Raw genomic sequence first — 56,020 nt, 5'->3', positions numbered from 1 at the left:
ATAGACGACTTGTTTGATGTGAAATAAAAGTAATTCGTACCGTCCAGAACCTGCAACACATCTAAATAATCCCGAAGCTTCCAATAACTTTTGTAAGTGCCGGCTTCCGTTGATAAATACGGAGGATCAACCAGAAAAACCACATCAGGCAAATCCTTATACTTTGCAAACAATTCTTTATAGCATTGGCTCACGACTTCCAAGCCATCCAAATAACCTGTAGCATCATAACCCGATTGTCGGACGCAATTATAAAGCGTTTCCTTTTCCATTTTATCAAATGATAAAGCGTACTTCATCGAGAATAACACGGAACTAGAAAGCGTGATATAGTCTACATATCCGTTATTTTCTTCAGTGCGGATTCGTGCGATTACCTGGTCCCTAACAATGCCCTCGATGCGCTTGTCTTTTGGATAATCTTTTAAAATTAACCTCAAATCAGCTATAAGTTGATTAGTCTTATTGATGTTTTTCAGCCGTTCTTGATAGTTATCAAAGTCATTATAGACTACTTTTGCACCAGGATAAATTGATTTGACAGTATGGCTAAGTAAACCGCTGCCGCCAAATAAATCTACATAAGTGGCTGTTGGCGAATAGCTTTCTAAAGCAGGTTTAAATTGCTTTAAAAACTTCCTTTTTTGCCCCATAAACGGCAATGGTGCCGTTGTAAAAATTTTCTTTTTTAATTCCATTCGATTTTTGATTGATGATTAATGATTGTACCTTTGTGCTTCTCACGGAATTTATAAGACATACGAAAGCCACAGCATAGAAGACTTATGTCCTACAACGCTGTGGCTTTATGCTTAATTAAATTACCGTGAGAAGTTTTTAATTGTTGGAGGACTATTTTTTATTCCCGCCTCCAGGGAATCATTTCAAGAAACCGTTTATACTATCTTCAGTCATTATAGATGCAATACAATGACCTCCTTTGCGCCATGTTGTAAAATCGATGCAGTCAATTGTCCAGGACACTATAAACCCAAACCAACTCAATGATTTTTCAAGCCGCTTTTTTCCAAAGCAACTCGATAGCGTTTCACCGAAAACGCCAAACCGATAACCGCCTTTTGAAAAGGCAACATTCCAAAAACTAGGAAACAAAAAGTTTGCAAATACATCGACTTTGAAAGCTTTATTAAACTTTCGTTGAGCCGTAGTTTTAAACCACTTTTTATTCCTAACATCTATAACCAGCATCGTGATTTCGTCAAGGACATAAACGAACACAAACAAGATTAACGCTATGATTGATAATAGAAAACCCATTATACTATCGTGAATTGATTACCAACCGCTTCACCATTCATTATAAGGTTACTCAAGAGAAACCCTTTTGCAAGCGGTGCGCTTATGGTTATTTCTGGATTTTCTAACGTACCACCCTCAAAGTACTGCATCACCTTTTCATACGTTGGATAGCCATAATCAACCATAACGTAATCAGCAGGCATAACACCATTATGAGCCATTAGATAGGCAAACAAAGGCACGGTGATTCTTTCCTGTGAGCCTTCTATTTGTGCGTCGTAATCAGGATTAGGAATTGAGAAGGTTGTCGTTCTATTCGAGCTAACTTCATCATTTTCCATACCTAAAAATCCCATTGCTACAGTATCCAAAACAACTTTTTGATCATTTTTTAAATACGACATTTCAAAAGCTATCGAAATGTATTTTTCCTTTCTTTTGTGAGTCAAACAAACGTCCTCTATGGTTACGTTTGTAAATGTGCCTTGATTCAACAAAGGCGAAATGTAGCTTTGTGCTATTAGTTTCATAATTTAAGGTATTAAGTTGTTTTGAGTGACTCCAGCTTGTAGGACTCCATTTGTTTTAAGTGATCCAATAACTTTTATATTCATAGTATTGGTATTCATATAATTATCAGTAGCTATGTAATCAGCCGTACTTCCAGTCATATATACTACATTACTACCTTTAAAAACAACTGATGGGTTTGTATAAGTAGCTCCCCCAGATTCAGTAAACCAAACAAACAATCCCGTTTCTACATAAGAGTTTATTAATAATAAACTTCCTGGGGAAGTACTTCTAAAAGCATGAAATTTTGGACAAGAAATAATACAATTTTCTAAAGTAACTTGGTATTCACTATTTAAATTGTGAAATAACCCATAACCATTGTTACTTGTATATTTAGCGGTACCGCTTAAATAATAACTCCCACCAGCTTGAACACTAAAAGTAACATTACCTGTAATTAGCGCATTTTTTTTATACAGTATTGTTGTTAAGCTACCTCCAAAATAAGACTCTACATAAGCAAACTCGTCTGTTGAAGTTGTTGTATAGTTACCATGTAAAATAATCCCACTTCTTGAATATTGAGTAAGTCTAAAATTACCATTAGAAGTACAATCATTGAAATCTAATACATAATTTCTTCCGTATTGAAAGAATACTCCTCCTCCTGTATTTACAATTTTATTTACAGTAATCTTAGATACATAATCATCGCTACCACCTTGAACATAACCACCATCATGATAAGCTATATTACAAGTTAAATTAAATGCTCCTCCAACTAAAGCAAAAGAGTTGTTCATTCTATAAGTATCACATATAACATTAATTCTATACCAAGACCCTAAGTATTTTGAACCAGTACTTCTAAAATCCATAGTACCTTTAGGAATATTAAAATCTACAGTAGAAGAATTTGGCATTAAATTATCTGATAGAGTATTATTTTGAAAAGATATAGTAACATTTAAATCTGATTTAAATAAATAATTACCTGCTCCAAAAGTTCCATTAACATAATAAATATCAGAAGTACTTGTAAATATAAAAGTTCGCCATGCCGTAAGACTATTGGTAGCTGTCATTGCAGCTGATAAAGTCAAATATGGTTTTGCAGGATTACCCAATTGAGCAGTGGCATCGTTACCAATTGCAGGATCAGAATTTACATATACGTTTCCATTAATTAAAGTACTAGAACCGATATTCCCCTCAACTGTCCAAGTATCTATATCAATTTTAGTTAAATGAAAAGTATCTCCTTTTACATAAACCAAATTATTTTGAACAAAAGTTATTCCAGCACCACCAATAGTAACAGCTCCAGTTCCTTGTACCGTGAATTCTTTTTTAGTTCCAATAGCTATTTCAATACTTGAATTAACTGGAACCGTAAGAACCACTGGATTAGATCCTGTGAAAACAGTTCTTTTGTAAATATTCGCAATATTCAAAGTATAAGTAATTCCTGCCGTTGTCTCAATGCCTATAAACAACTTTTGAAATTTAGCCGTACACCAATCAACAACCGCTTTAATTGTTGGATATAGAGTATTAGAACCATCATTTGTGCCTTCTAAAATAAGCGTTGATTTGTTTGAAATGGTTTCCTTTGCATCAATCAACCCTTTCAAAGTTTTACCCATTTCAGCAGTAAGCGCTTTCGTGGTTCCGCCCGTGGTCAGGTCATTCACCAAGATAGAACTCAACGACATTTGAATAGTTTCAATAGCATCAACCAACTCCTGAACGTTGTCCAGGTTAACATTGTCCGAAGCCAAAAGAACATTAATGTTATTGATTTGAGTTTGCAATAGTTTCCCTTGCTCAGCTGTCAAAAGAGAACTAGCACCACCAGTTACAAGATCGTTTACCACATTCAAATAATCAATAGCAAGTTTAGTAAACTCATTCAATGGTGCATAACCAAGCGCAGCGCCTCGTTTGTTTTTATCTTCTTTAGCTCCAAACAAATCTGCGTGAGCCGCTGCATCGCCCACGTGATTAGTCAAAGCCTCGGCATCGGCTTTTTCATTCAGAATGGTTTCAATGTCGTCAATAGCCGTAATGGGTATCTTTTCATCCTTGTGCCAAATAGAATCTATCCAAGCCCAAAATTGCGCTTGTGTAGGCCTGTCGTCTTTTTCAAACCAGCTTTTAATTGTGTTTTTATCTGCCATATTATTCTATATATTCAATGAATAGTACTACTCTATAAGGGTTCATGTGATTTACTGTTGCTCCTACAGGTGCGGAAGATGCTTTTTTGACTGATTCTAAAAACTCACCGTTTTCTGCTGCCCCAGATGAAACTAATAATTGTCCTGATGGATTTCCTCCAGAGTCGGCACCAACACCATAACCGGAAACTGGAATCGAAACTACCGCAGTTTTAGCACCACCCGTTTCACCAACAGTATCAAGGTTAGCATCGTCAGGATTCCAACCAATTGGCATACGTCCGCGCCAGTTAACAACTTCCGCCCATCCATCTGGTATTAGATTAGCCGGTTTATTCCAAAGAATCATACCGCCATCCGTTTGGAATACAGCGTTTTTCTTTTCTAACTCGTCAATTCTTAGAATTACGGCATCTAGTGTTGTGTTGTCAACCTTTCCTGCAAAAGCTGCGGGAATGTTCTTAGTCGGAAAACCACGTTTAAAATCTACCCAGTTTATAGCACCCACTCCAGTACCAAAAGTGACATAGCGAGTTTTAATACTGGGGTAAGAATTCCCGTTTTGAAAAGTCAAATTTTCAGTATCTTCTTTTATGATCACTTTGGTTTGGGCTAATCCGCCACGGAACTCTAGAACTTCGCCATTGATATAAACAACACCGTTACCTACATTATCTCCAGCAACTTCACACCCGGATATTATAGTCAATTCTCCTACGATATTACCCAAAGCATTAAAAATGCTAAATGCCGTTTGAAGCTTTGCCAAAATGTTAGTAGAGAGTGGAAACCCGCCAACCTGATTAAAATTTATCTGATTCATATTGCCAATAGTTTATAGCTTTTGCCTGCCAACTTATAAAAGTTGATTGTTGCTGTTATTTCGTTTATTTTATCATTCAATAATTGTCCTGGTACATTGACAAGAAAATCAACAATAGAATTACTATAATTAAAATCCTGCTCTAGGTACATGATGCCTAAATACACATCGAGATTCTCAGCAGGTGTATAGATATAATCTTGCGTCGTGTCAAGCGTGCCGTCAATAGTAATTCGCCTTAAATCAGGGTCGTACTTGTCATTCAATGCTTTTCTCAAATAACACCTTTGGCTGTTGTACGAAAGCTTTGTCAAGTTTTCCTCTCTCATGCGTGACCACTTATAATGCAAACTGGCAATAGGAGTAATCAACGCCCGGATATAGCCAAACAATACCGGCTTTCGCAAAAAAGTTGGCAGCAGTAAAAGGATCAGTTTGTCAAAATCTACTTTATACCACATAGCTCACGTTGTCAAAGTTTGGAATTGTAAAATAGCCACTCACCGGAACGGTTTTCACATTGATAGGCTCAGCGTCCAGATACTCATTTGTATTAATATCAATGGCCTGTGATTCTGCATTTATAATGTGCGGTATTACGACACCTTCCGCTTTTTGAAGCTTATCAATAAAATGAGCAAGAACCAACTCGCCATTAAATGGCAATTCTTTCATGTATTCATTAATTGCATCCTGTACTGGATAATTCCCGTTAATAATGCTCATTCCGGTAGAGTCTAAAACCAACGGGTCTCTAAATATTTGCAAATTCAATAACAAAATGTCCGGCAAATGATTGACAACAATATACTTCACTCCACAGTCAGCAATTTCAAGAATGTAAGCATCAAACGAGGCTTTTTGTTCGGGCGTAATAGGTGCCAAAACTCCCGCAGCTTCAGTGGCAATCTTAATCAAAATTTGTCCCGCACTTGGCGTTACCGCCGCATACTTTATAATTTTAGAGTTAAAAACCTGATCATCCGTATAACCGGTATTGTCATAGTTATCAGTGTCCGTTATCAAAGCAAATCCGTATTGAAACGCTTTCGCCTTAGTTCGGTACCACGATGGGCGGTGTGGCATTTTAGCCTCAATGATATCGTCAACTTCTTTTTTATGGGTGTCGAAAAGGTTTTCTAATACCCAAATGGAGAAGGCAACTATAAACACAATCAAGCGATAAATAGAGACTTTACTTTGCGAGTTTAACTCCGCTAAGTTTTCGTCTGCCGCAATGCTGTCAAGCATTTCATTTTGTATAACTCCTATTGATCGTGCCATTATCCTACTATAAATGTGGTTCCTATTCTCATCGTTCCTATTCCCAGTGTTGGTATTATTGACTGACCGTCCGCAATATTGAATCCGGTGGCTATCATCTGCTTTTTGCCTTTAAAGTAATTAGCGACTTCATTATTTCTATAACTAGAATTTGTAGCTACTAATTTTTGTTTAGGAAACAACTCAGCAGTTATTGAAAGTCCATTTGCAAACGCTCTATCAAACGCCACCAAAACGCTTCCATCTTCTTGAACGGCAATGTCAAATAAGGATTGATTTGGGATTACAGTTATCATGGATGTTCTTTTTTGTATTTTGTAAACTCCTTTACTTTGTCGTCATACATTTTTTTGTACAACGCCGTTTGTTTCTTGTGGTATTCAATTTCCTGCAGTAAGGTCTTTTCTTTAGCGTCAAATAGGTTAGAAATATTGGTGGACATTTCCTGGACATGCTTGTATTTTTCTTCATAGCGAATGCCTAAATCGTCCAGAGCTTCTTTATATAAATCGACTACTTTCCCACCGTTTTCTATATCGGTTGTTTCTGCAACTTTTTTAGCCTGCAGCACTTCAACTGTCAGTTTTTCAACTTCCTGTTTGTATTTGCTTTTGGCAAACAAAAAGGTAAAATAACCCGTGCCGCCAACCATTGTAACTACAGCACTAACAACCAATATTATTTCATTCATAATTTATCTATTTGCGTCAACGTTCAACTCTGGGTAATCAATATCAATGTCAATATTTTTAAATCCGTCAAGCATCAATTGTTCGTTAATATCTCTTTTTATACGTACTTCAGTAGCTCTGGTTTTAACCAGTTGTGCAATTCCTACTCCAGTCAATGGATGTTCTTTCCATGCTCCTTTGCTCGATGTAATAAGCAATTCAACATCTTGAGCTTCGCTGTCTCCTATTACAAAGTCACCGTTTTCAAATCTAATGTCACCATCATCGTTAAGCAAGAAATCAGTCATTACTTCAGTATTTTATTGATTCTGGTTTTAGTTTGCAAAACCTTATTTTTTATATTGGTGATGTTTGGAATATTTGGAGTAGTTCCGTAGCCGGGTAAAACAATAGTAGCGTTCAATGCATCGCAAAGCTTTCCAATTTCGTCCTGTAAATCATTGATAACTGATTTTAGGTTTTCATTTTGCCTTTCTATTTGGGTGCCGGAATCATCAATTTTAAATACCGTTTCACCATATTTAAAACTGAAACTTTTTACTTTACTGGTTTGAATGATTGTGGCTGCACTGTCAAAAATTGCAATAACAACAACACTTCCAACTTCCGGTTCAATTTTCAATTCTTGACCATCATTATCAATAATTGAATTATAGCTACATTGAAAGTAATCGGTAATTTTTGTTAAAGTTCTCACTTGACAGCTGGTTGCATTTAACTTTATAACTTTTGCTCTTGCTACAGTCATAGGTAATTTCCCTTCAATAATTCTTTCAATTGCTTCTAAAATCATTTTAATAATTTCTTTTCAGTTACAAATTTTCCAACAGTCGATACTCTCCTATAACCTCCAGATACACTTACACTTATTTTCACTTGATCCACATAATGCATCGAGTCCCTTTTTTCGTAAATGCCAGGATCAAACACTCGAATTGTTTGACCGTGTTCTACAACTGGAAAACCAAAACTGGTAACGGTTCCGGCATAGCCTCCTTTTGTTTTTACATTATCATATTTCTTTTTACAAGTTTTTTCCAGCTCTTCTTTTGAAATTTGAAATTCATATTTAACTCTTTCTATATCGCCACCTTCATCTCCGATGTCAAATGATATTACAGATCCATCATTTTGAATGCTGGTACCATACACTTTGACTTTGCAATCTTCAGGCGCTATATACTCTAATGAATTATCAATAATGTTTCTTCCAAATTCAAATTGCGGAATTACAGTTGGCAACTTGTCATCCGAATATGGTAAACCGCAAATCAATCTTTTTCCTCTAAAAAAAGTATAAAGCCCGGCTTTCTTTCGAAGCTCATCAAATACTTTTACTGGAGTTGTATTATAAAGTGAAAAATCACCGTATAATTCATCCGCACATTCAATTTCATATCCTGGTGCAGCAGCTTGTAAAATTTGTCTAACCGTGGCATTCTGAATACTAACAGTTACTTCTTTTCTCTTAAGAGCATACATCTCATTCTCGCAATGAAACTCTACGGGGATGGTGGGTTGAATTCTGGCGATATAGCCCTCAAATTCAGTTTTTAACTCTCTATTATATCCTAGTTCGATTTTGATTAAATCCCCTGTTTTAAAAAGCGATTTTATACTTTTCATAGGAAACATGGTATTCCCAACTTGATAGTAAACACCTTTAGGCAATTGTAATACCGCAGTATTTGTAAACTTTCGCCATGTTTTTTCAATTTCAATACTAGAAGCTGCATCAAAAAACTTTTTGGATTGATCGGCTGCGCTTTCAATTGTTATTCTACAACAAAAAACCATTAGCTTAGGGAATTGATTTTAAAAGGCCTTTTACTCCTGCATTCAATTTCAAAGGCTTGCATGTTTTTGTATCCTGGAGTTGGAATAGGTTTGAAAGTATGGATAGACAAATGATTGATGTTAAGCATATTTAAAAAAGTACCCTCCACTTCAAGCATAGTGTCTTTTAATTCACATACATAACGTAATCGTCTAAACTCAAACTCCGGGTAATCATCACTTTGATAATTGATAATGATTCCTTTTATGGTAATCGCATAATCATTTAAACCCATTAGTTCTTCCACTTCACCATCGGCTCCAAAAATATCAGTAACAACTATTTTTTTAGTAAGTATGGCTTCAACAACGCATTCAAACGGAAAATCATAGCCATCAAATCGCTCTCCGGTTCCTTCAATAATTTTAGGCAATAGCTTCACATAATCCCAAACATGTACCCCAGTTTGAGACACAAGCTGTAAAGGCTTTTTTTCCTCCAGAACTTGAATGCCTTCAAAACTATTAGTGTATGTATCAACTATTGCAGTTCCCACATAGCCAATATTAAAATTGAATGTGTTTTTGAATAGCTCTTGAAAATTGAAATTATATGAAGACATCTCCTTTTTGATTTTGTCGTTTAGCATCAAACCATAATACCCATTCTAACTGCTGCCATTTTTCCCAAAAGAGATCATCAGACATTTCTTCTGGCATTGGGATTTTAAAATGAAAGGAAAGTAAAGCGTTTACTTTCCTAACAAAATCTTGTCCTGCCTCCCTATTAATTGGAAGGCCTAAACTTCCCCCAGTTCGCCACTTAAAAACTTAACAATTCCTGAAGCTTGAATAGCAGCTGAATCAGCAATGTTTTCATCCGTTTGCAATCTGGAATCTCCACCTAGCCAACAGTTGTCTCTTAGAAACTCCCCGCATTCCAAAACTTTGTTTTGAGAATACATTGACAAGGCAGTTGCTTTGTGATTTCTTGACGGCGGTCTCAAATAACCAATTGCCACATCACCTGGTGCAACAACGATATTCAAAGTGGGAAGTTTTTCCACTTTATATTGTTTTTTCCAAGCTTCAATTTGCTCTTTGGAAATAATTCCGTCCTTAGTATTATCTTTCATAATTCTAGTTTTAATTTTTACTTGTAATTGTTTTTGAGTGGCTGTAGTTTGGTACGTAATACCAAGCCTTTTACATTCGTCTCTTAACTCCTGAATAGAATTCATTGTTAAGCATTCCAATTAATATCAGCGATATATAACGGAATCTCTACACCTAGAGCGTCGTTGGAACCAGCTTCACCACTACGAGAGTTTTTTGTGAACTTACAACCAATCAGCGTATGGGAAACTTGCAATCCTGTGTCTCCAACATAGCTTACTGAAATTGGAAAAGGTGGAATATCCTGAATGCTTTTACCAGGAGGCAATGACTTTTGAAGCGAATCCACTTCTTCACTTAAAAGGGTGATAGATCCTACACACTTTTCATCACCTTGGGTGTACCCAATATCCTTTGTGGTTCCTAAAGCTTTGACACCATCAATAGCGTCAGTTCTTTCGTAGCTGATAGCCTTTACAGTTGTAAACAAGGCACCAAATGCAGTGATTCTTATAGAGGAATAGTTTCTGTACTTTCCATTAATTACGGGTCCACTCATCTTAATTCGATTTTAAAGGGTTTTTAAACCCAATTTTTAAATTGATTTTTCTACCAATAGCAACCGGGATGAAGGTGAGTAAGTAATCAAATTCAGATGTCGCTAATAAATTTTGCGCCGGATCAACATAGGAATCAATACCGCCGCTAATATCTCCAGAAGCTAGCATTGGGCGCAAGGCCTCTCTTCCTAAAACTTCTAAATCTTTTACGATTTCAGGCTTCAACTGTCCGCTTGTTTCATCCACATACAATCTGGCTTTTACTCTTGGAGCTAGTTTTTTTCGAGCTAATCGAATCGCTTTTTTTATGGTCCTGTTGTTCTCAACCTTGGCATAATCTGAGTCGATTTTAGAACATGTATGCGTATCAACGGTATAATAACCGGGTACTTCAGCTTCACTGTCATAAGTGGCAAATACATATCCTTTCGTGTCAAGTAAATCAAGAGCCGTTTCAGAAAAAGTATTAATGTGCATTCCTGAACTTAAACCGGCATTCTGAAAGAAACCTTCATTTACATCAGTCAAGTTGAAAATTGGGTTAATCTCACCCGCATTTTGAGAGACGGCCGCTTTTGAAACCATACCTACAAAATCCTCAACACTGGCGTATTTATTGTAAATAGCTTTTGCAATGGAAACATCATTGTCTGCCATAATTACCATAGAAACGTCAGCGCATTCATTGACTAAGTTTCTTAAATCTAAAACCGCTGAAGCAGTTCCAGAGAAAGCACGACCTTCAACAAACAAATCAGGGTAACGGTATCTTGTTTCTTCAAAAGCATAAAGCTCTTGTAATTTGTACATAGCAAGTACGCTGTCTTCATCTAGTCCGGTTACAATTGTTGGTACATAATCCGTTTCAGGATTAAGAGCGATCATCGCAAGAACGGTATCCTTTTTATCACGCAATACTTTAGCCAAATAGTTGTTCTCCTTATCGGCCATTTGCTCTAATGTCACCGCTTGAGCTACTGGCATAAAGTGAATAGTAATCGATGGGTTGCGTTTGAATAAACGATTCAAACGATGCCAAACCAATACACTATTAGTATCATCATACGCTGGTGTAATTCCTAGAGCTTCCACTTCCTCAATAGTGATAAAAGTGTAGATATTTCCAAGAACAATTTCATCACCGGCAATGGCATTCATAACTACGGCTGTAGTCATATCATTGGTAGTTGCTCTTCTACCAAGTCCGCCTTTTAGTCTTTTTACATTTAATCCTGGTCTAGACATTATTTACCGTTTTTAGCAGTCGATTTTCCTGCTGGTTCTACTGTTTTATCTTCTACTACAGCAATGGGAGTTGCTTTTAAAGTGTCAAGTTCAGATTGAACTATAGACAATGAATTTGTCAAAGTTTCCTTTTCGGCTTGAGCACTTAGTAATGAAACTCTAATCTTAATTATTTCAACAATAATTGGTTCTGCTTTTTCGTCAACAACAGCTTCATCATCTGTAAGTGCGTGAATAACTTTATCAATCAAAGCTATTGCGCCTTCATGTTTCTCTCTCAACTGGACAACAGCTGCAACAACTGGGTCACTTTCTTGGGTTACTTCAGGAGCTTCTTTTGTGAAGTCAACGGCTTGCTCTATTTCCGCTAATACTGCAGTTATCGTTTCGTTATCTTCTTTAACCAAAGCCAATTCCTCTTCAAGTGCCTTTGTATCTTCAGGCTCAAACCCCTCACGAAAAAAGGATTCCGGTTCTGGAAACTCATTTTTATCGGCGTGGTTATCCGCTTTAATTTTATCAAAAAAGCACTGACCGTCTTCAGTCATGTAGACTACATTTTCTTCCGGGTTATCCTGAAGAATTTTATTTGCAAATTTTTTCATCTTTTTAAGTATTGTATTAATATCCAAAGTCCGAATGCCGAAAGCACTATCAGCAATAAAAAACCGAAAGCCTTTAATATTCCGTCGTACCAATTACCGGTATCGTCTCGAGGTGCGTGATAAGTTGTGGTGTCTTTAGTAGATTTTAAGGTTTTAATAATGCTATCCTTAAGCTTTAATTGTAGTTCTAATTCTTTACAATCGGCTTGAGCTATGATAGTTTCATTTTCCTTTTTTAAAGATATAGTCGCCTGACCGTGCCTCTTAAATATGGGCTTCTCTGTGAGTTCAGAAACGGGTATCTTCAATACAGCAACCGAAGCAGGAACTACAATAGTAGTATCTCGTTCCCTTACTGATTTTTCAACAACAGTAGAATCGATAATGACTCTTTCAGATGTTGGAATTACCCGTTTTGAACTACAAGCCAACAACAGCAAACAACACACAAGTATTAATATTTTTTTCATTTTTTAAAGTATAATTCCGCTTCTAATTGGCGGCGTGAGATTAAACCATTATTAACTTTTCCGTTAGCCTTATTCCATTTAGCAAATTCTTTTGCAATTTTTGGATCATTTGGATTGGCATTGATCAACTTTAATAAAGTGCTATCACCAAGTCCCTCAGCTATCATGTCAACATCAATATCGCTACCAACATTGTAAGCAAAACTTACTAAGACATTGAATTGATTTTGGGTAATAATTGACTTTACCAGGGAATTAACATCCTTCTCAAATTGTGCTACAACCAGTGTAAAAATCTCAATTGCATACGCTCTAGTAATAGGCTTATCTTTCATGGTCACTCTTCGACCATCAGGATAAAAAGTATTCCCGAAACCAATGGTAGGAATACCAGCACTACATAAATATGGAATTGAAGAAAAGCCTTCACGTTGTTGTAGAAAAAGAGAACCTAAACTGTCTAATTTTCTTTTCATTGCTTTTTTGTTGAACCCCTAAGGGTGCAGTCGAGTCGCATTGACTTCGACTGCCTTTTTAAAAATAAATAAGGATTTTGCTATACAATTCCGGAGATCATCGCACCAAAACCGTAATCCTGTTTTTTATCAGTCAAACCGTATGCATGAAGTCTAAACTCCGTTTGAGGGTCAGCTTCTCTAGTGGCTTGTGCCATTGGCTTCAATAATGTTTGAACCGATTCGATATGATGTACCGTGTTTGGAGCATAGTAAAAAATAGAAGCATTTCTATCAGTTCCAACGGCAGCAGCGCCGTCGGCTTTTAAAGTTCCGGCCGCAATGTATTTCACGTTTTGGTTATTTTCGAAAAATTTCATTTGGAAAAATCTTTGAATAGCACCGGTTACAGGATCGATAACTACATCTCTGTAATTACTTGTTGAAGCTCTGTCTTCAATTAAATCTCCTCTGTGTTCAGCACATAATATTGTGAACATTTGGGCTTTGTCTGTCAGATTCAAACCATCAATTTGAAGATACCATCTTACTAAATCGGCGTAAAGCATTTTTTTACGACCGGTACCATCATCAGGACCTGTAGTTCTGATAACAGGAGTTTGCGCAGTATTAGCATTTGGTGCTAATTTTTGCATTGCATAATCACGAACACCTATTTGAAAAGACTCCCTGTGTAATCTTCTCAATTCTGATTCTTTATCAAAAGCCATAGCTCTTAATTCAGCATCAGTTACTACGGTTAAACCAGTATCTAACTTATCCCAAGTAACAAGTGTTTTCTTGGTGTCAACAACAACAGGTTCAAAAGCTGTAGTTTTGTTCACGTGAAAAGGGATTGTATTGATCAGTTTATTAAACTTTATACCATCCTTATCGATTGCAGCTTTATTAGGAGCTTTAAGCGTTCCGATAAAATCATCTTTGAAGTTTCTAAACTCCTCTAGTAATTGTGGCTCCACATATTGTGCTAACCACGTTCCATCAACTAATGCTGGCATAATTAATTAAATTTTGCGTTAAACAATTTTTCGAAATCTTTTGGAGCTTCATCTTCCATTTTGGACAATCCTTTTGGATCTTCTGTTTGCCATTTATCAAATGACCAATCCCCACGACCTTTTAACAGATCATGTTTACCAGTTTCGATATTGTGTGCATCACGATTCAATAAATCGTTTACATCTGGTTTACCTACCATTTTAGAAACTGCTCTTGCAGCAAAATCATAATTGGCCTCAGCATCTTTTAACCACTGGTCTTTTTCAGAAGCTAGTATTTTTCCATCCTCAACAGCCTTGTCAATTAAGACTTTGGCGTTCGTTGTTTGAAAGCCTTTCAAACTGGCCTCAGCCGTTTCACAACGATTAGCCTTCGCAAATACATCTTTCAATGCTTTTTCAAAATCTTCATCTTCGCTACTAGCTGTAAGCGTGTGTACAATACTTGCAGCTGCAAGCATAGAGATAATTCTGTTTTTCATCTTTTCGTTAATTTGATTTTTAATTTCGTTTGGAATTTCGCCTTCGTAGGCTGCAAAAATTTCTTCAGCTGATTTGTTTTTCATGTCTGTTGCTTGAAATACTCTGTTTTTAGATGGAGTAATTATTTCATCGCAAATTTTCATTGTAAGACATTGATCAGAATCGACCCATGTGTCGTTGTTTGGTTTCATCCAATCCAGGATAACACTTTCTTCAGCTTGAGTTCGTTCTTTGTAGATTTCAACTAATCGGTTTTCGGCTTGAGTCAATTGCGCTGCGGTAGATTGCATTGCAGATTTATCACCATGACATCCCGCGCTGGGAGCATGCATCATAAAGAAGGCGTTTTGTGTCATTTGGATTACATCGCCACCTAATGCAATTATCGAAGCCATACTAGCTGCCATCCCTTCAACTATGACAGTAATATTAGAATCAGACGAACGCATAAGGTCATAAATAGCTAAACCTTCATAAACAGAACCGCCACCAGAATGAATACGAACCGTAACATCTTTATAGGATGTTAGAATTTTTTGGAATGAATTACGGAAGCCTTTATAATCCACATCCTCATATTTCCCTATGTAACCATAGATTAATATTTCAGATGCTGAGTCCGATTGGTTCTTAACTTCAAATCTAAATTTTTCGCTTTCTTTTGACATTTCCTTCACTTTGAGATGACAAAGATTAAGCGACATCGTGAGGTTTAAAAATTGACTATATAGGCACTAAAGATTTTTATTTAGTCCCTAAAGATTTTCGTTTAGTCCCTCATCACTGAAATTTTACAATACAGTTATATGATGAACCTTTGCTATTGAAATTAACAAATAACAGTAGTAGAATGGCACCAAAAAAGGGACTTACGAATGATGACAAAAAAGGGATTGCTTTAGAACTGTATCTGGAAACCGATAAAAGTCAAAAGGAAATTGCCCTAATTGTTGGTACCACAGAAAAAACACTTGGGAACTGGAAACAAGCCGGTGATTGGGAACTCTTGAAACATGCTCAAACCATTACTGTAAAAAACATTGTCACCAATTTATACAACAAGGCCTACGAATTATCTATCGCTGATAAGGTCGATGCCGATAAATTGGTAAAACTGGCCAACACAATCGAAAAGCTTCAGAACAAAAAAGTAACCATTGCACACATCATAAATGTATTCAAGGACTTTACCACTTTTGCTTTTGGGGAAAACGCTGAACTGGCTAAACAAATTAATGTGCTGCAAAAAAAGTATGTTGAATCTAAAGTAGGAGGTCAATAATGGCAGCGCAAAACATTACCAAAAGAGACTATGATGAATGGTTAGAGTTTTGTCGACAAGTACAAAATTCAACAGCTGTCAATTTAGTTGAAACCCCTGCTGAACAAAAGTTTCGTATTACCAATGCAAAGCGAGATTACAACTTCTTTGTGAAAAACTATTTTCCAACTTATGCTGATGCTGATTGTGCTGAATTTCACATCAAGTTTGCGGAAGCCTGTTTAAAAGATCCTAACTTTTTTGGGATTGCTGAGTGGCCACGTGAACATGCAAAAAGCGTTCACATTACCATCATTATTCCAATGTGGCTTATTGTCCACAAACAATTGACAGGAATGATATTGATGGGTAAAAATGAGAATGATGCCTGTAACTTATTGGCAGACGTTCAAAGTCAGTTGCAGTTTAATGAATTGTTTGCACATGATTTTGGACAACAGTACAATTTTGGTTCCTGGCAAGAAGGTGACTTTACCACTAAAGATGGGATTCGATTTTTAGCAGTTGGGCGTGACCAGTCACCCCGTGGAGCCCGTAAAGGTGAAAAGCGTCCTAATTATGGAGTAATTGATGATATCGATGATGACGAAATTGTGCACAACCAAAAGCGTGTAAAAAAGATTGTCAACAGAATACTTGGAGCTTTCTATTTTGCCTTGTCCATTAAAGGTGCTCGTGTTTGTGTGGGTGGGAATAGAATTCACTCACAATCTATTTTAGCACACTTGGTTGGAGACACTAGACCAGGAGCGAAAAAGAGAGAAGGAATATTTCATTCCAAAGTATTGGCATTATATAACATTGTCAAAAATGCACTAGGCGAAATTGTAAGCGCTGATGTTGCTTGGGATGAACGGTACAGTCTGGAGGAGATTGTGCGTAAGATGAAAAAGGCGGGTCCGGTTCTGGCAATGCAAGAGTTTTTCCATGAGACCGAAGTTGAAGGATCTATTTTTAAAAATCAGTATTTCAAGTTCAACAAATTACCACACTTAAAACAGATGGTAGTGTTGATAGGATATTTTGACCCGTCGTTTGAAAATAACGTAACCTCCGATTTTAAAGCAGTTTCTATTTGGGGTTTGAAAGATGAAAAGCGATTTTGCTACAAACGATATACCAGAAGGTCTGAGCTTGAAGATGTATACCAATGGATGATTAATGTAGAGAAAAAACTTCCTGCAGGCGTAGCCATTATATGGTATATAGAAAAACAGTTTTCTACAAAACTAGTAAGGCAAGCATTAGCGAGAGTTCGAAAAAAGAACAATAACTATCCGCTACATATTAGTGAAGATGACCGAACAAAACCCGGTAAATATACTCGTATGGTCCGTATGGAACCAGAGTACGCCTCAGGAAATGTATTCTATAATATTGATGAAGAAAACGACCCGGACATGGTGACCGGCAACATGCAAGTAAAAGGAATTGAACCTGGTTATAGAAGTGCCGATGATGCACCTGATGCCGATGAGGGAGCGTGGTTTTATTTAGATCAACACATGAGCTTTACACCTGAAAATATAAGAGGAAGTGTAAAAATGGGTAAACAACAGATTAACGAAAATAAAAAATACTAATGGCTAGATTCTTAAACGACAACGATTATAAAAAGCAAATCAGGGAATGGATAAAAAACGTCATCAATTACAATGATGCAACCGTTCAGGAAGATTGTGAGTTAGCAGCTCAAGCTGAAATGGAAACCTACTTGAATGCGAGATATGACATAGCAGCTATTTTCAGTACTGCACAAGAAGCAAGTGCTAGAAATCGGCTAATCGTGCTGTATCTAGTAGACATCACCTTGTATCACATGTTTTCGAATATTTCACCGGACATGATACCAGTGCTGAGAGAAACAAGATACAAGGCAGCTATTAGTTGGTGCAAAGATGTAGCCAAAGGAACGCTCTCACCAATATTGCCCGAAAAGGTTATAACTCCAGAAACCGTTCAAGCTTTTGCTCACGGTGGAAATAATAAGTACAACAACAAAGATTCCCGATTTTAATTTAAACACTATTTAAATGGCATTTAATCGTAAAGATATAGGCAACGCTTTTAAGTCTGTTTTTGCAAGTACAGAAACAAAAGAACGCGAACAAGCAGTACAAAAATTAGTAAGCGCAATCAAAAACCAACGCTCATTATACCGTAAAGAGATTGTAGACTGGAAAAATGCAAGAGCTGCTGCATTACAACCTGAGAACCCAAGAAGAAAACAGTTGATTGATTTGTATGAAGATATTTTGGGAGATGCTTTCATTTTTGGTATTACCGATACTCGAAAATTGCGTGTATCAAACAAGGCATTTTCAATTACAAACGCTGCGGGTGAAGTTGATGACGAAAAGACAAAGTTACTTCAGAAAAGTTGGTTCAATGAATTTGTAAAAACTTCTGTTGAAACAATTTATTTTGGATATTCCTTAATGTACCCAAAACAGTTAGACAAAAATGGTCTAATCAAAAAAATGGCTTTGGTGTATCGTGACCACATTGTCCCTGAAACAACTGAACTTTTAAAAAACAGTTTTGACACTACTGGTGTAAATTTCACCGAAGCACCTTATAACAGATGGACGGTTTGGATTAATCATGATCAGTTTTTAGGGTTATTAGATAAAGCAGCGCCGCTATGGATATTCAAAAAACACTCATGGCAAAACTGGGATGAATTTGAAGAAATGTTTGGAATTCCTATGCGTACAGCAAAAGTGGCTTCGACAGATCCAAGAGTTCAGGCGGAGGTCGACAAATGGCTTCAAGATTTTGGAAGCTCTAATTTTGCACGTTTCCCTGAAGGAGTGGAATTTGAAATTAAAGAGTCTAATTCCCGTGACAGCTTCAATGTATTTAACGAAAAGCGTAAAGCATGTAATGAAGAGTTAGCCACTTTGTTTGATGGTAATAGTGAGGGTTCTAAAGATTCTGGATCCAGAGCAAAATCAGAGACAATTATCGATAGTACTCAGGCATTGATTGCTCTTGATGATGAAACCCGTGTACGCTTTATTGTTCAGGATGAATTGTTACCGTTTTTAATCAACATGGGCTATCCATTTGCTGAGGATGATCAGTTTATATGGAATGAAAATAAGAAGCTTACACCGCAAGAAAGATTAAATATTTTCAAAGGTGTTCATGATTTGGGGTACAAAGTTAAAAAAGAACAAATTGAGACTGAACTTGATGTGGAACTGGAAGAGGAGGAAATTGTAGAACCGCCAGAACCGGTACCGGGGAAAGTTCCAAAAATGGAAAACCCACCAGCTCCACCAAAAAAGCCACAAGCTAGAGCAAATTTTAAAAAGCCTCACGCTCATTCCGGTAGTTGCGAGTGTGGGGCGGATGACTGCTACAGAAGGATTGATTTTACATTGTTGAATGCTTTATCAGATGATGAAGAGGCTTTTTTGAAACAATATTTTGAAAACCCTGATTCCATTAAATGGAGTTACAAGGAATTCAAAGCATCGCATGGTAAATTATTGGAAGGTTTACGTGAAGGATTCAACGGTGTTGATGCAGACTTTGAAAGCGAAGACCATGTAATGATGCAATTGTTTCAATCTAATGTGCATCGCTTTGGAGTTGATAAGACTTTTAAGGAGATAATGGACTTGAATGAAATTTTGAAAACGTCAAAAGATTATTCTGAATTCAGACAACGTGCCAAAGCTTTGTTTCCAAATTATAGAGAGAATTGGTTACGCACTGAATATGACCAAGCATACACCGCTTCAAGATTTGGTGCACGATATATCCAAATGATGAAAGATATTGCTATCGCTCCCTTTTGGCGTTTGGTGGCTATTTTAGACGGTAGAACTACAAAAATATGTGATTCATTGCACAACCGGGTGTTTAGTAAACTGGATGCAAAAGCGTGGCAATTCCTGCCACCCAATCATTGGAAATGTAGATCTGATGCTGAGGATGTTCTTGCAGGTTATACCGGTACAATAAGCACTTTTGACGATGCAGTTGCTGGCGACCCTGACGGATATGATAGAATGGTGAAAACTGGTTTTGCCGTCAATTGGGGCGATTCTAAGCAAGTGTTTGGTGCCACGCAAAGCTATTTACATAATGCAGGAGTTGAGCCGTTAGATGTGCAAACATTAACTTTCAAAGATTACGGACTGGTACCACAATCTGAAATGAATGAACTGCAGGAATTGTTAGAACTTCCTTTACTGTTTAGCAGTTTAATGGACCGTTCCGGACTTGCTAAATTTATGGATGTTTTCGAGCTACCGGTTTGGATGGAAAAAGTATTGTTTGAAAGTACTGAAGCTAAGATTAGAAATAATATTAAAGACATCATGACCAATCCGTCTGAAGTGTTTTGGCATACGGAAGGCGATGTAAATTATAAAACGTTTTTGAAATTTTACAAAAAAGAAACGCTTCAAGTAATTACAAGTTTTACCGACAAAGAAATTGCAAAAATCATAAAAGTCGGCACGGTTGATAATGTTGATCAGTTGCGTAAAGGGTTATTGTTATACACGCCAAAAGAACACATTGCAACCCGATTGGCACAATATGAAAGCTTCAGCAAAGAGTACAAACGAATTAGTTTTAATGGTGAAAATGGAGGCTTTATTGTAACGCATAATCTTCATAATGCCAGTGAACTTGGAAACAATTTATTGACATCAAAAGTTTTATCTGATATGGGAAAAGCCATTGAGTTACTTCCTACTGGAGAATTGAAAACAGCCGATGCATTAATCAATAGTGTTGAATTTGAATTTAAGTTACTGACTAATTATAGCAACCTATTCAACAGGGTAAAAGCTGAAATCAAAAGAGCATTAACCCAGTCACCAAACGTTTTATTGCACATAAATAATGATCATAATATTGATGATATTATTAGAGGTGTTCACGCTGGAATTAGTAACGATACAAAAGGGAAAGCAAAATTTATTGGAATTGTTTTCAATGATAAAAGATTCTTTCTTTTCTCAAGAAAGCAAATTCAAACGAAGGAGTTTGTTCGCATTTTGAAGCAATAAAAAAAGGAACTTACATAAAGTAAATTCCTCTTTTTTTGGCGGTCTTCCTTAGATGACCAATGCAAATATATAAAATAATTACAATAATCGCACCAAACACATAATTTATGACAACTGGAGGATTACAATACGCAATGTCGATTATCGACAAAAACTTTGGCGTCGGTATTGGAAAAGCTAAAAAGGAAACGGAAGGCTTAGACAAAGCGACCAACAAAGCAAATACTGATGTCAAAAAATTAGGTGATGATGGTCAGAAATCAATGACTGGTTTAGGTGACTCCGTTAAAAAAGTAGGTGGCGCAATGGCGGGTATTTTTGCCATTAATAAACTGATTGATTTTGGTGGACACATAGCTGAAGTAACGGATAAAGCCGAAAAATTAACCACGCAATTTGGTTTAAACTTTGGAAGTGCCGGTGCTAAAAATCTCGAAATGGTAGACAAGCGTGCCAAAGATTTAAACCTGAGTGTCGAAAGCAACCGAACGGGCTTTATTGCGATGAGTACCGCTATGAACGGTACAAAAATTCAAGGTAAAAACTTGACCGATATTTTTGATGGCGTGGCCGTGGCTTCCTCAGTCATGAAACTTTCTGGTAAAGACAATGAGGCTATGCTTGAGAGTTTTGGAACCGTTGCAAAAAAGCGTCTGGTTGACTTTGCAGGATTCCAAAGCGAGTTTGGTTCTAAGATACCCGGCGCGTTAAAAATAGCGGCAGACTCGATGGGAGTGACTGAAAACAAACTAAAACAAATGATGGAAAAAGGGGAAGTGTCTGCTGATAATTTCCTCCCAAAGTTTGCGAATCAAATCAAATCCACTTTTCAAGAAGGACTACCTGCAGCTGCAAATTCGATGCAAGCAGCTATGAATAAAAAAGAAAATGCACTGACTGGATTTTGGGAAAAAGCGAGTTCGTTATTTGGTCCAGGTGTTGCAGAACTGATAGGTGCAGGTGCGGGTTTTATAGACTGGTTTGGTGATTTTATGGTAACACTTGAACCGGTAGGCGTGGCAATTTGGGGAATCATACTTGCAGTACAACCGCTTTGGGATTCGCTGGGTGGATTGGTTGGCCAGTTTGGAACTCTTGAAGGTACAACAGGTGGACTAACAACTGTATTAAATGGAGCTGCCTTTATTGTCGAAGCCCTTGCGGGAGGAATTGGATTCTTTATTGATATTATTGCACCACTAGCGCCTTATCTCGTTGGTTTGGTTGGCGTGGTTTGGGCTTTAAACTTTGCTATGGCTGCTAACCCGACAATGGCTGTAATTATTGCTATAATAGCCTTGATAGGCGTTATAAAAATGGCCTATGAAAAAGTAGGATGGTTCCGTGGTTCCATCATGGCAGCATGGGAAGCAATCAAAGGTTTTGCAGGAGCTATTAAAGATTATGTGATTAATAGATTCAAAGATATGTTAACCGGTATTACTGGAATTGGTAAAGCAATCCTATTGTTTTTTCAAGGCGACTGGAAAGGAGCTTTTGAAGCCGGGAAGAAAGCTACAGGCGATTTAATGGGAGTTGACAGTAAAATGAAACTGATTAAGGACCTTAAAGAGACTGGTATAAATGCAGGTAAAGCATACCATAAAGGAGTTGGTGAAGCTGCTGCAAACAACCTAAAAGAGAAAACAGCCAAAGAAGCGCAGCCAAAACTAGACGCTAATGGTAAATTCTTTGACAATTATGCTGCCAAAACAAAAAGCGATGGTAGCATTATTCCTGGTGCAGATGATAAGAAAAAGAAAAGCCTTTCCGGATCCGGTAGTGATACCAAACATGTGACTTTTAACATTCAAAGTTTTGTGAAAGAAATGACGATTCAAACGAATGCATTGGGCTCAGCACCATCTGATATTAAACGTGAGATGCAAAAGATATTCAATGAAATAATTGCAGATTTAGAAGTACGAGTAAATGCCTAGTGTAAATAATAATGCCAAAAAGTTTGACATACTGAAGCAAAAGTATGAAGTCTTTAGGAACAAGGTTCCTGATATGGTTGCGATTCAGGCGGTTAATTTCTTTAAACGAAACTTCGAGCTTCAGGGGTTTGTAGACAATGGTGTGGAGAAATGGAAAACACTAAGTAATCCCGCTGACCGGTCCCGTCAGATCTTACGCAAAAGAGGAACTTTGAAAAATGCGATAAAGAAAATTAAAGCCGAACGGAACAAAGTAGTTGTTGGAGTTCCTGCTGATGTAAAGTATGCAGCACTTCAAAACTATGGCGGTCAGGTTCCCATAACGCCAAAGATGCGCCGGTACTTTTGGGCAATGTACAAACAAACTGGTCAGGAGTATTACAAAGGATTAGCCTTGACAAAAAAGCAGCATCTTGATATTCCTGCCCGTAAGTTCATTGGTGACTCAGCGGCATTAGTTAAGAATATAGATCGAATGATTGTAAAAGAATTGAATTTAGCATTGAAACTATGAGTGTAAAAAAACATACCCAAAAAGAAATTGGAGCGTTCTTAAAAGAGAATATCGAAACTCTAGCTTTTGTAGATAAATACAGAGGACAGTTAGACACGCCCGGAATATTTACATTTCCCAGACCTGCTGTTTTTATTAGCTTTGGTAGGTTTGAATGGGAATCAATGGTGAATGGTTCTCAGCGTGGTGAAGGACTCATAAAGTTTAGAGTTGTAACGGAAAACTATGCCGATAGTTATGAAGGATCAGTTAACCAGGATCTGGCATTAGACTTTTTTGAATTCAATGAAAAAGTACATGAAGCGTTGCAAGGATTGAGCGGTACCTACTTTTCAAACTTGGAAAGAAAAACGGATGAAGATGATGAGGACCACGGAAATCTGATTGTTACTGTTATGGAATACCAAACCACTTTGATTGATAATAGTGCGAATGAAACTAAAAACTATGTTCTTGTAGATCCTGCACTAAATATTGAGTATAAAAACAAACAGGAGTTTCCGGGTGCTACGCCTGAAACTCCTGTTTTTGTTATTTCAATGGATTAATTTAGATCCTATCTTTTGCGGTTACAACTGTAATTTTTGCGGTGTTAGCATCAGGGAAGCTTAATGTGGCAACATCTGAAAGGAAACGTGTAGAAACCACTTCGCCAACCTTAACATCATTAAAGTTAAGATCTGTAGACCAATAGTTAATATAGAATTTTATGATCGATTGCACATCGCCATAAATTTCAACTTTAGTTATCATTGGTAACGTATATTGAGGTATTTTTTTTGAAGCTAATTTTACATAAACAAAAGATTGCTTTTCCTTACCTGATATTATTTGTTTTTCAAAACGGTAACTTACTGAATTTTCAGTACGCTTAGAAAATTTAAAACCACTAGAAGAATAACCAATATCATTAAAAAAGTTTTCCATATCAGTATGATTTAAACCATACTCAACATTAGTCAAAAGTGTCTCATAATCGTTTCCTGCAGCTGCAGAAATATCAACATCTTTATAAGATGTTTGAGCCTGTAGACCAAAAGAGAATAAAAGTAATACCAGTATTTTTTTCATGTTATTTTGTTTTATAAAAACCAGTTTGAGAGACAATAAGCCATATTGTATCTTCTGTAAGTGGGAGGAATTCATCCGCTAATTGTTGCAGCGTATAGTTAGTGGCCCATTTCTTTTTAGAAGTAAAAAAAGTGAAACGCTCACGAATGCGTTCATTTCTTTTTTCAAGGCGTGCTTGTTTGGTTAATTTAGTTTGCGACATACTGATTGAAGGGTATATGCAAATATATAGAAATTATTTATACTATAAAACCTAACAATTTTAGTGCCGATAATTAATATCTTAAGTCCGTCCAGTGTATAATTTTTCCTTTGAAATCTTCATTGAAGTAAGCAAAGAAATCTTCAATCGTATCAAAGCCGTCGTTTTGGGCGAGTTGTAACATTCCGGCAGTACTTTTACCTAACTTAAAATCGGCATCAGTATAAAACAATACGTTGTCAATGGCAACGGCCGAAAATAATCCTTTATAAAAAATCTCCACTTTTTGAACGCTAACCACTGGCAGAATCGGAGCAAACCGAAACATGTTTTTTTGACGGCAATTGATAAAGAAATCAATTTTTGTTCTGGGTTTCCAACGATCGTTTTTGTCTTCCCTGATGGTGTGAAGTTTTGGGTTTGTCATTCGTTCATGTTCATCTGGTAAATAATCCCAATGTTTGCCACATTGCTTCTCGTGAGCGTTTAAATAGGCGATGTATTGTACATCATCTTTAACAGTTCTTAGTAGGCCCTCCCAAATCTTCTCTATAAAATAGGTAGGCTTTCCGTTTAATTGTGTACTAAATGGTAGTATCATAATTTAATTTTTTAAGTGAATTCGTAATGTTCGTTAATTTCTTTAATCACAGTTTTAAAAGGAAAACCATCGCTTGGAATATCTTTAATCATTTGAATTAGAAATTCTGAACTTGTCCATGTAACCATTAAAGCATCATTAACCTGTATCTGTAAATCCAATCTTGATCCCTCGTATTTAGATGGTACTATTTTATGTTTTAATACAATTATTTCTGTGTTTAGTAATTTTGACATCTTTTTTTTATCTCCGACAAAAGTTTCGGATTTTGCTTTTATTCCGAAGTCTTTAAAGTTTTTCATTGGGTAGTAATTTTTTTAATAAATGTTTTGTGTCTGCGTGTTTTGCCCAGCCATTATATGCTGCTATTGTGGCTTTGTTTTTTGTTTTGGATACTGCTTTAGCAAATCGTTTTTTAATTGATTTTCGGAGCAATGTGTGCGTGTGGTAAAACTTATATCCTACAAAATCAATCCCACGAGCTTCAACCGGGAATACTTGATAATTTCCTTTTACTTGAAGTTTTAAATTGTCATTTAAATACTGTTTAATGGCTTCTAAAATTTCGTGTAAATGGGGTTTGTTGTTGGATAGAATTACAATGTCATCAGCATACCTGAAGTAATATTTTATTTCTTTTTGTTCTTTGATCCAATGGTCAAAATAAGTGAGGTAGAAGTTAGCGAAATACTGGCTTAAATAGTTGCCAATTGGCAAGCCGTCGGCACTGTCTATAATTTCATCCAGTAACCAAAGTAAGTCATTGTCCTTGAACTTTTTTCGAAGTAACGCTTTTAGTATATCGTGATCCACATTAGGGTAGAACTTCACAATGTCCAACTTCAAACAGTACTTTGTATTCTCCTGGTCCTGCAATGCTGTTTTGATATTATTGGCCGCTGCATGTATTCCTTTTCCTTTTATACAGGCATAACTGTCATTGGTAAAAACCTTTACAAATATTGGTTCTAAAATATTCATTACAGCGTGATGGGTGATTCGGTCAGGGAAATAAGGAAGGCGAAAAACAAGCCTTTCTTTTGGTTCAAAAACGGTGAAGGTTGTGTATTCTGAGGTTTTATAATCTTTATTTAAAAGCATTTCATGAAGATTCAAAATGTAAGTTTCTGGATCTTTGTCAAAAATTTTTACGCCGTATTGATTGGCTTTACCCTTTCGGGCTTTTGCTTCAGCAATCCTTAGATTGTCAATCGATGTAATTTGACTGTATATATTATTGAGTCGTTTCATTTCTTTGCTTTGATTGGCTCGCTTTCGATTGCTCTACTAACGAACCTATTAAGAATGTGATTTTTTGCCGTGTTGGCAAGGTCTGTGGTGTTTAATATTTTAAGCTCAGGTGCGAGCTGACATTCGAATTCGTGTTCCAGTTATCGTAGTCGTTGTACGAAAAACTGCCACCTGAAGGAGAACTACAGCAACGACACCACACAACCTTAATTATTTATGCTTTTACAAAATAGCTTTTGTACAGGTCTTCAAATTGCTTCCCTACGTATTTGGCTTGTTCTCTGGTCTCAAAGCAAAGGCGCGAGCCGACAATCGAAGTCGAGTGCCAGATATCGCAGACGGTGTACGAAAAACCGCCACCCGAAGGAGAACCCATCTCGAACCAAGGATAATATTTATACTGATCCCAGTTATTCCAGTCTGGTACCCAGTCGCCGTTTATGGCTTTGGCGATGATTATCAATTTAGCGTGATCTATCATTGCCTGTCTGTCCGATTCAGGAAACAATGAAAAATCTGGAATAATAGTAGGCTCTACATTAATAGCCTTGCAAGCGTCTTCGAATGTTTTAATTTCTGTGTACATTTTTTGTTGTTTTAAACTGTTAAAAAATCTTTGTAAATACTCTCAAATAATTGTCCGGCATGTTTTGCTAAATCAGCCGATTTAAAGCAAAGGCGCGAGCCGACACACGAACCCGTGTACCAGCGATCGCAGTCGCCGTACGAAACACTGCCACCCGAAGGAGAACCCATCTTGAACCAAGGATAGTATTTACCTTCATTTGAGTTTGTCCAGTCTGGTACCCAACCTTCATTGAATGCTTTTACTATTTCCTTAATCATTTTATAGGCCACTTCGTCGGGTTCGAGACCCTTACATGATTCTCTAAATTCCTCTTCCGTTTTCCCATTTTCTCTAATCACATCATTAAGATTTGTGATGCGTTCTTTAATGTCTTTTGGAATTTCAACCAAATTAATAGCTCCTGACGATTGGTCAACTGATTGAAATTTGAATCCTTGAGGCGGATTGATTTGCATTGTTTTACTCATTTTTATTGATTGTTTTTAATTGTTTAAATTCTTCTATCGGTTTTGCGTTTTGCTAAATCGGCTATAATGGGGTTAAAATTCTTTGTGGGTACCGCTTCTTGGTATTCATCGTTAAATCGTTCCTTATTTAACCAAGTTGCCAATAGAGCTTGTGCAATTTTAGATTGTGCTATCCTTTTTTTATATTTTGGTACTTGGATAAAACATTTAATCCTTTCGGCTTCCGTCAACTTGTCAAAGGACTTTTCGGCATCTTTTCGCGACTCCTTATAACCGTACATATTCCACAAAGCTTCAAAACTTAAATCGGCTACTGACTTTTCAATTACAAATACATTAGTGTATTTTTCATTTTTCATCCAGATGGTTTGAATAATGCTTTCGTTGGCAGGAAAATTGGCAGAAAACAACCATTTCATTTGTTCGTCGTTCAATTCCCCCTCAGAGATTTCAAACAGCTTTAAATTGCCGTTTAAATCGTATTTAAAGAGGAACACTAATCCTATTTCTTTTCCTTTGGCTCGGTAGGTAGTGAGTTGTTCCATAAATTATATATTGATATCATTTATATCTGAGAACACTTCGATATCGAGTACATACGCCATTTGCAACTCAGCACGTGCGCCTTTACTATCGTTATAATCTGGAAGCAATAGCAGTCCGTCACATTCTGCAAGAGCAGGAATACATTTCCTCATTGCATCATTCCATGTGGCTGTCCAATCATTTACAACTTCTAATGGATTAATGACTTCATAACCCCGTGCTTCTATTTGTTTTTGTGCTGTGCCAAATTTCATTGTACATTCTGCTATTAATTCTCCGGTAACTTTTCCAGCGATGTATATTTTTTTCATTTTAAAAGGTATTTAATGGGTTTGGTGTGGGTGAATGTTTTAGAAATATTTAGGGCTTCGTTACGCAGCCTTTTTTCCATATCAAAAATGCTTTCAGCTTTTGGGTCGGGTTTTTTTCGCTTTTTGTTGATGTACATTATGCTAATTGTTGGTTCAAATTATTTCCTATGAAGCGTAAAACGTTACGGTCATAATCATTCAAGGGATGTTCACTCATAAGTATTGTGAATTGTTCTAAATAATGTGCTTCGACAATTTCGAGCGTGAAACAATGCTTTTTGTCTCGTGTAAAAAGATTCCCGCCCTGTTGTACGTCTAATTGTTTTTTCTTGAATTTCAGGGCCACTTTGTCTATTACAGAACGAGCTACTTTTACGGCTCTATCCTTGGTTGGTGTTTTGGTTATTACACCAAAACTATAAACCAATGCATTGATCTGTTTTTCGGAGAGTTTTAGTTTTATTTTCATTGTCTTAATATTTTAGGCCTTACTAATTCACGTCCTATTTTTTCAATTTCATCTCCGCTATAAAAACACTTTAAGTCTAAATAATACGTGTGTGGAACCCAGCCTTCTTTGTTTATTTTATTTTTAACATATTCGGGGCAATCCTTGTAAGCGTCTGCAATTTGTTCTTCTCTTGTCATCTCAACATTCGGTTTTAGGTTTTTCTAATTCTTCGCTACATTCAGTGCAAACGAGTACTGTTGTTTCACAGGTGGCTATACTTTCTAGTACTTTTATTTCGGCGATGTCGTGAGGACAAACTACCTTGATACTATATTTTTCCATCTGCAAAGTCTTTTGAAAAGCTCGCTTTGGCGTGACACCATTTTGAGCACTGGTTAACATCCTTACAATCGCATTTTGGGAGTTTGGGATTATCCGGCTCATGCTCTTCAAAATTTAAGTGAATGCCTGCAAACAAACCAAATAGATAACTTATCACGCCAACAATGATTACTACTGCTATTACTAATATTCCAATTATTATATATATCATTTTACTTAAATTTATGTTCTACAATTCCGCCTAATGCGACTATTATTTTTGATACTTCTTTTGGTGTCATATCCTGTAAAGGCTTTTTGACTGGGGACTTTGATGATTTTAAAAAAGTACTAAATGCGCCATCCATATCAGCTACCGTTCCCCATCTTTCACTTGGTTTAGTCCATTGTCTTGTGCGACACAATGCCATGATATACTTGTGCTGCTGGTTATTAAGGTCAAACACGCCCCAGTTTTCATTGTGAGTTGGTGTTGGGGAATTGTAATTGTCTATGGCACTTCCAGTGCCTGAGTAAACAATTGGTTTCTTAGTTGCTGTCATTTTCTAAGTCTATTTTTTTTAGTCCTTGTTCTAGTCCTTTCTGGAAGCTTTCCAGGTGAATCACCTCTAAATAATTTTGAGCCGTAATCATTGCATTCATATTCTCTGAAAATGTAGGATTAGGACCTAGCTTAAATATTTCCATTATTTCATCCAGTGCTTTTACTTTGTTGAATTCTGCCATATTGTTGTTGTTGTTTTAGTTGCTGTCTGTTTTTTTAGCTTCAGGGTGAAACATAAAATCCTTTCTTAATTTAACTGTTGATTGAATTTTTATTTCAAAATTCATAGTTTCAGTTGCAACCCATTCCTTTAAGTTTTCAACGGCCCTTTTTTCGGCTAAACTTGGCGTGTCGTCAAATACTATTCCTTGAATAAAACTAGATTTAAACCCCTTTTCAGTTGGGATTATCTTTAATTTTACGTGATATGCGTTTTGTTTTACATTTCCCATTTGTTGCTGTTTTAAATTTGCTCCCGAGGCGGGCTTCGATCCCGCGACCAGCCACTTAAGGCACTCTACCAACTGAGTTACTCGGGAAACCGAATTAACTAACCAGTGTAAGTTGATTTCGTATGCTTTTTTACGTCTCTATTTTCAATTATCAATTGCTTATAATTCATAAATGCCATGTTTTCCTTTGTACTTAATTCAACATTACAAGTCCAGTTTTCATTAACATCTTTGTAGATTGTTTTGCCATTGATGGTATAAACTTCGTGGTCAGTGATTGGGATTATTGTTACGGGCATTGATGTGCTGTTTATAAGTGGTTTTTATTTTGAAATGAAGCCATTCATAATACAATTGTAAAGGCTTTAGGTTCGTTAGGATAAGCACGATAACTAATAGAATTATCGTGCTTATGTAAGGATTACTGGATTGCATTAAACAGAAAAGCTAAAACTGATTTTCTTTCTTTGCCCGGCTTCATTAGTCACATAATTCCAACCTCGAACATATTGCGTAGTTCTAGTGAATATTTGCGCTTTCTCAATGATTTCAATTCCTTCATCAAAGCCTTCATCATTATATTCGGCTCTTAATTCTTTGAGCTGCAAAACAACGTTAGGCTTCAACATTCCTGTTTTACCGTTTGGCTTAAGCAATAAGTTAAGACTGGAGGAAAGTTTTTTTGCATTTGCATTATCTAAAGCCAGAGTTGCTAAATATTCTTTTATCTTATTTATACCAGCTGGCTCAGTTCCATCAAAACTAATAGTAACATTATATCCTATTGTAATACTTTGCGAACCATCAGCGAGAGTACTGGTATAGCTGTTTTGATCGCTGTCTCCATACAATTCCTTACGAATGGCTAGTGTTGGATTAAAGTCCTCAAAAACGCTTAAAATCACCTTTTCATTTACACTGTGTAAATCAGTGAGAGCGTTGATATTTCGCCCTACAAATTCGGCTGCAAGTTCTTTGAAGGCTACATAATTACCTTTCTTTTTTTCTTTATCAGCCTTGATGCTTTCTTTGGCTTCAATCAAAAGTTGTTTTCTTTGTTCTGGGGTTAAATCCCCTAATGCTACTACTGTTGGTGTTTCTGTGTTCATTTTGATTTTTATTGAATTAATTATTAATGTCCTATTTGTTTACTGATTTCGGGAGTAAAGCCTCCTAACTCCACGAAAAGGCGTTTTTGAAAAGCGTTACCGGTTGGTAAGTCACTCCTGAAATATATTTCAGTTCCGGGTGGTGCAAACCTCCAATACTTGCACATCGTATAGCGGTCTAACGTTTCTATTTCGGCAAGAGCTTTGTCGATTTCTTCTTGAGTGAATTGTTCCATGATTAATATTTTTTCAAGTGTTCTAAATATTCGCTTCTCCCATTGTAGATATAATTGGCTTGCTTCATAAGGTGAATACTCCATGTTATTTTATCCTCCAACCTATCAGGAACTTGATACATTCTAACATCTTCTCTAGGCATTTCACCAAACAAGTAGTTGACAAAATCCTCAAGTGCAGCTCGCTCTTGATTGATGGCGATACGCTCACCAATCGAGAACATTTTACGGTTGTGGTATAATTGCTGTTTAGAGCAATATTGTAACACCATATAAAGCAGTTCTAATCGCTCGTTGATCTCTGTTAAATCGTAATTGTATAATGCCATAGGTTAATTTAAATTGATGATTGAAAACTCTATCTGATATCCTGGTACTTTTGAGGTTTTAGGTTTTATCTCTCGATGTTTAGCATTTTTCAAAAGAGACAGAGGGAACTTTGAAAACAGTTTATAAATACATTTGATGTATAATTTGTTCTTGTCATCTTGTGAAACACCCTTATACTCCAGTAGTAGCATTGCACATTCCTTTTCCTCTTTTCGTAATTCGGTCAAAAACCAATTATTGACACTTCGATTAGCTAGCACTTGTTGCAATTCCCTTGAGTTTATGGTTACGCTTTCACACCAGAACATCCATAAGGCAAACATGAAAGAGTCAACTTCCGGCGCCTGATTGAACAATTGTTCTAGAGTTTCAATTTTTGATTGTTTTGTGATTGTTGTTTTCATTTTGCTGTTGTTTCTTAAATGATTTCTTTCCAATATCTTGCAGCTCTTTGAGCCCATATAACGAATGGCTCACCGCCACCGTTTAACCTTCCGTCAGGGAATAACTTGAATCCCTCTACCCATAATTTCAAATCGACATCAAACATTATATCATCAGCTAAGGCGCCTTTTGGTAAACTTCCTTTCGCCTGCGATATCCAAATAATTCCTTTTCCTTTTTTAAGCATCAACTCCTTGAGTTCGTAATATTGCGCCTTGGTGATTCTTGTGTATTGTACCGAATCGATAAAAAGGAAATCGGGCGATTTTGGTTTACTCATCCTTATAATCAAGTCTTCAAATGGCTCTCGATCTAGGAGTATGAACGAGTTACCGCAGGTGTCCATGTGATTCCTTATTAATGCTTTTTGAATCGTTGACGAAAGGCCTTGTTCTAAAGAGTCGTAAGCTACTTTCCCAAAATTGGTCAGGTACTTAGCTAACTTCATGGCCGCCTCTGTTTTCCCGTTTGTGGTACCACCCCAAATAATGGCAGAAAAAGCTTTATCCGGTTTTCCTAGTGTGGCTTCCCATTCGCCAGAGAAGTCTAAAGGATTAAATTTTTTTGAAAGAACGTTTGATACTGAATAAGCCCTATTTATCTTTTTCGACATGCTTTTTTCGATATTGGTAGAATCTGTTTTCGGATATATCCAATTCTTTTAAAATGGCTCTTATTGATTCCTTTTTACTTCGCTTCATTACATTAGCATATACTTCAGGGGTCATTTTTAACGTGGGTTGAACCACTCCTTTTGCACTACTTAATGTCATTCCTTTTTTACCCCAAAATAAATTACTGTAATGATCTCCTTTTTCTTCATCTACTCTTCGTGCTGCATGTTCGCCTGTGGGAGAAATGCCATGCCACGCTTCACAAACTAATCTTATGACGTTGACATTCTTTTTGCCAAAACGCACTAATTTTCTAGGGTTTCTCATGTGCTCAGGATGGTCACTTGAAATTGTAACCGGGGAACCATTCATTAAGATTTCGCTACCATCCTCACTTATTTTTAGGGACTCAATTATAGGATGGTATCTATATTCCATTGTTGGCTCTTTTATGGCAGTTTACTAATCGTTTAATTCTTCGCCCGTCTCCTTTGGAGTCTGTATAAATGGTTCTGACCGTTTTTTCGTCTTCAACACCATTTAAAGCGCATATTTTCAAGGTGTCGGAATAGTTGTTGGGTTCCAATTCAAAGAATTTACCGCCCACTCTCGATAAAACTTCTCTATAACCCATTTTGTCTAAGACAACTCCTTTTGCTATTTTCCTTTCTAAAAAATGAGTGGCAGAAATTACCATCCCACAATCGTCTTCCAATTCGTTAAACAATGAGATAAACAGATACACTACTTTATCACACAACTTGTCGTATTCATTGAAAATAAAAAGAAGATTCTCTCTTGATTTTACCTCTAAAACTATCTTCGCCATTAATTTGGTTACCGACATTCCTACTGAATCTTTTCCTATTTTTGCCAATATTTCACTCAAAAAACTACGCTCATCCATATAGCTTGTGCAAAATATATTGATAACATTTTTATTGTTTTCCTCATAAATTTTTGACGAGGCTGTTTTACCGTGACCCGAAGGACCTACTACACCATAAACCTCTTTGAACTGTTGGGCATCGTGATAGATTCTTTTTAATTCAATAGCGTTTCTGGTCGTATCACAGTAAACCCAATCGTTTTCGCTACTGCCTAAATAAGAAGACACTTTGCGCCACATTTCATCTGCAATGTTTTCCCAATTGTGGTTTCGCATTTGCGAAAGTGTGGAGGCAGACACCGATTTCATTTCGGCAGCCACTTTGTTTTGTGATCCTTTTTGAAGGATGAATGTTTCTAAATCTTCTACTATTTTAATCTTGTCTTGTTGTGTCATTTTAATAGATTTAATAAGGGTTTAAACGGTTTTTAATTAGTTTTTAAATGCTTTAAAATTTGGAATAGAATCCTGTTCTATCGGTTTCCATTTGTTCCTCTTTTGGTAGATGCCCTTGAAACTTAACCATGAGTTCCTGCTCTTCGATTAAGCTTTCTCTTGATATCCCCGTTCTATTAATCAATCGTTCGTAGGCTTCTTGGTCACGTTTTAACTCAGCATCACGAACTTCAATGTCTTGGAGCAATAATGCTTTAGAATTACCTTTCATTAGAACAGGAATTGACTCATGCATTCGTTTGGATTGTGCATAAGCCACAAATCTTTTTTCGCCATTTGCTGTCAATTCATAAAGTCCGATAAACTCATCCAGTCGTTCAGGATCATAGCGAACTATTAAGCTTTCGCCAACCCATTTTCTACGAAATTCTAAGTCAATATTGTTGGTTTCGTCATAAACTTCATAGATATAATCTTTACCTTCAACTGTAAGTGGCATTCCGTGTGCGTAGTATTTCTTAACTTTCGTTTCGTCAATCCAGAACATTGATAACTGGTCCATGATGTCAATTTCTTCTCTATGCTCCGTTTCTTGGTTGTACATTTCGATTCTATTGTACTCCCAGTCTTCTTGTTTGCCTGAGTTCCATTTATTAACAAGAGCTTGAAATATTTTATTGAATTGATCAACTGTTGGCAAGGCTGTTTTGTACTCCACAATGAAATCCGTGTTAGGCTTATTGGTGGCGGTTCTTACCTTGATACCTTGTTTGTCCGAGAACCACATTTTAGAAATAACCTGTTGTTGTAAGCGGTTAAAAATTTGTTCCGCCGGTGAAGATTTACGCCCTACTTTATGGCTGTAATGATGTCCGTTTACTGGCAGTCTATCGTACAAATTTTGCATTTTACCTGAAGTATGACCTGATTGCTTATCATAAGTGAATAAGAATGGTCTGCATCCTGATTCTCCTACAGCCATTTTAACGGCTCTAAAGTGCGAAGCATGATTTTCAGAGTATGCAATATCCCAACCAATGATTTTCTCGCTGTAAACATCAAAAACAACGTTAATTTTAAGTTCAGCAGCCATCTTTTGTTTGTTGTTTGCAAAGTGTACTAAATCCAGTTTAGTACCATCAATCGCCCACCATGCGTTAGGGAACCATTCAGAACGATTACGCGTGACGGTATGTCCAAAGTGCTTCATGTATTCGTCCTTACCGTCACGAGCTAGCATCCAAATTCGTTTTTGCTCTGTTTTATCAAGCCATGCACCAACAGCTCGCTCGCTTAAACTTTTCCATCCTTTAGCTTCCCGTACTGATTCGTAAATTTTTAGTACTTCGGAAATGGTATACTTTACAGGAAGGCAGTACTGAGACAAAACGAAATCGGCTACTTCATCCACAATTTTTGAAGGGTTTGAGTTCATCCATTTTCCTGAAACGATTGAACTATAACCTTCCTCTTCGTATTTATGGATAGCTCGCTTAAATGAAATCACATTTTTGTAACGAGTGTGTAACCAAGTCTCAGGTAAGTTCCCGATTGCTTCGAGCATACGATCCCACATTTGTTTCTTGCCTCCAAATCGCTTTTGTACTAATACATTGTTGGCGATATGCTTAACAGCGTTGAACATCACAGCCTGATGGGTGTACTCCTTTTGTTTTTCTTCAGGAAGATGGGAACCGTTGTCCAGGAGATAATCTCTAAAATAGTGTTCGGCGGTGTGGTCCCATACCATGTAGTCACCAAAAACAATGTTTTTCACACTTGCATAAGGATCACCAACTAGCTCACGAATAGCTTTTTTATATTGATCAGGAATTGAATCATAAGCCACTAATGCTTTACGACCGTTACCGCCACCTATTATTTTTTTCATCTTACCTCTTTCTACTAATTTGTAATAGTAGCCTTTAGAAAACAGTTTTGCTGTGTCATAAAGCCAACTACTCGCTACGCAAAGGGTGTTCTGTTGATATTCAAACATATTTCTTATAGTTTTTAAATCAATTACTTAATTACAATTTATCATTGTTCAAAAGGTTGTCTAGGTCTGTTTTTAGTGCGACATATTCTGCTTTGATCCGATCAGCAAAAATTGGTGTTCTCTCACCTGTTATACATTGTTTGATATAGCGGGTAGAGAAAGCATATTTTGTGGCTAGTGCTTTTAATGCACTTGTATTCCACTTTACACTACTTTTTTTATTAGATTTGTTCATTGGTTCTATTTGTTCCTGTTGTTGGAGCAAATATAGTATAAATTTATACCAATAAACAAGCGTATGGACGAAAAATATACCAACATTAAAGAAAGATTATTATATTTTGCTAAAAATCAATCTATTGGTATTGAAAATTTTCTTGAAAAGATAGGGATGACTTATGGTAGTTTTAAAGGAAAAGCTAAAGAAGGAAGTTTAAACTCAAATGCATTAGTCGAAATTTATACTAAATATCCAGAAATCAATATTGAATGGCTTTTAACCGGAACCGGTAATATGCTTAATGAAAATCTTAAGTTAGTAAGAGAGCCAGAAGAGCCTTATAATCTCCCAGATGACGATGTAATCTATATAGACGAAAGCAGAGAACCTGAAGTTCTCTACAACGAAAGAACCGGTAATAAATATTTTATATATCCCGATGGAACCATCAGAATTGAAGTTTTAAAGATTCCTTTTCTTGCCTACGCCTCTTATGTTGAATGCTTTGATGATGAAGTAAAACTCAATCAAGAATTTTCAAAAATCACCTTCAAAGTTGATCATATCGGTAGGGGAAAGTATTTAGGATTTGAAAGTAAAGGTAATTCCATGTGGAATAATGGGGGTTATGACACACCTACAGGTGCGGACATTTTAGGGAGAGAAATCGGGCGTCACTTATGGATGAGCGGATTTAATAAAAGTAAGTATGGTTTTATTTTGATTACTCATAAAGGAATCTATCATAAAGACATCGAAAAAATTGACGATGAGGGGCATTTAATTTTAACTTCAAGAAATCCCAATGATGAGCCATTCAGATGCAGTCTAAATGAAATTAATGAGATTTATCATGTGATAAAACGAACTTTTTAGGATATACAATTAGCAATCAACCAATTAAACATCTTTAATGTATTTAATTAATTGCATTATCCCCATGTCTATACTTCATAATCATATACTTTAAACCTAATATTTTAGAATTATCACCCTTTCTATGTTAACTTTTTTTTGTTTTTTTGTCCACCCAACTGTCCACCCAACTGTCCACCCAAAACAAAGTATTCACTAAATTTAAAAATAGATCCTTTGCTCATTTCAGAGCATAAAAAAACCGTTTAAATAGTATTTTAAACGGTGTGTTATATAAAGAAAAACGTTATTTTTAAGGCTTTAACGGTAGTATTTGGGTATTACAGCTGAGACAATGGTAATACTAGTATTTAAAGCGTTTAAAACGGTTTATTAAATGGTACTTAAATGGTAGTAAATATACTTTTCGTTTATAGTAGCTTTTTCGACCTTTTTGGGTTAATGTCTTGATTTTATTGACTTTTTCGACCTTTTTTGTATTGTATCTTTATATACTTTTGGTTGTTCCCCCTATACTATCCACCCAAAATGAGATGTATATGCGCTATTTTGTAGCGCCTATATACTAGTTGGCAGTAAGACTAGCGCAGATACTAAAAAAACAACCTTAATAAACTTACAAAATGACAGGACAAAAATATTTATCTTCATTATTTGAAATTCTCTTGAGAATTCAACCTACATCAAAAAATATAGAATTATTTAAAGAAATAGAAAATAGTTTCTCTAATGTCGAAATTTTAAATTCGTTTCATCAATTAAAAAAAAGTAGTCGTGGTGATGGTTTAGAATTAGAAATAATGTTTTTTAATGAAAAATTCATTCACGACATAGTTTTTACTTCAACAACTGTAGATTCTATTACAATATTAACTAAGAGTATAAATATGCTTTATATTGAAACAATATATGGTGAAATGTTTGATTTGAATGGGTTGAAAAATAAATCAGATATTTTAAAATTCACGATTTCTTACGGTGGAGATATGAGAAGTTTGGAATATCAAACCGATGTTAAAAGATTTTCTGAAATACATAAAATAAAAAATCAAATGCTAAATATATTAATTAAATGATTTTAAATATTTTATTAACCGGAGAAATAACTTGGCGAACTTATTTACAAGATGCAAATCAAATAGCGCAAATCATTGGAACAATTCTAGTCGTAATTTACGTAGTTTATACATATTTGACTTTTCGTCAAATAAAAAAACAAACGGATTATCAACAAGACGCCTATTTAAAAACTGATTTAACTATATTAAAAGAAATAAATGAAATAACTTCTTTTCAAATACAAACAGGAAAAGCGATAACTCCTAAAAATAATTTGATAAATAAATATATAAATTTGGAACTCTCAAATAAAATGAAAGGTATATTGCAACCAATATTTAAATTTGAAGATAACTTATTTGAGGGTAATTATCTGACTCTTATTTTTATAAACTACGGTAATGCAGAAGTTAATAAGATTTGTCTAAAATTAATCGTAACTGTACATAATTCAAAAGAATTAATTGACCAAAAAATGCTTCGAGAGAAAGAAACCCAAACAATTGAAGTACTTATTAATGAAATTGTTGAGAGAAATGGAGGTAAATTAAGAATTCCTATATTAACTACAGCTTCTTTTCCTTTCTTCTTCGTTCAGGTTAAAGGTGAATATTACGATGTTAGAAATAAAAAATATACAATAACAGAAGAAAATTTCAACGGTGAAAATTTACACTTACAAAAACTACAATAAAAAAAGTCCTACTGCCAACACACGTCTTGCGCCATTTGCGAATTTAGTGGAATTACCGTTTTTTAATCGTATTTTCGTTTAGCCGAAAATACTCGTCTTCGTAAGGCGCAAACGGCGCAAGGCGCGGGAACGTTACCTGCAAGCTTAAAAAAATGACACAGAAAGCAAGATGTTTTAAAATAGCAGAAAAGAAGTTTAAGAAAATACAAAATGATTTCCCTAATCTAACTATGATAATGGACTACGACAATGAAAATTTAGATTTGTCAATGGATATTCCAAAACAGAATGGAATTGACTTTGAAATCAATCTGAATTTACAGAATGAAGATGAACTTCATATATCGACTGATTACATTTGGTGTCAATTTTTCTCCGCCGATTCTGAAGAATTAGTCAACAAATTTTACGAAAGTGCTATTGGATTAATCAATGGTGAATATAGGATTATCCAATTTGTGAGAAATGATAAAGTTTATAAATCATTCCTTCAAAAGCCGAATGGAAATAATTGGGAAACTATTTACAGAGGATATGAAAGAATAAGAATGCCTTGGACAACAGTCAAAGAAAACGTAATTCAAAACAAAAAGGAAAGTAATTTAATCGGAATATACAAAGCCAGCAGGTAACACACGCTACAAGCAATTTGGGGATTTGGCTTAATTTAAAAATGGTTTTGTATATGGAATGATTAGGCAAATCCGAAGAATGGGCTTAATTTAGTCCCAAACTGCTTGTAGCGCGGGAACGTTACCTGCAAGTTTAACAGAAGCACGTGTAAACTATCACCAAGAAGAAAATGTTGACATATAACGAACTCATAGATCTAAGGAACAAATTAGCAAATGGCGAAATTCAGTTAGAACTCGCGAAAACTCAATTTTGGGGTGACTTAAAAGAAGGACAACGTTCTTGGAACACAAAAGACTGGCAAGAAAGAAGACCCAAATTTCTTAAAGACAAATGTGAAATATGCTCCGGTACTGAGACATTAACTGTACAGCATCTTTCTCACCCAAGAAAATACGCGGAATATCTAAGAGAAATAACAAGTAAATATGCCAAAGACCACATAGACACAAATCCAGAAATAAATAAATCTGAGTTTACTGATTATGTACTAAAAAATCATGATTATGTTCCTGTACTATTGTGTCCAAATTGCATGAGCAAAAATCCAAGCGAAAGAGTAAGAAAAATTCCAAAATATCGTTGTGCTGATTGTAAGCACGAATTTGATGAAGCAACTTTTAGATCTGTAAATGAGCTTATCTCTATTTTTTATGAAAATAAAGACGCTTATGAAGTTGTAGATAAATGTTTCGTGTCAAAGGATAAATATAGAAATAAGAACAATTTGTCAAGTGTCAAATATTGGATGCAAAGAGAACGTGCAAAAAATAAAGATTCTGAAACAATTGAGAAAGAGGCATTTTTACTTCATCTAAATGATTCCATTAAGTATCTTTCGTTTGAAGACGCAATAACTGCTTGTAAAAAATGTGCATATAATTTTGATGTAAATAAAATGGAATTATGTCCTAAATGTAAACAGCATTATAAAGGACTTCAGTATCCAACCTGTATCGATTGCTTACCCGAAGACAAACGAAAAGTTGCCTTAGAAAACATTCAATTCGGAAAAGAATGGCATGAAATGCATAAAAGACTTGGAATAGACTAAAAACCTGCTGGTAACACACGCTACAAGCAATTTGGGTTTTAGGCTTAATTTGAAGTTGGTTTTGTGTCAAAAAGATTTGGCAAATCCGAATAATGGGCTTAATTTAGTCCCAAACTGCTTGTAGCGCGGGGACGTCAGGCTGTGAAAAAACCTTATTTCACTTTCAAAATCTTTAGATAATTCTGCTCAAGACTAAAATAGAAGACATTTAACGAGTCGTTTTTTTTAGGCTACAAATTTAGTTTGATAGAAATAGTGTTCTAAATTTAGCTTTAAATGCTCCATTTTTAGTAAAAACAAGACTTTTACCTTGTAGGGTGGGTTCCATTTTTTGAGTTTGGCAATGAGCTCGGGAACGCCGAGGATATTGATACTGCGTTTGATATTATACACCAGCATAATCAGGCTGTGTTCTCCATTTACTTTTTCTAATCCCGTTAAGTTGGTATGGTTATAGCCGCATTGCCGTTTGATGGTGCCAAAAATATGTTCGTTGATTTCCTGTCGCTTGCGGTAGAGCTGTGGATTTTCATGATAGCGCTTGTTGTTTTCTTCTACGGCATCGGCATATTGACTGCGGTCTATTTCCCGACCTGCTGCTCTACTGGTACATAAATGCTTTACTGGACATTCTTTACATTTTGGCGTTCGATATTTTTTAAACTCATAACTGTCTTTTAAGCTAGTTTTCTTGTGCCACCTTCCTGTAGTTTTGAGTGTTTCTCCTTGTGGACAAGTGTAGGTATCGGTTGTTTTGTCGTATTTAAATTGGGCTACTAGATAATCGGTAGTTGTGCCGTTTTCGTTACTTTTTCCTTGTTCGGGCTGTGCTACAATTGTAGTGATCTTGGCCTGTTTGCAGGCTTCCGTTTCCCGCCCGTTATGATAGCCTTTATCAACTAAAGCTGTATAGGTGTCAATCCCTAGATTCTCTTTGGTCTCGATAGCTATTGCCGACAAAGCACTGCGATCATTACCGTTGATCGTGTAAGTAGCTACAACAAGATTGTGTTTGGCATCGACTGCAGCCTGAATATTGAACGAAATCTCGACCACTTCTGAGTCCGTTAAGATAACCGTATAAATAGATCTTTAGAAATACTTTACTATTGAAACTCGGGCGACCTTCGGTTTTGAGCGCTTTTACAGCAAAATCGAGTTTAAAGAGGTCAATATATTCGACAAAGGCATCTATAAATCGCACCTGATTATCGGGACTTATAGTATCTTCTAAACTTGAAAAACGCAGTTGTTGACGGGAAATACCTGTGATGTCTTGCATTCTTAAAAATGCGAAAAATCTTCTTTTTACACTAGTATTTTGTTATATTTGATGATAATACAACAGAGGTTTTTTCACAGACTGACGTTAGCGGTAAGTTTACAAAACCCACTAAATTTTAGAATAATAACACTATGACAAAATTTTCATTCCTCTTTTTTGTATTTCTTTCTGTTTATTCTTTTGGGCAAGAAAAATCAAATTCAAACAAAAGTAATTTCGATAAATCTGTATACCATTTAATGGATACAGTTGCAAACTCTTTTCTAAAAAAATCAGGAGCTAATTCTGTTTCTATAGCAATTGTTAAAAATAAAAAAACTTATATAAAACACTACGGAGAGTTGGATAAAGGGAAACGCAATAAAGCAACGAATCAAACACTTTTTGAAATAGGCTCTACAACTAAAGTATTTACAGGAACACTAATGGCTAATGCTGTATTAGAAAATAAAATTGGATTAGATGACGATATTAGAAAATATTTGAATGAAGATTTTTCTAATTTAGAGTTTCAAGGCAAGCCAATAAAAATAAAGAATTTACTTGTCCATAGAAGTGGAATACAAATACCTTTTCCTATTACTCAACAAATAAGAGATAAATACCCAGCTGAAAGTTTCCTTTATTATAAAAACAGACTTGATAAAGCGTATACTAAAGAACTTTTCTTAGCTGATTTGCGAAAAGTAAAAGTAGATTCACTTCCAGGAACTGGCTATAAGTACGGTGCTTTAGCACCAGAATTGTGTGCTTATATTTTAGAAAATGCATATAAAAAAAGTTACGATGACCTATTAGATGAAGAGATTTTTAAAAAAGAAGGAATGAAATCTACAAAACTTAATTTAGGAAATAACGAGATTCTTGCAAATGGCTATAATTCAAAAGGCGATATTATGGAACCTTTAACTATTAGTATTTGGGGAGCATCCAAATTTCTAAAATCAACAATGGATGATTTAAGCAAATATATCAAGTTTGAATTAAATCCAAATAATAAGGTAGTTATTGAATCTCATAGAAAACTTTATCCAAACATAGATATGGGATATTTCTGGGACACTGTAGCAGATGAAAATGGAAATACAAACTACATAAAAGACGGTGGTTCAAATGGAACTTCCAATATACTTAAAATTTTACCAAAATACAATCTAGGAATATTAATTATTGCAAATCAAAATGATAGAAATACAGGCGCAACCATTGAAGATGCTTTAAATAAATTAGAAATGACTTTAAAAGAGAATTAAAAAAACCTACCACTAACTCACGCTACAAGCAATTTGGGCATTTGGCTTAATGGAAGTTAGTTTTGCATTTGGATGATTTGCTGCGCCTATTCGCTATCGCTCGGGTGGCAAATCCGAATAATGGGCTTAATTTAGTCCCAAACCCGCTGTAGTGACATAACGAACGTCAAACTATCTAATAACCTAGAATTTGAGTTTTTGTTCTCGGACTCCGATCTTTGAAAATTCTCAAATACGGAATTCTTAGAGACTTGTTTTAGGTTGCTAGACATACTGACGTTCCAGGCAATGCTAACGAATACTTAAGAATTAAACGTAATTTTTATATAAAACCAAAATGAATATTAACTTTTTTTCTAACTTATCTCTTTGGATATTATTAATCACTTTACCAGATATGGTATTTTCTCAATCGGCCGACTTTACCATTCAAAATGTAAAGTTTGAAAGTCAAGGCGTCACTCTTGCTGGCTCAATTTTAACGCCTAAAAAAACATTGGCAGCAGTTGTAATTGTTCATGGGTCTGATCCTGTAAAAAGAGAAATGGAGTTCGCTAAACGTCTTGCCAAAGAAGGGATTGCTGTATTGACATATGACAAACGAGGAGTAGGAGAATCAGGCGGTGTATATGCAGGACCGTCCGTTGGCACTAATAATATTGACCCTACAAATCTTAATTTATTATCTCACGATGCAAGTGCAGCAGTACATAGATTTCGAACTTATTTGAAGGATAAAAAAACACCAGTTGGACTGGTTGGCTTCAGTCAAGCTGGATGGATAATCCCAATTGCGGCAAGCAAAAATCCACAAATAGAATTTATGGTTTTATTTAGTTGCCCTACAATTACAACTTTAGAACAACTTCGATTTCAGTTTTATACTAATGGAAACAATAATTTTTGGGAAAATCATACAGAATCAGATGCTCGTGAACATACTAAAAATGACCCAGACAGGTATCAATTTACCACTACAGACCCAAAAAATTACTTGAATACTTTTTCAATTCCAGGACTTTGGCTTTTTGGTGAGAAAGATATCCAAATTCCCGTAAAATTGTGCATAGAGCAATTAAATACATTTAAAGTTCAAGGCAAACCTTTCGAATATACTTTGTTTTCAACATTAGGACACAATACTGCTTCTGACAATATTACAGCACCTGTTGATATTTCAATTCAATGGATAAAACAGAAAGCTTTGAACATTAAAAAGTCTAAAGCATCAAAATAAAGCACTGCCTACAACACACGCTACAAGCAATTTGGGTATTAGGCTTAATTTAAAGTTAGTTTTATATTTGGTATGATTTGCTTCGCCTGTCCGCTATCGCCCGAGTGGCAAATCCAAAAATACGGCTTGATTTAGTTCTAAACCCACTATTGCGACAAGCAGCGAAATTAATCATCGAGGATGGAGAACTTCGTTCAAAACTTGAATATGTAATATCTGAAATCCCAAATAAGACAAATGGAAAAAGAATAAACTATAAGGCAAAACATTTAAATGAAATATCAAATTTACAAACCTATGTAGAAGAGAAATTTAATTACATAAAAAAAGGCAGGTATAAGAGACGTTATTTTCTAACAGGAATTCCTTTAGGAATGCCCATTGGTTTGCCTTTTGGTATTGCAATTGGAAAAATAGGTTTAAGTTTATTAGTAGGTATGCCTATCGGAATGATTATTGGGTTATTAATTAGAAATTATCTAGATAAAAAAACTAAAATTGAAAATAGGACCCTATAAAGCTGAACGCTCGCACTCGCATTATCAATCTTGCAAAGGTTAAAAATCTGACATCAAAAATCTGCTCCTTTGTATACTGAAAACTGTAGTTTCCAAATACAACAGTAATGTAAAGCACTACTTTACAAATTAGTATTTTATTCATAGGTATTCAAATCTAGCTTAAGAATAGTACCTACTCTGCTAAACTCTTCATTAATCTTTGCATTCAGAATAAGTTGTTCATTTGTTATGGGATGATTAAAAATTAACTGATGTGCATGAAGCATCATTCCTTTCAGTTCAAAATTCTCCAACCATAATTTATTTTGTTTGTTACAACCATGCGGCCGACTTCCTAAAATGGGATGAAAAATATGTTTGAAATGTTTTCGTAATTGATGCATACGTCCAGTTTCAGGAATCGCTTCTACCAAACAATATCGTGACGTAGGTTTATTGTTAAATTCTAACTCAATTTGGGTACTTTGCAATCGATGAAAATATGTTATTGCATTTTGTATAATACCATCATCATTGGTTAAATCATAATCAATCGTTAGTTCTTCGGGTGACCAACCACGTAAAATTGCTAAATATTTTTTTTCGACTTCGCGTGTGGCAAAACGATCATTCATAATTTTTAAAACGTCCTTGTCCAACGCAAATAACAAAACACCAGATGTTTTGCGATCTAACCGATGAATAGGATAAACATGTCGCCCTCCTATTTGATTTCTCAATTCTTGAATAGCATAAACTTTTGCATCGCGCGCATAAAATGATTTGTGGACCAACAATCCACTTGGTTTATTAATTGCTATAATATATTCGTCTTGGTAAAGAATTTCTAACATTTGGCAAAAATAAAAGAGATTTCTATCGAAATCTCTTTTTTGGCGTATTTATTTCTATCTTTTCTTTTTTCCTCGCTAGCGTGAGCGTATTCTCAATTTTGCAACTGTTAAATATCTAAAATCAAATATCGTAAATCAAAAATCTGAAATCTATTTTAACCCAACCAACCATCTCTATCCAAACTTCTATATTGAATTGCTTCAGCAATATGGCTCGAAATTACTGTTGGAGCTGCGTCAAGATCAGCGATTGTTCTCGCTACTTTCAAAATCCTGTCGTAGGCCCTAGCGGAAAGATTCAATCGCTCCATGGCCGTTTTTAGTAATTGCTTGGAAACATCGTCCAAAGCGCAATATTCCCGAATGTGTTTGGTATTCATTTGCGCATTATAATGGATGTTTTCCATTTGCTCAAAGCGTTCCGTTTGAATTTCTCGTGCTTTAGTCACTCGTTTTCGAATGTCAACACTGCTTTCAGCCTTTTGGTCATCAGATAATTTTTCGAAAGGAACTGGAGTTACTTCGATATGAATATCAATTCTATCTAATAAAGGTCCAGAAATCTTACTCAGATACCGTTGCATTTCGTGAGGCGAAGAAGTTTGTGGAGAATCAGGATCATTGAAGAAACCACTTGGACTCGGATTCATACTCGCCACCAACATAAACGAGGAAGGATAAGTAACCGTAAACTTAGCTCTGGAAATTGTCACTTCTCTATCTTCCAAAGGTTGACGCATTACTTCCAAAACATCACGTTTAAATTCTGGTAATTCATCCAGAAACAAAACGCCGTTGTGCGCCATAGAAATTTCTCCGGGCTGTGGATAACTTCCTCCTCCGACAAGCGCCACATTCGAAATAGTATGATGAGGACTACGAAACGGACGTTGATTCATCAATCCTACTTCCTTTAGTTTTCCGGCAACACTATGGATTTTAGTTGTTTCTAACGCTTCCCGTAACGTCATCGGTGGGAGAATACTTGGTAATCGTTTGGCTAACATCGTTTTTCCTGCACCCGGCGGGCCAATCAAAATAATATTATGTCCGCCGGCTGCTGCAATTTCCATGCAACGCTTGATACTTTCTTGTCCTTTGACATCACTAAAATCGAATTCTGGAAAGTCTAAGGTTTTATAAAATTCGGCTCTGGTATCAATTGTTGTTGGTTCCAGCGTTCCTTTTCCTTCGAGGAAATCAATAACTTCCTGAACATTTTCGATTCCATATACATCTAAACCAGCCACAATCGCCGCTTCTTTTACATTTTGCTTTGGAAGAAAAAAGCCTTTAAAACCTTCTTCTTTGGCTTTTATGGCAATTGGCAAAGCACCACGTATCGGCTGAAGGCTCCCATCAAGAGAAAGTTCTCCCATAATGATGTATTTATCAACATCCTCTGCTTTGATTTGCCCGGATGCAACCAAAATTCCAATTGTTAAAGTCAAATCATACGCAGAACCTTCCTTGCGCAAATCAGCAGGCGCCATATTGATGGTGATTTTTTTTCCCGGCATGGCGTATCCATTATTTTTGAGTGCCGCCGCAATACGATAACTACTTTCTTTGATAGCATTGTCTGGCAATCCAACTAAATGATATCCAATACCTTTATCAATATTTACTTCTACAGTAATTGTTGTGGCTTCCACTCCAAAAACAGCACTACCAAAAACTTTAACTAGCATATTTACTTATTTGATTCTAAAATTAGCTAAACATTTTTTAATTATTATAATTATTCCTACAAAATTTAAAAATGATACAGAATAGTAGAAAATTATGTCAAAATAATTAGAATAATATTACGGAGTCGCTCGATTTGTTTTTTTTCTTCAAAAAACAAATGTTAAAATCTAAAAAAAATAATGCTTAACATATTCCTTTTTTTACTTTTAGAGAATAATTAGAAACTATACTATGAAAAAAATCTTACTTCTACTGTATTTCAGTGTTTTATTACCAAAAACCTACGCACAAGAGTACTTTCCCAATAATGAAAGTGTTCAAAACAAAAACACCAATTTTACCGCTTTTACAAATGCAAAAATTTATGTTACACCAACACAAATTATTGAAAAAGGGACTTTATTAATCCAAAACGGAAAAGTTATTGGTGCAGGGAATAACATCGCTATTCCTAAAAACTGCATGACGATTAACTTAGAAGGAAAATCAATTTACCCTTCCTTTATTGATATGTACACCAGTTTTGGAATCGAAAAACCAAAAGGAATCAGCAGTACTGAAAGAAATCCTTTGTATGATACCAAAAAAACAGGACATTACTGGAACGAAAGTATTCGTTCAGAAGTAAATGGATATGAAAGCTTTAAATACGACCAACCTAAAGCTGAAGAATTATTAAAAGCTGGATTTGGTATCGTAGGAACTCACGTTCAAGACGGAATTGCTCGCGGATCAGGAACACTGATTGCCTTGAATAATTTTGAAAAAAGCAACCAATTATTATCTGATAAAGTAACCAATCATTTTGCATTTACTAAAAGTGCCACAACAAATCAAGCCTATCCAAGTTCTTTGATGGGAATGATGGCATTACTGCGTCAAATGTATTTAGATTTAGATTGGTACAAAAAAGGAAACGCCACAACCAAAGATTTGTCCTTGGAAGCCTTATCCAATAATGAAAAACTAGTTCAAATATTTGCTTCAGAAGACAAATTAAACAGTTTGAGAGCTTCCAAAATAGCGAAAGAATTTGGTTTAAATTACATCTTGAAAGGAAACGGAAATGAATTTGAACGAATTGAAGAAATCAAAAAAACAAATTCGAAATTTATTATTCCAATCAATTTCCCGGAAGCTTATGATGTTTCTGACCCAAACCAAGCCAATCAAATGGAATTGAAAGACTTGCGTTTTTGGAATCAAGCACCAACCAATCTTAAAGTTTTATCTGATAATGGAATTGTTTTCGCTTTGACGACTGACAAGTTAAAAAAGCTGGAAGATTTTAGACCGAACCTATTAAGAGCCATTAAATACGGATTTGATAAAACGAAAGCATTAGAAGCTTTGACAACTATTCCTGCTTCAATTTTAGGAAAAAGCAATGAAATAGGAAGTTTGAAAACAGGAAGTTTAGCCAATTTTATAATTGCATCTGGTGAGATTTTCAATGAAAAAACAATATTATATGAAAACTGGGTTCAAGGGAACAAATTTGTAATTAACGATATTACAATTAAAGATATTCGTGGAAATTATGATTTAACCATTAACACTGAAAAATACAAATGGAAGATTGATGGCGAAGTTTCAGCACCAAAATCTGAAATAACAACTGTTGACAACAAAAAAATAAAATCGAAACTTACTTTTACCAATAACTGGATTTCAACGGTAATCAAACCTATCGATTCTACTAAAACCAGCTTCACAAGATTAATCGGATATGTTGAAGACAATCAGACTCTTTCAGGAAAAGCGGTTTTATTCAATGGAAATGAAGTAAAATGGTCAGCAATAAAAACAGCTCCTTTTGTAAAAGCTATCGATTCCTCAAAAATTGAAAAGAACAATGCAATTATGCCTACAACATTTCCTAATGTTGCTTATGGTAATTTGAAAAAACCAACTACACAAACACTTTTATTTAAAAATGCTACCGTTTGGACCAATGAAAAAGACGGTATTTTAGTAGAAACTGACGTATTGGTCAAAAACGGAAAAATTGCCTCTATTGGAAAAAATATTGCTGATGCTTCAGCAACAATTATTGATGCCAAAGGCAAACATTTAACCAGCGGAATTATTGATGAGCATTCTCATATTGCAATTTCTAATGGTGTAAATGAAGGCGGACACAATTCCAGTGCCGAAGTAACCATTCAAGATGTAGTAAATTCTGAAGACATTAATATATACAGAGATTTAGCCGGTGGAGTTACCATTTCTCAATTATTACACGGTTCAGCAAATCCAATAGGTGGACGTTCTGCAATTGTAAAATGGAAATGGGGCGCTTCTGCAGAAGAGATGCTTTACAAAGATCAACCTGGTTTTATCAAGTTTGCTTTGGGAGAAAATGTAAAACAAGCAAACTGGGGAATCACTAATCCTACTCGTTTTCCTCAAACCAGAATGGGTGTGGAACAAGTTTTTACAGATTACTTTCAACGTGCTAAAGAATACGATACCACTTGGAAAAATTACAATGCAACTGGTAAAAAAACAAAAGCGAAAGCTCCAAGAGTGGATTTAGAACTACAAACATTAGCTGAAATATTAAATAAAGAGCGTTTCATTACTTGTCACTCTTATGTACAATCGGAAATTTTGATGTTAATGAATGTAGCTGATAAATTTAATTTTAAAGTAAATACGTATACCCATATTCTTGAAGGATATAAAGTTGCTGATAAAATGAAAGAGCACGGCGTAGGAGCCTCAACTTTCTCAGATTGGTGGGCTTATAAATTTGAAGTAAATGATGCCATTCCTTTCAATGGACCTATTATGCACAATGCTGGACTTGTGGTAGCCTACAACTCTGATGATGCTGAGATGTCAAGAAGATTGAATCAAGAAGCAGCAAAAGCAGTAAAATATGGTAATATTTCAGAGGAAGATGCATGGAAATTTGTAACTCTGAATCCTGCTAAATTATTACATATCGATGATAAAGTAGGAAGTATAAAAGTAGGTAAAGATGCTGATATTGTATTGTGGAATGCCAATCCTTTATCTATTTATGCAAAAGCTGAAAAAACGTTAATCGAAGGTGTAGTGTATTATGATGCTCAAAAAGATGCAGAACAAAGAGTAGCTATTGCTAAAGAACGAAATGAGTTGATTGGTCAATTATTGCAAGAGAAAAATAAAGGGATGATCACTCAAGAACCTAAAAAAACAGAGAAAAAAGAATACCACTGTGATACTATGGAAGAATAGCGGAATAATTTGAATTTCAAAAAATCGAGCTTTTACAAAAAGCAAAGCAATTTTTAAAAATATATAAATATGATTAGTAAAAAAATATATCTTTTAGTGTTAGTCTGTAGCATCTCAATACTTACAAGAGCACAACAAACACCAGCCGTTAAGCAATCAAAATCTATTTTGATTCTTAATGCTACGGCACATTTAGGAAATGGAGAAATAATCGAGAACAGCGCAATAGGATTCGTTGACGGAAAAATTAATTTAGTAGCAGATGCCAGAGTGATTCGGCTTGCAGAGGGCGCGTATGACCTCACTATTGACGCCGCAGGAAAACATGTTTATCCCGGCTTTATTGCCCCAAATTCAACACTGGGTTTAGTAGAAATTGACGCCGTAAAATCTTCTGATGATGAAGACGAGATTGGAACCATGAACCCTAATGTTAGAAGTATTATTGCCTATACAGCTGACTCAAAAGTAATAGAAACAGTAAGACCAAACGGTATTTTGATGGCTCAAATTACACCACGTGGCGGAACAATATCTGGTTCTTCATCAATTGTTCAATTGGATGCTTGGAACTGGAAAGATGCACTTATAAAAGAAAATGATGGAATTCATGTTAACTTCCCTACTACTTTTAGAAGATCAGGTTCCCGATTTGAACCAGGAGGTATTGAAACCAATAAGGATTATGCAAAACAAGTTTTAGAACTCTCTGCTTTTTTAGCTAATGCCAAAGCCTATTTAGGGGATAGTTCAAAAGATCGAAATTTGGTTTTAGAATCTACTAAAGGATTGTTTGATGGAAGCCAAACATTGTTTATTCATGCCGATGAAGAAAAACAAATTATCGATGCAGTACAATTTGCAAAAGAAAATGGAGTTAAAAAAATGGTGATTGTTGGTGGATACGAAGCCTACAAAACAGCCGAATTATTGCAAAAAAATAATATTGGCGTATTGCTTAAACGAGTTCATGAAATGCCTGAAAATGATGATGATGATATTGATTTACCATACAAATCAGCTAAATTATTGACAGACAAAGGTGTTGTGGTAGGCTTAGAAAATAGTGGTGCACATGAAAGAATGAACACTAGAAACTTACCATTTTTAGCGGGAACATGTGCTGCATATGGTCTAGACAAAGAGCAAGCTTTACAATTAATAACATCTAATACTGCCAAAATATTAGGAATTGATGCTCAATGTGGCACCTTAGAGCAAGGAAAAGATGCTACTTTATTTATATCCGAAGGTGATGCTTTAGACATGAGAACTAATAAATTGACTAATGCTTTTATTCAAGGAAGAACGATTAGTCTGGAAACGCATCAAACAAAGTTGAACGAAAGATATAAAACAAAATACAATCAAAAATAAATTAAAATAATGGGACTATTTAATGCCATCTTAGGCAATGCATCTGAAGTAAACATTGAAAATGTTTCAAAAGAATTTGAGCCAATCTTAATTGATGGAGAAATAATTGAGAAAGCATTCAAACTCATCCGTGACATGTTTGTTTTTACTAATAAAAGGCTGATTTTAGTCGAAAAACAATTGGTTGGAACTAAAGCTGATTATGTTTCAATTCCCTATTCCAGCATCAAGAAATTCTCTAAAGAAAGTGCCGGTATTATGGATTTGGATGCGGAATTAAAAATCTGGCTAAATAACGATAATACACCAATTATCAAACAATTTGGTAAAGGAGGAAATAACATCAATGAAGTGTATAAAATTCTAAGTCAACATCTTTTAAAATAAAAACATAATTCATTAAATTTAACTTTAAAAAATTGCATCAATTGTATTCATTTCGATTGGTGCATTTTTTTTAACGATATTTAACTTTTAGTACACAAAATAGAAGCCTTAGGATACTAGCCAACTAATTCTTAAAATAATTGTTATGTTATCTCCTAAAAAGATAATTTCTCTTAACCTTACTTTAACAAATTGCAAGTTTTAACTTTAAATTATAATATACCCATAATGAAATGGGGTCTAGATTAAAAAAATGACAAAAATAAAACATTAAGTCATATTTTTAAAGGGGTTTATTAATGATTTTTATATTTTTATCGAAATTTAAAACTAAAAAACAATGCGAAAAATTATTTTAAGTGTGATATTAATCACGATTTTGGTATTAACCCTTTGTTCAAATTATTTCATAATTGACAGCCCTGCTCCAACAGAAGCTGTAAAATTTGATACCGGCGACACAGCTTGGATGATTGTTGCAACTGCACTTGTATTGATAATGACTCCAGGTCTTGGATTTTTCTACGGAGGAATGGTAGGAAAAAAGAATGTCATCAGTACTATGCTTCAAAGTTTTATGGCAATGATAATTGTTACTGTTTTATGGGTAGTTGTTGCCTTTGGTTTATCATTTGGTCCTACAATAGGAGGAATAATTGGTAATCCATTACCTAATTTGTTTTTTCAAGGTGTTAATACAAATACCGCATGGAGTCTTGCTCCAACAATACCTTTTATGTTGTTTGCTTTATTTCAAGCAAAATTCGCAATCATTACACCTGCCTTAATAACAGGAGCTTTTGCAGAAAGAATTCGTTTCTGGGCTTACTTATTATTTATGGTATTATTTATATTACTAGTTTATGCTCCGTTAGCACACATGACTTGGCACCCAGATGGTATTTTCTTTAAAATGGGAGTATTAGATTTTGCTGGTGGAACTGTAGTTCACATGAGCGCTGGATGGGCTGCGCTAGCTGGAGCAATTTTCTTAGGAAAAAGAAAAATACAAAAAGTTAATCCTGCTCGTATTACATACGTATTGTTAGGTACTGGTTTATTATGGTTTGGATGGTTTGGTTTCAATGCAGGTTCAGCATTAGGATCTAATGGTTTAGCTGTACAAGCATTAGGTACAACTACTGTAGCTGCTGCTGCTGCTGGAATGGCTTGGGTATTTCTTGATAAAATTCTTGGACACAAACTTTCTGCAATGGGAGCTTGTATTGGTGCTGTTGTAGGTTTAGTGGCTATTACGCCTGCTGCAGGTTTTGTAACTATTCCTCATGCAATGTTCATCGGTATATTTGCCAGTATTGTTAGTAATCTAGTGGTTAGTAAATTCCCTAAAGGTAAAATTGATGATGCTTTAGATGTATTTGCTTGTCACGGTGTTGGTGGTATGGTTGGTATGCTATTAACAGGTGTATTCGCTTCTAAAACTGTTAACTCAGTAGTAGGAGACAACCAAGGACTTATCTTTGGTGATGCTACATTATTTTTAAATCAATTAACTGCTTTAGTTATAGTTTCAGTATTTGCATTTTCAGCATCTTATTTCCTTTTCTTTATTGTAAACAAAATAACTCCACTAAGAGTAAGTGAAGAAAAAGAAGAATTAGGTTTAGATATTTCTCAACACGGTGAGTTTCTATAAATCGATTTTTATACAATAAACTAAAAAACACTCTGAGCATTCAGAGTGTTTTTTTTTGCTTAAAATCAAAGAAACATATTGAATTTCTTTTCCATCTTCAAACTTTATTTTACCATTTAGTAAGACATAAATGATTTCCTAATAAAACGAAACACATTCTATTTTACATTAATAAAATCTATCCATTACAAACAGTAGACTCCATTACAAACAAGTACATTTAGGCTTTCAATGTATTAATTACTTCAATAGAAATTGAATTGAAATCATTTCATTGAAAACTTACACATACCTATTAAATATTATAAATTTCCTTTTTCAAAGAACTAAAATTATAAAAACAATAAAATTAGTATATAAAAAACTCCATCCCAATTAATATTGAAATGGAGTTAATTTAAATCCTGTAATTAAAATGAGCTTTATTGTTTTATCAGTCTCACTGTTTTTTGTTGAGTGCCTTGATTGATAATCGCTATATACGAACCTGATGAAAGCTCTTCACCAAACTTGATTTCTTTGCTATCACTATTTTGAATATGTTTCACCATTCTTCCTAATATATCATATACAATCACTTCTGTTTTTTCACTGGTACCGCCTTTTATGTCAATAATAAAATATTGCACAGAAGGGTTTGGATATGCTGTTATAGCGAACGGCACAATTTCTGGGGTTTTCTCAACAATTACCACTTTTGCAGTTCCATTTTTCTTCACTTCATGTATTACTATAGAACCACCACCAATTGCTGTTGTTGCATCGGCATTATCCGAAGCACCAGTCTGATTATCATATACAACCCCTGCTCCATTCCAGATTTTTATTCTAAATTTATCTGTTACACCAGCTGATTTCTTTTCACCATCTATTGCAGATACCATAAAGCTATAGCCTGGAACTCCGTTTATAGTTCCTTGACCTTTATAGATAGCTTGTGCGCCAGCAATCACCAGTGACATAGCTTCGTGACTACTACTAGAGAAGTTTAAATTTCCTGTTTGAAATTGAAACTCTGTATTTCCATCCACTTGCGTATTTCCTTTTTTATATTTGGCATTAAAACCAAAATTAGCTTTTCCGGTAAGAGTTGGGTTTGCTGTATAGGCCCCTAAAGGAGACATAATCCATCCACCACCTGTTACAAATCCACCGTTTGGATCATATACTGCAAGATAGGCCGTTGCATTAGCGCAACCTGAACCAGCCTCAGCCTTTATTTTATACACTTCAACTGAGAGATTACTAACTGAAAATGTAGCTAATCCACTGCTGTTTGTTTGAGATGCATAACTTGTAATTACACCATTCCCATTATCAATCGTGAATAATACAGGTATTCCCGAAAGATTACCAGATACTGCTGAGGTAACCGTTGCACTTAAAGTTGCAGAAGAACCTAATGCTATTGGAGCACTACTAGCACTTGCATCGATAAGAACACTGTTTATTGTAAACAAAGCGTTATTATAATCAATATTATAGTTAGTTAATACACTGCTAGGACTCAATAATGCGCTAATTGTATATATTCCTCCTGCTATTTCACCTGCGGTTCTATTGTACACTGCTGTTACATTATCGTTGCCTATAAATCCAGCTAAATTACCCGTAAAAAGAAGAGGATCATTCTGACCGCAGTATTTACTAGATACATAAGGAGTTACGCTTGCTGTCTTTTTACTAATCGTAAATAAAGCCGTGTTATACGTGATGTTATAATTGCTCAAAACTGCCGTTGGACTTAATCCAGCACTGATGGTGTATGGACCTCCAAGAACTCTTTCTCCAGCGGTTCTACTGTAAGAAGCTGTAACTGCGTCTGCTTCCAAAAATCCAGCTAAAGTTCCCGTCAATATAGGTTCCGGTGAACCGTAGACTTTCGTGTTGGCTATCGGAGAAACCGAAGCAGCTTTT

The 56,020-nt window shown here is 35.5% G+C and carries 70 protein-coding genes and 1 tRNA gene (1 of these 71 cut by a window edge); 19 read left to right on the top strand and 52 right to left on the bottom strand.

The genetic code is table 11. From position 1 onward, the window contains the following. The 21 genes from QLS65_RS05875 to QLS65_RS05775 form a co-directional block, all read right to left on the bottom strand. Positions 1-698, bottom strand: the 5' portion of a protein-coding gene (locus tag QLS65_RS05875) for a DNA adenine methylase (RefSeq protein ID WP_282715915.1). It extends 136 nt beyond the left edge of the window; 698 of the gene's 834 nt are visible here — the first part of the coding sequence; the start codon lies at positions 696-698; its stop codon lies beyond the left edge, outside the window. A gap of 181 nt (positions 699-879) precedes the next feature. Next, the gene (locus QLS65_RS05870; protein ID WP_282715912.1) at positions 880-1,278 is read right to left on the bottom strand and encodes a hypothetical protein; all 399 of its coding nucleotides are present in this window, start codon (positions 1,276-1,278) and stop codon (positions 880-882) included. Continuing rightward, positions 1,278-1,790, bottom strand: a complete 513-nt coding sequence (locus QLS65_RS05865) for a hypothetical protein (RefSeq protein ID WP_282715910.1) — start codon at positions 1,788-1,790, stop codon at positions 1,278-1,280. The genes QLS65_RS05870 and QLS65_RS05865 overlap by 1 nt, the downstream gene beginning before the upstream one ends. Before the next feature lie 3 nt (positions 1,791-1,793). Further along, on the bottom strand, positions 1,794-3,956 hold the full coding sequence (locus QLS65_RS05860) for an autotransporter outer membrane beta-barrel domain-containing protein (RefSeq protein WP_282715908.1): 2,163 nt from the start codon (positions 3,954-3,956) through the stop codon (positions 1,794-1,796). A 1-nt stretch (position 3,957) separates the two neighbouring features. Then, positions 3,958-4,779, bottom strand: coding sequence for a hypothetical protein (locus tag QLS65_RS05855; RefSeq protein WP_282715906.1), 822 nt, complete (start codon positions 4,777-4,779; stop codon positions 3,958-3,960). Next, positions 4,776-5,240, bottom strand: a complete 465-nt coding sequence (locus QLS65_RS05850; protein WP_282715904.1) for a hypothetical protein — start codon at positions 5,238-5,240, stop codon at positions 4,776-4,778. Before QLS65_RS05850 ends, QLS65_RS05855 begins: the two co-directional genes overlap by 4 nt. After that, the gene (locus tag QLS65_RS05845; protein WP_282715901.1) at positions 5,230-6,063 is read right to left on the bottom strand and encodes a nucleotidyltransferase; all 834 of its coding nucleotides are present in this window, start codon (positions 6,061-6,063) and stop codon (positions 5,230-5,232) included. Before QLS65_RS05845 ends, QLS65_RS05850 begins: the two co-directional genes overlap by 11 nt. After that, the gene (locus QLS65_RS05840) at positions 6,063-6,359 is read right to left on the bottom strand and encodes a hypothetical protein (RefSeq protein WP_282715899.1); all 297 of its coding nucleotides are present in this window, start codon (positions 6,357-6,359) and stop codon (positions 6,063-6,065) included. The genes QLS65_RS05845 and QLS65_RS05840 overlap by 1 nt, the downstream gene beginning before the upstream one ends. Next, entirely contained in the window at positions 6,356-6,754 is a 399-nt protein-coding gene (locus tag QLS65_RS05835) for a hypothetical protein (protein WP_282715897.1), read from the bottom strand. Before QLS65_RS05835 ends, QLS65_RS05840 begins: the two co-directional genes overlap by 4 nt. A gap of 3 nt (positions 6,755-6,757) precedes the next feature. Further along, on the bottom strand, positions 6,758-7,042 hold the full coding sequence (locus QLS65_RS05830) for a hypothetical protein (RefSeq protein WP_282715894.1): 285 nt from the start codon (positions 7,040-7,042) through the stop codon (positions 6,758-6,760). Then, on the bottom strand, positions 7,042-7,548 hold the full coding sequence (locus QLS65_RS05825) for a hypothetical protein (RefSeq protein WP_282715892.1): 507 nt from the start codon (positions 7,546-7,548) through the stop codon (positions 7,042-7,044). Before QLS65_RS05825 ends, QLS65_RS05830 begins: the two co-directional genes overlap by 1 nt. Then, entirely contained in the window at positions 7,545-8,552 is a 1,008-nt protein-coding gene (locus QLS65_RS05820; RefSeq protein ID WP_282715891.1) for a hypothetical protein, read from the bottom strand. The genes QLS65_RS05825 and QLS65_RS05820 overlap by 4 nt, the downstream gene beginning before the upstream one ends. After that, the gene (locus tag QLS65_RS05815; RefSeq protein WP_282715890.1) at positions 8,552-9,154 is read right to left on the bottom strand and encodes a DUF6046 domain-containing protein; all 603 of its coding nucleotides are present in this window, start codon (positions 9,152-9,154) and stop codon (positions 8,552-8,554) included. Before QLS65_RS05815 ends, QLS65_RS05820 begins: the two co-directional genes overlap by 1 nt. Before the next feature lie 177 nt (positions 9,155-9,331). After that, a complete protein-coding gene (locus QLS65_RS05810) occupies positions 9,332-9,772 on the bottom strand; it encodes a hypothetical protein (protein ID WP_282715888.1) in 441 nt (146 codons plus the stop codon). 2 nt (positions 9,773-9,774) lie between these two features. Continuing rightward, positions 9,775-10,206, bottom strand: coding sequence for a hypothetical protein (locus QLS65_RS05805; RefSeq protein WP_282715886.1), 432 nt, complete (start codon positions 10,204-10,206; stop codon positions 9,775-9,777). A gap of 1 nt (position 10,207) precedes the next feature. Then, positions 10,208-11,452 (bottom strand): DUF2586 family protein, encoded by a 1,245-nt coding sequence (locus QLS65_RS05800; RefSeq protein WP_282715884.1) that lies wholly within the window; start codon positions 11,450-11,452, stop codon positions 10,208-10,210. Next, the gene (locus QLS65_RS05795) at positions 11,452-12,057 is read right to left on the bottom strand and encodes a hypothetical protein (protein WP_282715882.1); all 606 of its coding nucleotides are present in this window, start codon (positions 12,055-12,057) and stop codon (positions 11,452-11,454) included. The genes QLS65_RS05800 and QLS65_RS05795 overlap by 1 nt, the downstream gene beginning before the upstream one ends. Beyond that, entirely contained in the window at positions 12,054-12,527 is a 474-nt protein-coding gene (locus tag QLS65_RS05790; RefSeq protein ID WP_282715880.1) for a hypothetical protein, read from the bottom strand. Before QLS65_RS05790 ends, QLS65_RS05795 begins: the two co-directional genes overlap by 4 nt. Then, a complete protein-coding gene (locus QLS65_RS05785) occupies positions 12,524-13,003 on the bottom strand; it encodes a lysozyme (RefSeq protein ID WP_282715879.1) in 480 nt (159 codons plus the stop codon). Before QLS65_RS05785 ends, QLS65_RS05790 begins: the two co-directional genes overlap by 4 nt. Positions 13,004-13,083: 80 nt before the next feature. Then, positions 13,084-14,001: a hypothetical protein gene (locus QLS65_RS05780; protein ID WP_282715877.1), complete on the bottom strand. Its 918-nt coding sequence runs from the start codon at positions 13,999-14,001 to the stop codon at positions 13,084-13,086. A gap of 2 nt (positions 14,002-14,003) precedes the next feature. Then, positions 14,004-15,152 carry a head maturation protease, ClpP-related gene (locus tag QLS65_RS05775; RefSeq protein WP_282715875.1) on the bottom strand — a complete coding sequence of 383 codons (1,149 nt, stop codon included), beginning with the start codon at positions 15,150-15,152 and terminating at the stop codon, positions 14,004-14,006. A gap of 182 nt (positions 15,153-15,334) precedes the next feature. Here QLS65_RS05775 and QLS65_RS05770 point away from each other — a divergent pair, with 182 nt between their 5' ends. From QLS65_RS05770 to QLS65_RS05740, 7 genes are all read left to right on the top strand, one after another. Next, positions 15,335-15,766, top strand: a complete 432-nt coding sequence (locus QLS65_RS05770) for a hypothetical protein (protein ID WP_282715873.1) — start codon at positions 15,335-15,337, stop codon at positions 15,764-15,766. Next, positions 15,766-17,349, top strand: a complete 1,584-nt coding sequence (locus QLS65_RS05765; RefSeq protein ID WP_282715871.1) for a hypothetical protein — start codon at positions 15,766-15,768, stop codon at positions 17,347-17,349. The genes QLS65_RS05770 and QLS65_RS05765 overlap by 1 nt, the downstream gene beginning before the upstream one ends. Continuing rightward, positions 17,349-17,783 carry a phage protein Gp36 family protein gene (locus QLS65_RS05760; protein WP_282715869.1) on the top strand — a complete coding sequence of 145 codons (435 nt, stop codon included), beginning with the start codon at positions 17,349-17,351 and terminating at the stop codon, positions 17,781-17,783. The genes QLS65_RS05765 and QLS65_RS05760 overlap by 1 nt, the downstream gene beginning before the upstream one ends. A 16-nt stretch (positions 17,784-17,799) precedes the next feature. Next, positions 17,800-20,799, top strand: a complete 3,000-nt coding sequence (locus tag QLS65_RS05755; protein ID WP_282715867.1) for a phage portal protein family protein — start codon at positions 17,800-17,802, stop codon at positions 20,797-20,799. Between the two features lie 107 nt (positions 20,800-20,906). After that, entirely contained in the window at positions 20,907-22,739 is a 1,833-nt protein-coding gene (locus QLS65_RS05750; RefSeq protein WP_282715865.1) for a tape measure protein, read from the top strand. After that, positions 22,732-23,253, top strand: a complete 522-nt coding sequence (locus tag QLS65_RS05745; RefSeq protein ID WP_282715863.1) for a phage virion morphogenesis family protein — start codon at positions 22,732-22,734, stop codon at positions 23,251-23,253. Before QLS65_RS05750 ends, QLS65_RS05745 begins: the two co-directional genes overlap by 8 nt. After that, positions 23,250-23,801, top strand: coding sequence for a hypothetical protein (locus tag QLS65_RS05740; protein ID WP_282715861.1), 552 nt, complete (start codon positions 23,250-23,252; stop codon positions 23,799-23,801). The genes QLS65_RS05745 and QLS65_RS05740 overlap by 4 nt, the downstream gene beginning before the upstream one ends. Before the next feature lies 1 nt (position 23,802). Here QLS65_RS05740 and QLS65_RS05735 read toward each other — a convergent pair whose 3' ends face one another. The 26 genes from QLS65_RS05735 to QLS65_RS05610 all read right to left on the bottom strand — a co-directional run bounded on the left by QLS65_RS05735 (position 23,803) and on the right by QLS65_RS05610 (position 36,362). Beyond that, the gene (locus QLS65_RS05735; RefSeq protein ID WP_282715859.1) at positions 23,803-24,324 is read right to left on the bottom strand and encodes a hypothetical protein; all 522 of its coding nucleotides are present in this window, start codon (positions 24,322-24,324) and stop codon (positions 23,803-23,805) included. A gap of 1 nt (position 24,325) precedes the next feature. Further along, the gene (locus QLS65_RS05730) at positions 24,326-24,526 is read right to left on the bottom strand and encodes a hypothetical protein (RefSeq protein WP_282715858.1); all 201 of its coding nucleotides are present in this window, start codon (positions 24,524-24,526) and stop codon (positions 24,326-24,328) included. 73 nt (positions 24,527-24,599) lie between these two features. Next, on the bottom strand, positions 24,600-25,127 hold the full coding sequence (locus QLS65_RS05725) for a hypothetical protein (RefSeq protein ID WP_282715856.1): 528 nt from the start codon (positions 25,125-25,127) through the stop codon (positions 24,600-24,602). 11 nt (positions 25,128-25,138) lie between these two features. After that, positions 25,139-25,363 carry a hypothetical protein gene (locus tag QLS65_RS05720; protein WP_282715854.1) on the bottom strand — a complete coding sequence of 75 codons (225 nt, stop codon included), beginning with the start codon at positions 25,361-25,363 and terminating at the stop codon, positions 25,139-25,141. 52 nt (positions 25,364-25,415) lie between these two features. Then, positions 25,416-26,378, bottom strand: coding sequence for an RNA-directed DNA polymerase (locus QLS65_RS05715; protein ID WP_282715852.1), 963 nt, complete (start codon positions 26,376-26,378; stop codon positions 25,416-25,418). A 214-nt stretch (positions 26,379-26,592) separates the two neighbouring features. Continuing rightward, positions 26,593-26,964 carry a hypothetical protein gene (locus QLS65_RS05710; protein WP_282715850.1) on the bottom strand — a complete coding sequence of 124 codons (372 nt, stop codon included), beginning with the start codon at positions 26,962-26,964 and terminating at the stop codon, positions 26,593-26,595. Between the two features lie 11 nt (positions 26,965-26,975). Next, the gene (locus tag QLS65_RS05705) at positions 26,976-27,434 is read right to left on the bottom strand and encodes a hypothetical protein (RefSeq protein ID WP_282715848.1); all 459 of its coding nucleotides are present in this window, start codon (positions 27,432-27,434) and stop codon (positions 26,976-26,978) included. A 23-nt stretch (positions 27,435-27,457) separates the two neighbouring features. Beyond that, entirely contained in the window at positions 27,458-27,979 is a 522-nt protein-coding gene (locus tag QLS65_RS05700) for a hypothetical protein (protein ID WP_282715846.1), read from the bottom strand. A 3-nt stretch (positions 27,980-27,982) separates the two neighbouring features. Beyond that, positions 27,983-28,291: a DUF4406 domain-containing protein gene (locus tag QLS65_RS05695; RefSeq protein ID WP_282715845.1), complete on the bottom strand. Its 309-nt coding sequence runs from the start codon at positions 28,289-28,291 to the stop codon at positions 27,983-27,985. 136 nt (positions 28,292-28,427) lie between these two features. After that, positions 28,428-28,760, bottom strand: a complete 333-nt coding sequence (locus QLS65_RS05690; RefSeq protein ID WP_282715844.1) for a hypothetical protein — start codon at positions 28,758-28,760, stop codon at positions 28,428-28,430. Beyond that, a complete protein-coding gene (locus QLS65_RS05685) occupies positions 28,757-28,939 on the bottom strand; it encodes a hypothetical protein (protein WP_282715842.1) in 183 nt (60 codons plus the stop codon). Before QLS65_RS05685 ends, QLS65_RS05690 begins: the two co-directional genes overlap by 4 nt. A 1-nt stretch (position 28,940) precedes the next feature. Further along, the gene (locus QLS65_RS05680; RefSeq protein ID WP_282715841.1) at positions 28,941-29,186 is read right to left on the bottom strand and encodes a hypothetical protein; all 246 of its coding nucleotides are present in this window, start codon (positions 29,184-29,186) and stop codon (positions 28,941-28,943) included. Positions 29,187-29,296: 110 nt separating this feature from the next. After that, positions 29,297-29,626: a hypothetical protein gene (locus QLS65_RS05675; protein ID WP_282715839.1), complete on the bottom strand. Its 330-nt coding sequence runs from the start codon at positions 29,624-29,626 to the stop codon at positions 29,297-29,299. Then, the gene (locus tag QLS65_RS05670; protein ID WP_282715838.1) at positions 29,613-29,810 is read right to left on the bottom strand and encodes a hypothetical protein; all 198 of its coding nucleotides are present in this window, start codon (positions 29,808-29,810) and stop codon (positions 29,613-29,615) included. Before QLS65_RS05670 ends, QLS65_RS05675 begins: the two co-directional genes overlap by 14 nt. Before the next feature lie 15 nt (positions 29,811-29,825). Continuing rightward, positions 29,826-30,080 carry a hypothetical protein gene (locus QLS65_RS05665; RefSeq protein ID WP_282715836.1) on the bottom strand — a complete coding sequence of 85 codons (255 nt, stop codon included), beginning with the start codon at positions 30,078-30,080 and terminating at the stop codon, positions 29,826-29,828. 20 nt (positions 30,081-30,100) lie between these two features. Continuing rightward, positions 30,101-30,167 (bottom strand) — tRNA-OTHER (locus tag QLS65_RS05660). Between the two features lie 11 nt (positions 30,168-30,178). After that, a complete protein-coding gene (locus QLS65_RS05655; RefSeq protein WP_282715834.1) occupies positions 30,179-30,379 on the bottom strand; it encodes a hypothetical protein in 201 nt (66 codons plus the stop codon). 135 nt (positions 30,380-30,514) lie between these two features. Next, positions 30,515-31,189: a hypothetical protein gene (locus tag QLS65_RS05650; protein ID WP_282715832.1), complete on the bottom strand. Its 675-nt coding sequence runs from the start codon at positions 31,187-31,189 to the stop codon at positions 30,515-30,517. Between the two features lie 23 nt (positions 31,190-31,212). Beyond that, positions 31,213-31,425 carry a hypothetical protein gene (locus tag QLS65_RS05645; protein ID WP_282715831.1) on the bottom strand — a complete coding sequence of 71 codons (213 nt, stop codon included), beginning with the start codon at positions 31,423-31,425 and terminating at the stop codon, positions 31,213-31,215. A gap of 2 nt (positions 31,426-31,427) precedes the next feature. Beyond that, positions 31,428-31,649 carry a hypothetical protein gene (locus QLS65_RS05640; protein ID WP_282715829.1) on the bottom strand — a complete coding sequence of 74 codons (222 nt, stop codon included), beginning with the start codon at positions 31,647-31,649 and terminating at the stop codon, positions 31,428-31,430. Positions 31,650-31,757: 108 nt separating this feature from the next. After that, on the bottom strand, positions 31,758-32,159 hold the full coding sequence (locus QLS65_RS05635; RefSeq protein WP_282715827.1) for a hypothetical protein: 402 nt from the start codon (positions 32,157-32,159) through the stop codon (positions 31,758-31,760). A gap of 14 nt (positions 32,160-32,173) precedes the next feature. Beyond that, positions 32,174-32,812, bottom strand: coding sequence for a hypothetical protein (locus QLS65_RS05630; protein WP_282715825.1), 639 nt, complete (start codon positions 32,810-32,812; stop codon positions 32,174-32,176). After that, a complete protein-coding gene (locus QLS65_RS05625) occupies positions 32,793-33,251 on the bottom strand; it encodes a hypothetical protein (protein ID WP_282715823.1) in 459 nt (152 codons plus the stop codon). Before QLS65_RS05625 ends, QLS65_RS05630 begins: the two co-directional genes overlap by 20 nt. Continuing rightward, positions 33,241-34,098 carry an AAA family ATPase gene (locus QLS65_RS05620; RefSeq protein WP_282715821.1) on the bottom strand — a complete coding sequence of 286 codons (858 nt, stop codon included), beginning with the start codon at positions 34,096-34,098 and terminating at the stop codon, positions 33,241-33,243. The genes QLS65_RS05625 and QLS65_RS05620 overlap by 11 nt, the downstream gene beginning before the upstream one ends. 52 nt (positions 34,099-34,150) lie before the next feature. Next, a complete protein-coding gene (locus QLS65_RS05615) occupies positions 34,151-35,662 on the bottom strand; it encodes a hypothetical protein (protein WP_282715819.1) in 1,512 nt (503 codons plus the stop codon). A gap of 466 nt (positions 35,663-36,128) precedes the next feature. Further along, a complete protein-coding gene (locus QLS65_RS05610; RefSeq protein WP_282715817.1) occupies positions 36,129-36,362 on the bottom strand; it encodes a hypothetical protein in 234 nt (77 codons plus the stop codon). A 33-nt stretch (positions 36,363-36,395) separates the two neighbouring features. On the opposite strand from QLS65_RS05610, the gene QLS65_RS05605 reads away from it, so the two are divergent. The 5 genes from QLS65_RS05605 (at position 36,396) to QLS65_RS05585 (ending at position 40,633) form a co-directional block, all read left to right on the top strand. Beyond that, entirely contained in the window at positions 36,396-37,193 is a 798-nt protein-coding gene (locus QLS65_RS05605; protein ID WP_282715815.1) for an XRE family transcriptional regulator, read from the top strand. A gap of 623 nt (positions 37,194-37,816) precedes the next feature. Further along, positions 37,817-38,269: a hypothetical protein gene (locus QLS65_RS05600; RefSeq protein ID WP_282715813.1), complete on the top strand. Its 453-nt coding sequence runs from the start codon at positions 37,817-37,819 to the stop codon at positions 38,267-38,269. Further along, complete coding sequence (locus QLS65_RS05595) at positions 38,266-38,946, top strand: hypothetical protein (RefSeq protein ID WP_282715811.1); 681 nt, start codon at positions 38,266-38,268, stop codon at positions 38,944-38,946. The genes QLS65_RS05600 and QLS65_RS05595 overlap by 4 nt, the downstream gene beginning before the upstream one ends. Positions 38,947-39,098: 152 nt before the next feature. Beyond that, a complete protein-coding gene (locus tag QLS65_RS05590; protein WP_282715809.1) occupies positions 39,099-39,578 on the top strand; it encodes a hypothetical protein in 480 nt (159 codons plus the stop codon). Between the two features lie 170 nt (positions 39,579-39,748). Beyond that, positions 39,749-40,633, top strand: coding sequence for a hypothetical protein (locus tag QLS65_RS05585; RefSeq protein ID WP_282715807.1), 885 nt, complete (start codon positions 39,749-39,751; stop codon positions 40,631-40,633). 225 nt (positions 40,634-40,858) lie between these two features. On the opposite strand, the gene QLS65_RS05580 is transcribed toward QLS65_RS05585, so the two are convergent. Both QLS65_RS05580 and QLS65_RS16205 read right to left on the bottom strand, forming a co-directional pair. Then, positions 40,859-41,689 (bottom strand): transposase, encoded by an 831-nt coding sequence (locus QLS65_RS05580; protein ID WP_282715805.1) that lies wholly within the window; start codon positions 41,687-41,689, stop codon positions 40,859-40,861. Next, positions 41,607-41,915: a transposase gene (locus tag QLS65_RS16205; protein WP_487046846.1), complete on the bottom strand. Its 309-nt coding sequence runs from the start codon at positions 41,913-41,915 to the stop codon at positions 41,607-41,609. The genes QLS65_RS05580 and QLS65_RS16205 overlap by 83 nt, the downstream gene beginning before the upstream one ends. 134 nt (positions 41,916-42,049) lie before the next feature. On the opposite strand from QLS65_RS16205, the gene QLS65_RS05575 reads away from it, so the two are divergent. The 3 genes from QLS65_RS05575 to QLS65_RS05565 all read left to right on the top strand — a co-directional run bounded on the left by QLS65_RS05575 (position 42,050) and on the right by QLS65_RS05565 (position 44,926). Further along, entirely contained in the window at positions 42,050-43,171 is a 1,122-nt protein-coding gene (locus QLS65_RS05575) for a serine hydrolase domain-containing protein (RefSeq protein ID WP_282715803.1), read from the top strand. Between the two features lie 337 nt (positions 43,172-43,508). Beyond that, the gene (locus QLS65_RS05570; protein WP_282713605.1) at positions 43,509-44,408 is read left to right on the top strand and encodes an alpha/beta hydrolase family protein; all 900 of its coding nucleotides are present in this window, start codon (positions 43,509-43,511) and stop codon (positions 44,406-44,408) included. 104 nt (positions 44,409-44,512) lie between these two features. Continuing rightward, complete coding sequence (locus tag QLS65_RS05565) at positions 44,513-44,926, top strand: hypothetical protein (protein ID WP_282715801.1); 414 nt, start codon at positions 44,513-44,515, stop codon at positions 44,924-44,926. 137 nt (positions 44,927-45,063) lie between these two features. On the opposite strand, the gene QLS65_RS05560 is transcribed toward QLS65_RS05565, so the two are convergent. Together QLS65_RS05560 and QLS65_RS05555 are read right to left on the bottom strand one after the other, a co-directional pair. Next, the gene (locus QLS65_RS05560; protein ID WP_282713603.1) at positions 45,064-45,762 is read right to left on the bottom strand and encodes a pseudouridine synthase; all 699 of its coding nucleotides are present in this window, start codon (positions 45,760-45,762) and stop codon (positions 45,064-45,066) included. 155 nt (positions 45,763-45,917) lie between these two features. Then, on the bottom strand, positions 45,918-47,453 hold the full coding sequence (locus QLS65_RS05555; protein ID WP_282715799.1) for a YifB family Mg chelatase-like AAA ATPase: 1,536 nt from the start codon (positions 47,451-47,453) through the stop codon (positions 45,918-45,920). 232 nt (positions 47,454-47,685) lie between these two features. Here QLS65_RS05555 and QLS65_RS05550 point away from each other — a divergent pair, with 232 nt between their 5' ends. The 4 genes from QLS65_RS05550 (at position 47,686) to QLS65_RS05535 (ending at position 54,103) form a co-directional block, all read left to right on the top strand. Then, a complete protein-coding gene (locus QLS65_RS05550; protein ID WP_282715797.1) occupies positions 47,686-50,682 on the top strand; it encodes an amidohydrolase family protein in 2,997 nt (998 codons plus the stop codon). Positions 50,683-50,751: 69 nt separating this feature from the next. Beyond that, the gene (locus QLS65_RS05545; protein WP_282713600.1) at positions 50,752-52,059 is read left to right on the top strand and encodes an amidohydrolase family protein; all 1,308 of its coding nucleotides are present in this window, start codon (positions 50,752-50,754) and stop codon (positions 52,057-52,059) included. Between the two features lie 9 nt (positions 52,060-52,068). Continuing rightward, positions 52,069-52,446, top strand: a complete 378-nt coding sequence (locus tag QLS65_RS05540; RefSeq protein WP_282713599.1) for a PH domain-containing protein — start codon at positions 52,069-52,071, stop codon at positions 52,444-52,446. 340 nt (positions 52,447-52,786) lie between these two features. Continuing rightward, positions 52,787-54,103, top strand: a complete 1,317-nt coding sequence (locus QLS65_RS05535; RefSeq protein ID WP_282713598.1) for an ammonium transporter — start codon at positions 52,787-52,789, stop codon at positions 54,101-54,103. 422 nt (positions 54,104-54,525) lie between these two features. Here QLS65_RS05535 and QLS65_RS05530 read toward each other — a convergent pair. Beyond that, on the bottom strand, positions 54,526-56,020 hold a 1,495-nt coding region (locus QLS65_RS05530; protein ID WP_282715794.1), incomplete at its 5' end, for an MBG domain-containing protein.

Source organism: Flavobacterium algoritolerans (assembly GCF_030010385.1).
GTDB classification, from domain to species: Bacteria; Bacteroidota; Bacteroidia; order Flavobacteriales; family Flavobacteriaceae; genus Flavobacterium; species Flavobacterium algoritolerans.
The sequence above is the reverse complement of the archived record's forward strand: the minus strand, read 5'-3'. Positions and strand labels throughout refer to the sequence as shown.

Bases quoted from the DNA above. Each gene is read 5' to 3' on its own strand.
- QLS65_RS05735 (WP_282715859.1), bottom strand. From the start codon at position 24,324: ATGAAAAAAATACTGGTATTACTTTTATTCTCTTTTGGTCTACAGGCT.
- QLS65_RS05600 (WP_282715813.1), top strand. From the start codon at position 37,817: ATGACAGGACAAAAATATTTATCTTCATTATTTGAAATTCTCTTGAGA.
- QLS65_RS05675 (WP_282715839.1), bottom strand. From the start codon at position 29,626: ATGACAGCAACTAAGAAACCAATTGTTTACTCAGGCACTGGAAGTGCC.
- QLS65_RS05760 (WP_282715869.1), top strand. From the start codon at position 17,349: ATGGCTAGATTCTTAAACGACAACGATTATAAAAAGCAAATCAGGGAA.
- QLS65_RS05750 (WP_282715865.1), top strand. From the start codon at position 20,907: ATGACAACTGGAGGATTACAATACGCAATGTCGATTATCGACAAAAAC.
- QLS65_RS05665 (WP_282715836.1), bottom strand. From the start codon at position 30,080: ATGGGAAATGTAAAACAAAACGCATATCACGTAAAATTAAAGATAATC.
- QLS65_RS05680 (WP_282715841.1), bottom strand. From the start codon at position 29,186: ATGAGCCGGATAATCCCAAACTCCCAAAATGCGATTGTAAGGATGTTA.
- QLS65_RS05705 (WP_282715848.1), bottom strand. From the start codon at position 27,434: ATGAGTAAAACAATGCAAATCAATCCGCCTCAAGGATTCAAATTTCAA.
- QLS65_RS05770 (WP_282715873.1), top strand. From the start codon at position 15,335: ATGGCACCAAAAAAGGGACTTACGAATGATGACAAAAAAGGGATTGCT.
- QLS65_RS05590 (WP_282715809.1), top strand. From the start codon at position 39,099: ATGACACAGAAAGCAAGATGTTTTAAAATAGCAGAAAAGAAGTTTAAG.
- QLS65_RS05720 (WP_282715854.1), bottom strand. From the start codon at position 25,363: ATGTCAAAATTACTAAACACAGAAATAATTGTATTAAAACATAAAATA.
- QLS65_RS05840 (WP_282715899.1), bottom strand. From the start codon at position 6,359: ATGATAACTGTAATCCCAAATCAATCCTTATTTGACATTGCCGTTCAA.
- QLS65_RS05755 (WP_282715867.1), top strand. From the start codon at position 17,800: ATGGCATTTAATCGTAAAGATATAGGCAACGCTTTTAAGTCTGTTTTT.
- QLS65_RS05630 (WP_282715825.1), bottom strand. From the start codon at position 32,812: ATGTCGAAAAAGATAAATAGGGCTTATTCAGTATCAAACGTTCTTTCA.
- QLS65_RS05575 (WP_282715803.1), top strand. From the start codon at position 42,050: ATGACAAAATTTTCATTCCTCTTTTTTGTATTTCTTTCTGTTTATTCT.
- QLS65_RS05780 (WP_282715877.1), bottom strand. From the start codon at position 14,001: ATGCCAGCATTAGTTGATGGAACGTGGTTAGCACAATATGTGGAGCCA.
- QLS65_RS05745 (WP_282715863.1), top strand. From the start codon at position 22,732: ATGCCTAGTGTAAATAATAATGCCAAAAAGTTTGACATACTGAAGCAA.
- QLS65_RS05765 (WP_282715871.1), top strand. From the start codon at position 15,766: ATGGCAGCGCAAAACATTACCAAAAGAGACTATGATGAATGGTTAGAG.
- QLS65_RS05850 (WP_282715904.1), bottom strand. From the start codon at position 5,240: ATGTGGTATAAAGTAGATTTTGACAAACTGATCCTTTTACTGCTGCCA.
- QLS65_RS05785 (WP_282715879.1), bottom strand. From the start codon at position 13,003: ATGAAAAGAAAATTAGACAGTTTAGGTTCTCTTTTTCTACAACAACGT.
- QLS65_RS05855 (WP_282715906.1), bottom strand. From the start codon at position 4,779: ATGAATCAGATAAATTTTAATCAGGTTGGCGGGTTTCCACTCTCTACT.
- QLS65_RS05535 (WP_282713598.1), top strand. From the start codon at position 52,787: ATGCGAAAAATTATTTTAAGTGTGATATTAATCACGATTTTGGTATTA.
- QLS65_RS05625 (WP_282715823.1), bottom strand. From the start codon at position 33,251: ATGGAATATAGATACCATCCTATAATTGAGTCCCTAAAAATAAGTGAG.
- QLS65_RS05825 (WP_282715892.1), bottom strand. From the start codon at position 7,548: ATGATTTTAGAAGCAATTGAAAGAATTATTGAAGGGAAATTACCTATG.
- QLS65_RS05870 (WP_282715912.1), bottom strand. From the start codon at position 1,278: ATGGGTTTTCTATTATCAATCATAGCGTTAATCTTGTTTGTGTTCGTT.
- QLS65_RS05865 (WP_282715910.1), bottom strand. From the start codon at position 1,790: ATGAAACTAATAGCACAAAGCTACATTTCGCCTTTGTTGAATCAAGGC.
- QLS65_RS05830 (WP_282715894.1), bottom strand. From the start codon at position 7,042: ATGACTGATTTCTTGCTTAACGATGATGGTGACATTAGATTTGAAAAC.
- QLS65_RS05550 (WP_282715797.1), top strand. From the start codon at position 47,686: ATGAAAAAAATCTTACTTCTACTGTATTTCAGTGTTTTATTACCAAAA.
- QLS65_RS05810 (WP_282715888.1), bottom strand. From the start codon at position 9,772: ATGAATTCTATTCAGGAGTTAAGAGACGAATGTAAAAGGCTTGGTATT.
- QLS65_RS05540 (WP_282713599.1), top strand. From the start codon at position 52,069: ATGGGACTATTTAATGCCATCTTAGGCAATGCATCTGAAGTAAACATT.
- QLS65_RS05775 (WP_282715875.1), bottom strand. From the start codon at position 15,152: ATGTCAAAAGAAAGCGAAAAATTTAGATTTGAAGTTAAGAACCAATCG.
- QLS65_RS05685 (WP_282715842.1), bottom strand. From the start codon at position 28,939: ATGACAAGAGAAGAACAAATTGCAGACGCTTACAAGGATTGCCCCGAA.
- QLS65_RS05845 (WP_282715901.1), bottom strand. From the start codon at position 6,063: ATGGCACGATCAATAGGAGTTATACAAAATGAAATGCTTGACAGCATT.
- QLS65_RS05555 (WP_282715799.1), bottom strand. From the start codon at position 47,453: ATGCTAGTTAAAGTTTTTGGTAGTGCTGTTTTTGGAGTGGAAGCCACA.
- QLS65_RS05860 (WP_282715908.1), bottom strand. From the start codon at position 3,956: ATGGCAGATAAAAACACAATTAAAAGCTGGTTTGAAAAAGACGACAGG.
- QLS65_RS05545 (WP_282713600.1), top strand. From the start codon at position 50,752: ATGATTAGTAAAAAAATATATCTTTTAGTGTTAGTCTGTAGCATCTCA.
- QLS65_RS05820 (WP_282715891.1), bottom strand. From the start codon at position 8,552: ATGGTTTTTTGTTGTAGAATAACAATTGAAAGCGCAGCCGATCAATCC.
- QLS65_RS05740 (WP_282715861.1), top strand. From the start codon at position 23,250: ATGAGTGTAAAAAAACATACCCAAAAAGAAATTGGAGCGTTCTTAAAA.
- QLS65_RS05620 (WP_282715821.1), bottom strand. From the start codon at position 34,098: ATGACACAACAAGACAAGATTAAAATAGTAGAAGATTTAGAAACATTC.
- QLS65_RS05730 (WP_282715858.1), bottom strand. From the start codon at position 24,526: ATGTCGCAAACTAAATTAACCAAACAAGCACGCCTTGAAAAAAGAAAT.
- QLS65_RS05700 (WP_282715846.1), bottom strand. From the start codon at position 27,979: ATGGAACAACTCACTACCTACCGAGCCAAAGGAAAAGAAATAGGATTA.
- QLS65_RS05805 (WP_282715886.1), bottom strand. From the start codon at position 10,206: ATGAGTGGACCCGTAATTAATGGAAAGTACAGAAACTATTCCTCTATA.
- QLS65_RS05790 (WP_282715880.1), bottom strand. From the start codon at position 12,527: ATGAAAAAAATATTAATACTTGTGTGTTGTTTGCTGTTGTTGGCTTGT.
- QLS65_RS05635 (WP_282715827.1), bottom strand. From the start codon at position 32,159: ATGAAAACAACAATCACAAAACAATCAAAAATTGAAACTCTAGAACAA.
- QLS65_RS05815 (WP_282715890.1), bottom strand. From the start codon at position 9,154: ATGTCTTCATATAATTTCAATTTTCAAGAGCTATTCAAAAACACATTC.
- QLS65_RS05570 (WP_282713605.1), top strand. From the start codon at position 43,509: ATGAATATTAACTTTTTTTCTAACTTATCTCTTTGGATATTATTAATC.
- QLS65_RS05655 (WP_282715834.1), bottom strand. From the start codon at position 30,379: ATGCCCGTAACAATAATCCCAATCACTGACCACGAAGTTTATACCATC.
- QLS65_RS05800 (WP_282715884.1), bottom strand. From the start codon at position 11,452: ATGTCTAGACCAGGATTAAATGTAAAAAGACTAAAAGGCGGACTTGGT.
- QLS65_RS05640 (WP_282715829.1), bottom strand. From the start codon at position 31,649: ATGTTCTCGATTGGTGAGCGTATCGCCATCAATCAAGAGCGAGCTGCA.
- QLS65_RS05650 (WP_282715832.1), bottom strand. From the start codon at position 31,189: ATGAACACAGAAACACCAACAGTAGTAGCATTAGGGGATTTAACCCCA.
- QLS65_RS05795 (WP_282715882.1), bottom strand. From the start codon at position 12,057: ATGAAAAAATTTGCAAATAAAATTCTTCAGGATAACCCGGAAGAAAAT.
- QLS65_RS05560 (WP_282713603.1), bottom strand. From the start codon at position 45,762: ATGTTAGAAATTCTTTACCAAGACGAATATATTATAGCAATTAATAAA.
- QLS65_RS05645 (WP_282715831.1), bottom strand. From the start codon at position 31,425: ATGGAACAATTCACTCAAGAAGAAATCGACAAAGCTCTTGCCGAAATA.
- QLS65_RS05605 (WP_282715815.1), top strand. From the start codon at position 36,396: ATGGACGAAAAATATACCAACATTAAAGAAAGATTATTATATTTTGCT.
- QLS65_RS05710 (WP_282715850.1), bottom strand. From the start codon at position 26,964: ATGTACACAGAAATTAAAACATTCGAAGACGCTTGCAAGGCTATTAAT.
- QLS65_RS16205 (WP_487046846.1), bottom strand. From the start codon at position 41,915: ATGCAAGACATCACAGGTATTTCCCGTCAACAACTGCGTTTTTCAAGT.
- QLS65_RS05725 (WP_282715856.1), bottom strand. From the start codon at position 25,127: ATGATACTACCATTTAGTACACAATTAAACGGAAAGCCTACCTATTTT.
- QLS65_RS05715 (WP_282715852.1), bottom strand. From the start codon at position 26,378: ATGAAACGACTCAATAATATATACAGTCAAATTACATCGATTGACAAT.
- QLS65_RS05670 (WP_282715838.1), bottom strand. From the start codon at position 29,810: ATGGCAGAATTCAACAAAGTAAAAGCACTGGATGAAATAATGGAAATA.
- QLS65_RS05595 (WP_282715811.1), top strand. From the start codon at position 38,266: ATGATTTTAAATATTTTATTAACCGGAGAAATAACTTGGCGAACTTAT.
- QLS65_RS05585 (WP_282715807.1), top strand. From the start codon at position 39,749: ATGTTGACATATAACGAACTCATAGATCTAAGGAACAAATTAGCAAAT.
- QLS65_RS05690 (WP_282715844.1), bottom strand. From the start codon at position 28,760: ATGAAAATAAAACTAAAACTCTCCGAAAAACAGATCAATGCATTGGTT.
- QLS65_RS05835 (WP_282715897.1), bottom strand. From the start codon at position 6,754: ATGAATGAAATAATATTGGTTGTTAGTGCTGTAGTTACAATGGTTGGC.
- QLS65_RS05615 (WP_282715819.1), bottom strand. From the start codon at position 35,662: ATGCTCGAAGCAATCGGGAACTTACCTGAGACTTGGTTACACACTCGT.
- QLS65_RS05695 (WP_282715845.1), bottom strand. From the start codon at position 28,291: ATGAAAAAAATATACATCGCTGGAAAAGTTACCGGAGAATTAATAGCA.